Raw genomic sequence first — 57,671 nt, 5'->3', positions numbered from 1 at the left:
TCCCAATTGGATCATGCAGGGATACGTCTTTACGCGTTTTCTTCAAGGATCTAAGGTGCATTAGGATTTCATTTTCAATACAACGAGCCGCAAATGTAGCCAGTTTCGTCCCTTTGTTCGGGCGATAGCTCTCGATGGCTTTAATCAGGCCGATGGTGCCGATGGAGATCAGATCCTCCATGTCCTCCCCAGTGTTATCGAATTTCTTCACTATATGGGCAACGAGCCGCAAATTATGCTCAATCAACAAATTGCGGGCCTTGGCATCTCCCTCAGCCATCATCCCTAAGTATCGGCTTTCCTCCTGCTCCGAGAGCGGTTGTGGAAATGCATTATTCCTTACGTATGATACCAGCAGCGTCAGTTCTTTGATCAGCAACGCAATCGTGCTTAAGAATCCAGGCAACTTGGCGACACCTCCCGCACTTGTACAATGAAACCGATCTGTTTGCCTTACGGGTTCATGGTCATCCTTATTGTATGTGGGCGTGCGCCTAGAAGTGCCTGTACGGGGGAAATTGTACAACCACAGAAATTTATTTTTTATACGAGAAATCAGTCATACTCTACTCATTCACTTGTCTTTTAACACGATGTTGTTAGCGGTAATTCTCACTCTCTTTTGATAATAACTTCCGCTTCACTAGACGTAAAAACCTTTATGATGTCCTTATCAAAAGTAACCTTCAAAATAGACTCAGGTGATTGTTCTATAATACCGCCGCAAGAATCTCCGGACCGATCACCGTATACAGCCGAAGCCAGCCAGTGGATTCCAGGTTCAAGGAAAGTCGTCAGTGTAGGCAAAACAGTCCGGGGATGAAGCAGGTTTGTGTTGGCATTAGGCCAAATTAGCTCCGCCTTTTCATAGCCGATCAAACCCTTGACTCCGCTTGTTCCCCATGCTGTAGATACTGCGGCGGTTGTAAGGCCGATCTGCTGTTCCACCCCCGCTTCCTGACCAAGCGCGAAGCCGCCCTCTGCGGCGTCCAACGGTCGTCCGGTCTCGATCCGGTGTATCCGAATATGCCAGGGCAGCCCAGCAACGATCCAGGTCCGAACCTCCACATTAGTCCATGGCTTCCAGACGGAGTGCAGCACATTGTCCACAATTGTTGTCTCCATATTCCGCCGTCTGACCCGATACAAGTTGTCCCCGCTCTCACTCAGAGCGAGCATGGAATCAAATGCCCCTTGAGACAATCCCCATTCGGAGCGGGGCACACTGAATCCGAAGCCTGTTGAGTATACAAATTTCTCATACTTGGCAGACGTGTGGGTATGTTCATTCGTATATAGATGACCGCTGTTGAAGGCAGCCACATGGCCGGAAGCAGGTTCGCGGACAATGACAAGATGCGCAGGCTTCTGGACTATAACTGCAGGAATATCCGGCAGCGGCAGTTCTTCTTCCTTCCAGAATGGATGCTCCGCGCTGAGAGCCAATGGCAGGAATGTCTTTAACGCCCAATAGGGGGAACCGGGAGCATTATAATTCTCCGCCATGACCAAGTTGGGGTAGGTATAACCAATCGTCAGAACGCCTCCGGCATCAAAGATCGGCTGGCTGAACCACCAGCGCAAATTGCGCAGTACTAATCCTTTGACCACACCTACAGGGAATACTTCAACGCCTGCATAGACGAGGGCACCCCAGAAAGCAGACTGGGCAAAACGGTAGCTTAAGCTCCTTCCATAAGGAAGGGCAGATCCGTCCGGAGCGAACCAGCCCAAGAATTCGGTGGCAAAAAGCCGGGCCCGTTCTTTGAACACCTGTGAACGTTCCGGGTCCTCCTGTTCCATCAGCTTCGCGTACAGTAGCGCATAGTAATGGATGGCAAAAGGAACATAATAATCGCTATGCCCGTTAATTCCATCACTGTACCAGCCATCACCCAGATAAAAATCATCCATTCGCTTCAGATTGTTCTCCAGCTGCTCCGCGTCGTAGGGACAGCCGACTCTGCGGAATCCGACATTAACCAGCACGTTGAAGAACAGCCAGTTGCAGTCATAGCAAGGATGGGAATTAATCTGATTCAGCCAACTGTACAATTGCTCCTGTTCCTTCTGGGTAAGTGGTGACCAGATCTGTTCAGGAATGGCGGCTAAGGCGAAACCGAAGACCGCCATCTCTACCAGACGCTGGTCATAATCTTGAACTACACCCCAGTATTCTTCATGGGCAGGATCCGTGCCGTGGCGTATGCCATCCAGCACAGTATCCCAAAGCCCGCTTTCACCGCCTCCCATGAGCAGGGGCACTAAGCCCCACAATACCCGGGAGAAACCTTCCATTTCTGCAGTTGCAGCCGGATAGCTCGCTCCTGTTCCGCCGATTGCCAGCCGTGCACCGCCTCTGCTGTAGAGCGGCCGAAGCGGATCTGTAAGCTGTTCAAGAGCAGAGATCAGATCCTCCCGGGTCTTTAGCGGATTTTTAGCAATAGTCGTAAATGTCTTCTCAGTCTGCATTATGTGCCCCCTATTCCCAGTAGAACGGTCCGGCTTCTTTTAGCCGGGCTAGCGCTTCGACATAGAAGAAATCACCATAGATAAGCGGAACATCTATATTCCGATTCTCAGGATAGTTACTCGTACCATGAAGCAGCAATCCTTCTTCTTCTGCATTGTCCCAAGTTCCATAATTCCTATAAAGGGATTCTGTAATTCTTATAGCCCCGTTCTGATATACATGCGCCTCCGAGTCATCTACTTGGCTAGCTAACAACAGCAAGCCACTCGCTGCACAGGCACCAGCAGAGCTATCCCGAATCTCCCCAACTTCACCGGGAGCACGAAAATCCCAATGTGGAACATGATCTTCGGGCAGACGGGTCAAGAAAAAATGCGCAACCTGCTTGGCTGTATTGAGATAACTCTGCTTGCCCGTATGATGATAGGCCAATGACAGTCCGTAGAGTGCCCAGGCCGCCCCGCGCGACCAAGCCGACTCAGGCGCATAACCTTGCCCGCCAAGCTTCTCAACCACTTCGCCCGATTCCGGGTTGAAGTTGACGATGTGATAAACCGAACCATCCGGCCGGATGAAGTGCTCCAGCACCGTATCCATATGCGCCTCAGCGATATGTCGATAACGTGGATCCCCTGTTACTTCGGAGGCCCAAAAAAGCAGGCTGGTATTCATGCAGCAATCGATAATGGCTACCCCACTGTTATCCTCGCCTTCACTCCATGGATTCCAGGCCCGGATGTAGCTTCCTTTCAGATTGAAGCGGGCCGCCAGATAGTTAGCTGCCTTCAACGCCCGGACTCGTGATGCCTCTCTGCCCGTGAGCTTGTAGTTCGCAACACTGGTCAACAGCCACATAAAGCCTAGGTCATGGTCCAGCTTCACATAACCATCCAGCACCTCGTCAAGCCGTTCCTCACACCGCTCAGCAACCGCTTTCAAATCCTCATCACCACTCTCAGCATAGAGCTGCCAGAGCATTCCCGGCCAAAAGCCGGCCGTCCACCAGTTTGGTGCTTCAAGCACGTATTTACCGCCTTGACTGGCATGGGGGAATTCTGCACCGATTCTCCGGCTGTTCGTTCTAGTCTTCTCCAAGGCTTTGCCCCAAGCCTCGTCTACCCAAGCTTGCTCTACTAATCTACTCATCTAAATCCCGCCTTTATTCGAATTAGCCTCTACCCTCTGATAGAGGACTTTTTATAAGCTCATGCCCATCTTTTATAGAAATTGAAAAGTGAATAGCAGTTTGCCCTCCGCGCCAAGCTGAAGCACATGGAAGTCCAGACTATACCAGAGCTTCTCCATGCCAAAATGATCCCGGTACACATGCACAGTAATCTCCGGCTCAACTTTCAGCGAATCGTATGTCACTTCAACGCCGCGAGCCGTAGTCCCCGGCAGCAGCAAGGTACCCGGATGAAGGAGCTTAGGCTCACGCCAGGTGACAAACCGCTCCGTCCAGCTCGCCGGAATTCCCGCATACCGGTAAGTATCTGTCAGCTCCAGCCGAGGACGTTCCTCTTTATGCCAGACGAACGAACGGATTAAGGACTGTAGTCCTGTTACCTGATAAGCCTGTGTCAGATCCAGTGTCAGCTCATCACTCTCCTCCGCCGCCGATGCATGCAGCACTGTGGAGCTGAACTCCCGACCGGCCAGCTGATACTGGTCATCAATGATCGGCAGCGAATGACCCTGCGATCCATTGCAGTCATACTGGTAACGGCCAGCCCCAAAATAATCAGCAGTATACTCTCCGCTCCCAAGATCGGATGCATAGATTTCTCCCCGGCCGCTCAGAATGAAATGTCCCAGATCATTATGGTTATGCGGTTCAGCATTGTGCCCGCCCTTGGCTGCGAATCCGAATGAACCCGCCTCCGACACATGACGCGAGACAAGCCAAGCGGCATCAGGGAGAAAATAGCTGGCGGCTCGCCAAGCTTCGTCCTCCTTGCCAGCCCTGGTCCAGATCAGATTGCGGAAAGCCGGTGCAAAGCGGCTGCAATGATCTTCTGTGTAAGGAGCACGCAAAGCGGATGGGGGGCGTTCGACATCCGTACAGACTTCCGCCAGATAATGGGACAATCCCATATGTACTAGCACCTGAGGCACTGAATCAGAGAAATTGGCTACATGACTTCCGTCAATGAAACATTTTTGTTGGAAGCGCGCGATTTGCGCTACCTTCTCTTGCTTGAACCAGTCCAGTCTGCCTGCGCTTCTGGAACAGAGCAGATCGCTATAATAAGTGAAATAACCAAACCCATAATTCCAGTACCCAAGGCCTTCCAGACAGGCACCATCCTCACCGAACCCTTCCAGGTAATACAACATGGCGCGCTCTGTCCTCAGCAGAATATCCGCAAGCATGGCCGGGTCCTCCACAGACAGCAAGGCAGCAGCCCCGATTGATCCCGCACAGACCGCTGCCCAATTATGCCGCGCTGTCTCCCAATCATAAGGACCATTTACAAGAAATGGACGAAACAGTCTCCGCTCTACTTCATGGTGGATTCGGGATCTCAGAAGCTGCGAAAGTCGTTCCCCGAGCAAAAGTAAAACTTCACTTAAAGTAAATCCGGTCTCGGAAGAAAACAGATCAATATACCGGTTGATATCAGCTGCATTATGATCCGCTGGGAGGTGGGCCGGAAGACACCAGGTGTACTCATCGCATATAGCCCAGAGGATGTCCTCCAGCTTCTCCAGTACTTCCGGATGATCCGGCTCCAGCAAAGCCAGAAATACATAAGTATTCAGCCTTCTTCTCCGTTCAAAATAGACCCGTTCATATTCCAGCCTCGAACCCGTACGCGAATAAATGGAAAATAACGTATACGACATTTCAGGTATAGACTGCCCGTCCAGCCTTACCGCCTCCGCGCGGATCTCGCTGATATCTGCCTGTAGTACTCCCGATGATAACGCCCGTTTCCAAAAAGCAGCCGCATCCCCCTTTGGATAATACAAGCTCAGATCGACTGGTTTCATTTTATGCACTATTTCCAAAAGCATCTGTTTATTCATGCCTTTTTTCCTCCTTATAGATCAGTCAGATCCGCGAAGCATCTCATTCTTCACTAATATGGCTGAATACTTTTTATTCCAAGGCATGATCTCTCATAACATCCTCACCGGCTGCAATTTTTAGTGAAGTCCATTTCATCTCTTCCCCTGACCAGAAAGGATCGGAAGGGAGCAGCCCCAGCGGGAGGAATACGGAGGCGCATAAATAAAGACTGCCTGTATTGATATAGGTCTCCGCAAGCTCCGGCTGATAACCGTATACCCCCGGACGTAGCCATCCGGACTCATCCAGCGTACCCGGATACTCCATAATTCGCGTAATCACAGCTGTCAAAGCGCAGCGTACCTGTGCAGGAGGCAATGCTTCCTCCAAAAAATGCTGCAGCGCCGCCTGCGACAGCAGTTGAAACGCCCCAAAACGGTAAACGATCGAACGCCCGATAAAGGGATAGGTTCCATCCGGTGCAATGATCCGTTCGAGAACAGTAGCGTATCGCTGTGCCCGTTCCAGAATCAGCGGTTTCAATGCGGAATATTGCTCCGACTCCTGTTCAAAAAGCGCTACCACATCCACCAGCATCGGCTGAATAACAAAGCTGTTGTAATAATCCCAGTGAAAGTCCTTGCCATCCCCGTAAACCCCGTCGCCCTTATACCAATCCATAAACATATGGACCGCATAACCAACGCGCATCCGGTCATATTCAGGATCGCCGAGAATATACAAAGCGGCTTCAACCATTGCGCTGAACAGCAGCCAGTTGCTTCCGCTTGGCGCTGTCCGGCGTGTCTGCTTCAACGCTGTTATTAAGTTCCCTTTGACCCGCGCACTCATCTTGCCGGCAAGCTGCTTTGGCGCACGCACCAGCGCATGTGCCAGGAATGCCGCATCAACCAGCGGTTGGCCTTCAGTCTTGAATTCCATATAGTCAGATGAATTCGGATCAACAGCAGCATCAATGGCTTCCAGCATTAACCCGGCATAACGCGCTCTAAGCTGTTCTTCCACACCCTCAAGTCCCTCTAGTTCAAGCCAAGGGGCCATTCCGCATGCCAATCTCGCAAAAGCCTCCAAATGGGCAAACTGGCTCCGATCCCTATGAAACTCTGTAGGCAGCTGTTCCTTTAATTTCCGGTCAGCCAAAGCATTCAGCACAGGCCCCGCGATTAGCAGCATTGTATCCAGCCAGTATTTACGCTGTTCCTTCCCATTCATGCACAATTCCACCCTTTCAATTGCGTCTAATCAGCTATAGCTGCTTCTCTTGCCTACCGTCTGAATCTCGTTATATTGCGTAATCTTCTTCTATAGTTTAGTGTTGTATTATTGCAATGTCTTTGCGAATAATGATATTTTATTGCGTATATTGTGATCAATCTGAAAGGGGCAATTCCAATGAAGCATGCCCAGTATTATGAGCCGTTCGATGGAGATATTCTGGCAGGTATCGGAAATTCGCCGATCTCACCTACCAGGGATTTTCACATCCATGATCACTATGAAATTTTCCTGTTCTTGGGCGGCAAGGTGAACGGTTTTGTAGATCAGTTCAGCTATCCCCTGCAGCGGGGCAATGTTCTGTTGTTCAACAATCACGAGATTCATAAAATCATCAATTTATCTCCAGAGCCTTATGAACGGTTGACAATCCATTTCAAAGCTCCACTTGTCTATCCCTTCTGTACCGCATCTACAAATCTGCTCGCTTGTTTCCAGAACCGCCAGCCCGGAGAACATAATCTCGCGCAAATGGATGAACCGCTGATTGCAGAGTATACAGCCCTTGCTTCCCGCCTGATTGAGACATTAGAGAATCAGCAGTACGGTAGCGAAGTTCTGGCTCTGACCTACCTGGTTCAGATCCTCGTCCTCATCAATGAGCTGTACAGCCGTACCCGATCCACCGTGCCCAGCATTATTTCCTCACATATTCAATCAGCCATGAGCTATATCGACAACCACTTGCATCTAAATCTGTCACTGGAGCAAATCGCTGGAGATCTGAACGTCGATAAATATTATCTCAGCCATCTGTTCAAACAGCAGACAGGCGGAACCATCTACCGTTACGTCTTGCTCAAAAAAATTGCGTTATCCAAGCAGCTCTTGTCCGCCGGGAACTCCGTATCCGATACCTGCTATCTGTCCGGCTTTAACGATTATGCCAATTTCATCCGTACCTTCAAGAACATCACGGGCATTCCACCTGGAAAATATGGTAAAAGAGCTGAGCTATAAAACTCAAATTCAAGGATTTTTCAAAAAAAGATGCACTCGCAACTGCGGTGAATAGTTGGACTTCCGGCCGCTGTTTTCCTAAGCACTCCCTGCCTCTCCAAATCTATAAAGAACCTGGCAGCCCGCTTAATGCAGCCTGTCAGGTTCTTTGAAATGCTACTTACAAATATCCCAGCAGATTGGAGATAACTTGCGCACCTTCGGCACGGGTCATCGTCTCTTGTGGCGCGAATTGCTTATTGCCGCGTCCCTTGATCAGTCCCGCCTGTTCGGCGATATTTGCTGCGCTCTTCGCCCAGTCATGAATCCGGGAATAATCACTGAACGATCCTACAGCAGGTTCATTGGTCCCGCTTCCCTGCAAATATTCATAAGCACGAACGATCATCACAGCCATTTCCTCGCGGGTAATGCTCTGATCCGGTGCGAACGAATCTGCACTTCGTCCGAGCACGATGCCAGCTCCGCTAACAGCTGCAACGGCTTCGGCATACCAGGCCTTGGAATCCACATCACCAAATGTTGCATGGCTTCCTGCCTTAAGCCCAAGCGCGCGTGCAATCATAGCAGCGAATTGTGCCCTAGTTACATCCCCTTGCGGATTAAATTCCGTACTGGAAATGCCTTCGATAATATGCTTCGCGGCCATGGTCTTAATCACATTAGTGGCCCAACTGTCACTGCTGACATCCGTGAACAGCTTATCGTATTCCAGGACCGCATACTGGCTGAAATGCCGTATTTCAGCAGTCCACTTACCATTAGTCAACGTTCCGCCCATGAAATCAAGCGCACCATTTGCAGAAATATAGTAGCTGCCTAGCAAGCTTATATTGGCATCCGGATCTACGTTGAACGTAAGTGTCAACGGTTTATCAAAAGCAGTTACCGTTACAGCAGTGCCGTTTGCAGCAACAACCTCCAAGCTGAAGTTGATCACATCACTTGCCGCAGATAAATGTACGGAACCATTAGCAGCCCGATTATTGATTAACTGTTCCACAGCATCTCTGGATACCTTCACTGCTGAGAGCTTAATTCGCGCCCCCTCCGTTTGACCTCCAATAGCTTTTTCTTGAATGCTCTTCAGCACTTCTGGGGTCAGATCGATAGCAACCTTACTCCAAGCCAGACGTAGAGTGTTCTCTCCGATGATTCCTGATAGTCCTGCTGGAAGCAGTATGGATTCTGTAGCTTCAGTAAGCTGAACCGTTATTACTCCTCCAACCGGTGCCGTGAAATCCTTTCGATCAAGAACCTTTTCGGCCTGCGGCAGCGGTGTTGGCGCCGGGGACGGGGTGACTGCTGGCGTTGGTGCTGCCGTCCACACTGGTGCTTCCGTTGGCGCCGGCGGAGATGTTGGTGCTGTTGTTGGCTCCGGTTCCGGCGTTGGTGTTGGTGTTGGTGTTGGTGTTGGTGTTGGTGTTGGTGTTGGTGTTGGTGTCACTACCGGAGGTTGCTCTGCTTCGCCCACTGTCACGGTTCTAGTCACTTCGATAGCCGCGTTGCCCGCCGCATCACTCACATTATAATGATAGGTGTAGATGCCTGCCGCCTTAGTGTCCAGTGCCAGCACATTCTCCTCATTCTTCGTAATCGTTGCTACAATGTGCTCCGTAATGTCGCCGCCACGGTCATCTACCGCTGTGGCTCCGGCATCCGTATAGCTTGCGCCATTTTCCAGTTGAATGGATGGTTCACCAAGCAGTGTAATCACCGGCTTCATTACATCCGGATCAAGTGCAACGACTACTTTTCTTGTCACTTCCGCAGCCGCATTGCCTGCAGTATCGCTGACATTATAATGGAAGGTATAAATATCAGCTTTCGCCGTATCGAGAGCAGTCAAGCCGTATACTTCACTGCTAACTGTTGTAGTTATACGGTCTGTAATATCACCATCCTTGTCATCATAAGCAGTCGCTCCTGCATCTGTATATTCAGAACCGATGTGCAAATTCACTGTCGCATCACCTAACAGAGTAATCAAAGGCTGAACAGTATCCGGCTCCGGCAGCTTGATTGTTCCGCTCGCTGAACTGTCCGCTGTAGCCTCTCCCTTACTCAGTGATACCGTAAAGCTGAAGCTGCCGTTAGTCTCATCGGTTGCTTCTTGGAAGGAAGACAAGGTAATCTCACCGATCGCAACTCCAGTATCATTGAGACCGGGCAGAGCGCGTATCGTCTGCAGCAGCCAAGTCTGGACAGCTTCTTCGCTGTTTGCCGCTTCCTTCTGCACGCTGTATACCGCACCTTCTATGATACTCTTAGCCTCATTTACAGCCTGCTCATTAGCAACACTGGCTTTATCTCTAGCTACAGCCACATAGCTGATCAATGCAGCCTGATTGCCTGAATACGTATTGTTTATTGAGTATTTCACAGTACCGCTCAACGGAAGCGTGAAGTCATAGTTAATCATAGCGCCATTAGGACCTGCGACGAGGCCGGTTCGGACCGGTTTGGTCACTTCTTTCCCTTCAGCGTCAATATAGCTGAGCGTAATATCCATCGTGCGGTTGGTGTTGTTCCACCAGTCCCGATGGAATGACGTAATCGTATATTTGCCTGCGTTCAAAGGGAGCAGGTATACAAGTGGATTATTTTTTGTATCCGAACCATAAACACCTGTCTGACTTTTATCAGAAGGAACTACAGCGCCACCAAGCCCCTTGAGGAGGTACTTAGTACTGGTATGCCCCCATACGCTATTGCCTGTCGAAGGCTGATCCGCCTTGTTATTAAGCAAGCTGTCACCTACAAAATCCTTGATTAATGTATACGGCGGCGTGATACCGTCCACCGATACACCAGCATCGAGGAAGTATAAGAGCCCCTCCGGCACCACTTCCACATAACAAGTTGTTTTCAGATTTCCATAAGTGCCGGTTACAGCTACCCGTTCATACGGATTATTGAAGCTGGCCGCATTTACATTCCACTTTACTGATACCAGCAATTTGGATCCGTCTGCCCGAGTGGCTTCCACCTTGTCTGGAAGATTCGGCAGTTTTCCGGCATAAGTAGCCAAATCCTGAGGAGCGACAAGCTCCCGTATATCTCCCGTAGTCAACTGGTTCTGGGCGGAGATCAGGCGTGCTTCAAGCTGAGTAACTCCTTCCTGATCCAATTTGTATAAAATAGGATTATCCAGCGCTTCCTGTGCAGCGCTCTGTGCATCTACGAAGAGCTGCCAGTCTCTGTCCGAATATTCATCCTGTTTGTTCATTTCTTTCGCGGCTGTTACCGCCGCCTGAAGAGCAGCAGTATCTACAGTACCGGTTACTTCCCCGGAAACAACCGCCACCGCATCGACAACCAAGGTGCCGCTTACCACCTTTATTTGCACATGGTGCTGGCCATATTTAAGCCCGCGGAGTGTGTACGTCTGGTACAGCTCCTTGGAAGCTAATGTATCAGCCGATAGATTAATAACTTTTCCGTCCACCGTTACCTCAAGCTTCGCCGATCCGTTATTCGCTCCTAGAATATCCAGTCCGGTACCTTCAAACGTGTATTCCATTGCAGCGTCTACAGCCTGGCTGGTAGAAAGAGAACGCTGGTAAATGTACATGCCCGCTCCGTTTATATGGCTCCACGACCCGGTATATATCAATTTAGGGTTCGGAGCAGCAGCCAGGTCATACATTTCAAGATTGTCTAGAAGCTCTGAATAATACGGCGTGTAGCCCTCAACCTTCTCCACCTTCAAATTATCGAAGCGGACGTGATAGTAGCCGCTGGCCAGATCTACCCGGCCGGACAATTCAGGAGTAGGATCGGTATAGGAAGCCAGCTTCACCCCATCCAGATAGGCGGTCACTTTATCGCCCGCAACCTGAACGGCAATATTATGCCATGCGTCATATGCGGTATCGAATCCGTCGATCTTCACGCCGCCGGAACCGTTCGCGGCATTTCCGCTCGCAACTGCGCTATTGTTGACCAGCAGCTGCCAGCCGCCGTCGAACCAGAATTTCAGCACATACGGTGTACCGGTTATGGAGTGGGAACTGCCACCTCCCTGATAACGGGCACCTATCGCAGCATAATTGGCTCCGCCCTGAGTATTGTTTGTTTCGAACGAAACATCAACACTGGCCTTGTAGTTCATCCACCGGTTGTCGCCGATGGCCGTTACTGGATCTCCGCTGTTCCATGTGCCGCCAATCCCCATGGTTCCCGTGTCCAGCTGCTGCCGCAGGACATAATTGTCAGACCCGTCCGGAAGATAGGCCTCAAATGCCCCATTGCGGTCATGGGTATAACGCGGGGTAACGCTTTGGGAACCTCCGCGGGATTCAATATAGCTCTGGGTACCCTCATATTGGCCGCCTGCACCAATCTTCACGACAGTTTGCTTAGAATAGTCAAAATCATCAGCATACAGAATGTTGTCCCCAGTACTGTGTCCCGCTCCTGTAGTATCGGTATCCAGTACGGTACGCTCGCCTTCTACAGGCAGCGGTGTATTATATTCTTCTTTGTCCTTGTTCTTCAAAGTAGACACGGTCACGGTCGAATACGGTTTAACCTTAACGGTATACACCCCGCTGCCATCAGCAGTGATATCACCGAGATACTGCATATAATTGCTGTTGAACGCTTCTCCTGCATCAGCAGCACGGGTTTCCCATACTTCCATGGATGGATTACCCGTATAAGCCATATTGACTGTCTGCAGCTTGTAGATTTTGGAATACTCGCTGTCGTTCACGATAACCGTCGAGAAATCTTTTTTATCAGGTGCTGCAAGGGTTATATAGCTAGGGGAACCGTTGCGGCCGCTGACCGGATTGGTGCCTGTCGCACCTGTGGAGCTGGCTTGAGGAACCGCTCGCCAGATCCCAGCAGTATTATCCTCGTTCTCCCAGCCTACATTCGCAAACCAGCTGTAATGCTGCAGAGTAACAAGACCCGCATCATAATGAATCCAGCCTGACCACGGATCGCGCATGCTGACCAATTCCTTGAAGGAATATTGTCCGCCTTCATAGAAGGAGCCAATGGCTGGCTGGTAAATAAAGTGCGTCCGGCGGGAGTTAACGAATCCTTTAATAATCGTGTTACTCATCTCCAGCGGACTGCCGACACCACCAATGCCGGTTCCTGCCACTGTAGGATCTTTCATATTGTTGTTAGGACGGAAAGAGGAATTACTGAAGGTAGACTGCGCCTCACTGTTCCAGACCTCAATATCATATTGTTCTGCGAGTTTTTTGAAATTGCCTGCGCTGTCGTCGTCCGTGTTGTAGTGGTATCCAGCAATCGGTACAGCTTCCCGCAGAGAAGGATCACTCACCATACTGGCACCGAAGCTACCAATCCCGACTTCATCGGAAATCACAGACTTGATCCGGTTGTACAGTTCCCGCTCTTCGGTGCTGTTGAAGCCTTCGCTGTCAGTCTTGACTCTCTCAGCGTACTGTTTGGTCCACGCCAAATCTGGAGCGTGCTCGTTGATATAAGGATTAACGTAATCGGCCATATAACCGTATTCACGATAAGCGGCCAGAATGGTTTTTTTGTACCAGGTATAGATTTTGTCGTTGTTATTCGCCCAGGCCGGAGCACTCCATCTCAGGATGCTCACCTTAAGATCAGGGTTCACTGCCTTGGCATCTGCGGCAAGCTGGAAGCCGGGATGCCGGGTAACATTTGCCTCTTCATCGGCCGTACGCATAGTCGCCGGGTCAGGTCCGGTGGAGTTATTGCGGTCATTGCCCATCTCGATTTTCACATGCGTCATGAGCGGATGTTCTCCACCAAATAAGATCTGAAGCATTTCTGCATAAGCCTCTGGATGCTCTGACTTATAATCCAGCAAAAGCGCACTGGTGCTGTTAGCGCTTAGTACGCCAAATCCCTTGAACGTAAGGCCGTTGACATTGTCAGCTTGGATATCGTTGCCGTCAAGCAGAACCTTGACCATAGAAGCTGCGCTCTGTGTAGCTTCTTCGATCTGTTTCTTGATTCCGCCCTTGGCAACGGCGAACCAGCTCAAAATAGGTTTTTCGTCAGCAACATAGGCGTAAGTCAACGTCATTGGACTACTAACGTCAATGTCTCCAGGAATGGTGAATTCGCCTGAAATTAGCTTAGTCACATTAGTGTTGAACTGGTCAAACAAGATCGTCTTGGTTGCCCCGCTAGCATCCTTATACTCGATCTGAGGACGTATTACACGGGAGCGGCTGCCATACCAATCATGGAAACCGCTGCTGAGCGTATAGGTTCCAGCTTCAAGCGCTTTTAATTTATACACGATATGATTGCTGGCAGGGTCGGCACGAAGTCCGACAGTCCATAGGGACGGATCAGTAGCTGGATCGGTAAGTCCCCCGTCTTTGGAATTCTTGACCTTGTTTACGGAATCATCAAATCCCCAGTCCGCCGTACCGCTGATATACTTCTGGTCGGGGGACTGGTTGAGCAAATCGCTGCCGCTCAGCGTGCGGACCGCTTCGTACAGCGGCGAGGAAGTAGGCCCGTTGCCTACGGAATCGCCCCCTCTGCCGCTATCCACAAAGTAAACCAACGGATTACTTGCGGGCGGAATAACTTCCACACTGGCAACGACCCGCCCCCCGTTCGCTGTACCGCTGACGGTCACGGCATCGTATGGCACGGCAAAGGTATCTGCACCAATATTCCAGTTCACTGCTGTGCTCTGGCCTCCGATATCAATGCTGGATGGCAGAGTAGTATCTGCAATTGTTGTCGCCCCCATATGGGCGGCAGCGTAGATAGAATTTACGGTAGCAGCAGAGGCTGCAGACAGAGTGAATGCCGGAAACATCCCAACTACGAGCGCAGTAGTCATCGTTATTGAGAAAAACCTTTTACGAAAGTGCCTTCTGTTCATTCTCTTCTCCTCCTTTGATTGTAAATCAATAAAAGAAAGCGTATTCATTTCGTTGTTAAACGAATAATCACTAGATTTATACAGACCCCTTTGACTTATAAAAAACCTGGCAGCCTATAAAAAATGCAACTGCCAGGTGAAATACGGTTCTAGCCCTTAATGCCCGATGCTGCAACACCTTGTACAAAGTACTTTTGCAGAGCCAGAAAAACAATTACAACCGGAATAATGGAAACCACACTTGCGGCCATAATCAGGCCATATTCGGCGGAATATTGCGAGATGAACATTCTTAGTCCAATTTGGATGGTCTTGAGTTTCGTATCCGTCAGATAAATCATTGGCCCCAGGAAGTCATTCCAGGTGGCGACAAAGGTGAAGATCGTCAATGTAGACAATGCTGGCTTGGACAACGGCAGCATGATTCGCGCCCAAATTCCATATTCGCTCAAGCCGTCAATACGGGCAGCCTCGCATAATTCATCCGGAACACCTTGATAGAACTGGCGCATCAGAAATACTCCAAATGCCGAGAATGCCTGCAGCAGTATGATTGCCAAATGCGTGTTGTTAAGCCCCATGTAACGCATCAGGATAAATTGCGGCACCATGTAAGCCTGCCAAGGGATCGCAATTGTTGCAATATATCCAAGGAATAGAATGTTTTTTCCCCGGAAATGCAGTTTGGAAAACGCATACGCAGCAAAGCTGGAAGTCAGTAGTTGTAGAATCGTTACGATAATCGATAATTTCGCCGTATTGTAAATAAAACGGCCCAGCGGAATGCGTGTCCAGATATCCGCGAAATTCTCCCAGCGCGGATTCTGTGGAATCCACTGCATTGGGAAGGAAAACACATCTTTGTTCATCTTGAGTGAAGAAGACAACATCCATATATACGGAACCAGCATCGCCAGTACTGTCGCAAACAACAAAATATACACAAGAACCATAAGGCTGATTCTAAGTCCTTTACTTTTACCAACCATATCTTTTGAATCCTCCTATTGTCCGTATTTCTTCTCGCCGCGGAACTGGACGATGGTGATGCCAAGTACCAGCAGAAACAATACAATGGCCATGGCGCTGGCATATCCGTAATCAAGCGAGCGGAACGCCGTATTGTAGATTTGATACACCATAACCCTTGTAGAATCATTCAACTGGTTATCGGCGCCGGCAAATAGGTTGATAAAGATATCGTAGACTTTGAACGAATTGATGACTAGAATCATCAGAACAAAGAAAGAGGTAGGCGCCAGTTGAGGGACCGTCACATTGCGGAATCTTCTCCACGCGCCCGCACCATCAAGTTCAGCAGCCTCATACAATTCAGGGTTGATGCCCTGAAGACCTGCCAAGTAAATAACCATGTAATAACCCATGTTTTTCCACACTGTGAACAGTATTACTGTGAACATCGCCCAGTGTTTATCCGCCGCCCAGCGGGGAAGATCCTCCAGCGGGATACCGGTAAGGGTATGCAGGATATTGTTGATCGGACCCATCGTAGGACTGAAGATAAAGTTCCATACGGCAGCAACGGCTACCAGGGATGCTACATAAGGGAAAAAGAATACGGTTCTCATGAAATTGCGGGCCATTATCTTCTGATTAAGCAGGATCGCCAGCGCCAGCGCGACAATCATGGTAAACGGTACTACGCCAATAGTGTAAACAATGGTATTCCATAATGCTTTGTGAAATGTTGTATCTCTGATCAACCGGGTGAAATTGTCCAGCCCGATAAACTTCATTGGATTGGCCCCGTCCCATTTCACAAAAGCAAGGATAAAGGCAAAGAACATAGGTACCAGTGTAAACAGGGCAAATCCGATAAAGTTCGGCGCAATGAAGCTGTAAGCTACCAGGTTTTCCCGGACACCTTTTGACAAATGACGTTTAGGGATCTTTTTTGTACCCAATATGGTTTCGTTCTGCATTCTTTCTCCTCCAAACCTTCTAAAACTTCCCCACAAATCTATACGCTTTAATATAAAAGGCGGGCTTTCACCCGCCCTTAGAACCGGCTCTCTTAAGGTTAATTATTCAAGAGCTGCTGTACGCGAGCATTCATATCATCCAAACCTTCGTCAATCGAAGCATTTTTAGTCATAATATTGTCATGCGCTTCATTCAAAATAACTTCGATGTCCGCGCTCTTTTCATGCATAGGCATTTCCAGATAAGTCTTAACAGTAGTCAGTGCCGCTTTGCTGTTCTCATCCGCAGGGAAGCCCTCGATGGAAGTAATGGAATTGATAACTTCATCATTCTTAATCGCTGGAATGGTTCCGGTGGAAGCAATAACTTTAGCGCCTTCTTCACCAGTCACGAATTTCATGAAATCAAGTGCTGCTTCTTTATGTTTGGATTTCTGATTTACAGCCAGAGAAGTAATTGTACCCAGGGTTGTACCGGCTTCCACACCATCCGGATGAGGGTATTTCGCAATGCCCCAGTTAGCCGATTGGGACTCGCCGCTCTTCACTTTCTCAATCTGTGTAGCGATAAACCAGCTGCCCATGTTCATAGTAGCAACGGAATTATTGTAGAATACGCCAGAATAGTGCGTGCTTGAAGTCTTCAGTGTGGCGTAATCCATTACGATGCCGTCTTCCTGTTCTTTCAGGATCCGCTCATAGGTTGGCTTCAAGAAATCGTAGTTTCCGTCAACAACAGTGTTCTTGCCGTCCAGAATACCGAACAGTTGAACCGCACTACGCCAAGTATGGTAGTGAGCTCCGTACACTTTTTCAGAACCGCTGCCAGAAGTCATTTTTCTGGCCAACTCATCATATTGCTCGAATGTCATATCATTGCTTGGATATTCCACGCCTGCTTTGTCGAACAAATCTTTATTGTAGTAGAGAATCCAGAAATCGCTGCGGAAAGGAAGCGCATACACCTCATCGTTCACTTCGATTTGTTCTACAGTACCTCCATATACCGAAGGATCAATAGCGTTGCCACTCATAAAGCTTTTAAGCGGCTCTAGGTGATTCTGTTTCACAAGGTTCGAGTAGCCCGGAATATCTTTAATTGTAAGTACGTCCAGATCTGCGCCACCGGACAGTTGTGTGCTTAACATGGTCATATAGTCCGTCGACCCCAGATCGACATATTCGATCGTTACATTCGGATGCTCAGCTTTATAGGCATCGATTAGCGGCTTGTAGTAAGCGGTAGCTTCCCAATCCCACAAGGCCCATTTCAAAGTCACAGGCTCCTGGCTCGGTTCAGCGGAAGCGTTTGCAGAATTCCCCGTTGCTGGAGCTGTCGTTGCAGCAGCACCTTCGTTGTTGTTATTACCAGAACATCCAGCCAGCAGACTCATGGAGAATACTGTGGCGAGGGTTATGCCATAGAATCTTTTCAGTTTCATTTAAATATCCCCTTTTCTTCTGATTGTGTAACTACGATCGGCTCTTCTGAGCTTAGTTCAAAGTTTATAGCTTTTTCCGCAAGAATGGCATGCATTATCAAACAAAGTTCATTCACTTTTCTGTGTTCTTCTTCCCTGCTCCGGTTCAAACCTGTAATTTTCTATCTAAAACATGTAAAATATTCAGCTTATGTACCTCCCCCTGTATCGGAACGCAGGAATATGCTATGGTATATGAAAACGCTTTATATGTTTTCACATTTTGTAGAGGAGTGTTAAATACGGTAAGAAAATCCACCATTAAAAGTCGCATTATTCTGCTCATGGCCGTATTCGCACTGCTGATAGCGTCGCTGCTGTCTTTTTTTAGCTATGAATTAATTACTTATTATCAGCGTAAAACAACCATCCAGGCGACCGAGTTCAATCTGCAGCTGGTATCCCATATTATTGAACAGGATTTAATTGATCTGTCATCGCTGGCGATGACTTGCAGCACTAACTCTTCTACTAATACCCTGATTACAGACTACTTCAGCTCACCTAAGGCTAGCTCTAAGGAAGCAGTTAATGTATTCAACTCGATGCAGCAGGACTTCCTGAACAACCGCTCCAACAGCTATGCCCGCCGTCTGATTGTTACGGATAGCAACGGAAAGTTTCTGCAGGTGGATAAAACCGGCACCTCTGTTCCGCTTACCATACACAATATCGGTCAAATTACCGGCCTTAGCAACGATGCCGAGGAGAAATGGGACCGGGTGATCAAGGACCCGCTCTCCAACACGAACGGAATTCCTTTTGTTTTTCCTATTTACGGCAAAGGAGCTTCCCGGGTTGGAACGGTGTACCTGTTAGCGAATACCACTGTTATTACCGACAAGCTGAAAGGGTACTCCCTGCCGAAGAATTCCCGGCTGCTGCTGACGCTCGGCAATCATCATTATCAGCTCATCGGCGATCAGGTCATCGCCATTGCAGAGCCGTATGAACCGGTGGCCTATACCAATGATAAACCTGTCGGTCCGCAAACCGAGCTGTCCATGGTCAAGCTGGCGGACGAGAAAGAGAGCCATATCGTGGTATCTTATCCCGTACGCAGCGGAGTCATTCTGTCACAGACTTTATCCAATGACCTGTTCGCTCCCAAGACAAATATATGGATTCTGGTTATGCTCGGCGTCTGTCTCCTGGTTATTGTCTTAAGCGCTATCATTACGCTGTATCTGACCCGTACCATCAGTCTTCCGGTGGAAAAACTGAAGAAGCGGATTGATAAGATCGCCCAGGGCAATTTCCTGCTGGACCGCAATATCGAATGGAACAGCGAGCTTGGCGATGTCGGACGGGGTATTAACCGCCTGTCCCAAGATATCGTAGCGCTTATGGACAGCCGGCTCGCTGACGAGAAACAGAAACAGGAGCTGGAATACCGGATGCTGCAGAGTCAGATCAATCCCCATTTCCTGTACAACACACTGAATTCGATCAAATGGATGGCTACAATTCAGAATGCTACCGGCATCGCAGAAATGACCACTTCACTATCTAGACTGCTGCGCAGCATCGCCAAAGACAACCGTAGACTGATGCCGCTGAAAGATGAGCTGAGCCTGCTGGATGATTATTTTCTGATTCAGAAATACCGCTATGGCAGTACGGTCTCTATGGTAAAGGAGATTGACAACGAGGAACTGCTAACCGGCCTAATTCCACGATTCACGCTCCAGCCCCTGGTCGAGAACGCCATCTTCCATGGCATTGAGCCCAAAGGCAGAGGAGAAATTCTCATTAAGGTGGCCAAAAGTGGATTCGCCGATATTCTAGTTACGATTGAAGACAACGGTGTAGGGATGAAGGAAGAAGAAATCTCCACGATTCTGTCAAATCCAGGTGACGGAAGCAAAGAAATGCCCGAGAATATTGGACTCCGCAGCGTGAATGAACGTTTGCGCCTGGCATTTGGGGATAATTACGGTCTTTCGATTGAGAGTGAGTCGGGCCAATATACCCGGATGAAGATTCTTCTGCCGTTCCTGCAAAAGGAATAGAGTAGCATACCAAGCAAGGATGTGATGGAATTGATCAAGTTGTTAATCGCTGATGACGAGGCGCTGGTCTGTATCGGCTTGCAGTCCATGCTGAAGTGGGAGCAATATAATATAGAAATTGTCGGCATTGCACACAACGGGGCTCAAGAGGAAGAAATGATTGACACCCTCCGTCCTGACATTGTAATCAGCGATATAAAAATGCCAATTAAAAGCGGCTTAGAAGTTGCCAATGCGGTACGCAAAAAACACGGCCGGCTTCCGCTGTTTATCATCTTAACAAGCTACGAGGAATTCGAATACGCACGTGGAGCGATTGAAGTGCAAGCCACAGATTATCTAGTGAAGCTGGAACTGACACCAGAGGCACTCGATGCCTCCATTCGGAAAGCAATTTCCCAATTGGAGGCTTTTCAAACCCTAGACAGCTATCCCATGCTTGCTCATAGAGGCAATCTACAAGCCCAACGCGATAAATTTTTCATCCGCCTGTTCAATAACTTATTCGCAAATAAAAACCAGTACCTTCTGCAGAGAGATGATTTAAACCTTGAGCTCAAGGAACCTGCTTATCTAGTCTGCACTTGCCGTATTTTGGGACCAGACAGTGTCCCGCCCCGCGGCGATAAAATGGTTGCTCTGTGCTCAAGTACCGTCCAAATGGCCAAAGATACGCTTACTTCCATAAGACCTTGTTATGTGACCAGTCTGGACTTGCGCAATTTTGCTGTAACCCTGCCCGTCAACGGGACGGATTCACGGCAATGGATGCCTGAGATTGAAATGCTATTGACCCATATGGCCTCCATACTCCATAACTACTTCAATGTAAGGATCATCGGCGCGATCGGCTTTGCGGTCGAGGATCCTTATTTGCTGCGGGAAAGCTACCTCGCTGCGCGAAAAGCGCTTCCTGCTGCGGTTAAAGCACAGTCGTTTGTGTTTTTTGCCGAAGGAGAGTCGCTGGAGCAGGATCATCTGTTGTTTGATTTCTCCGAATTGCGTACAGAGATCCGCCGTGCTTTTGAAGAAATGGATACCCAAGCTTTATACGCCATTATCTCCAAAATGATCGAAATCTTCGACGGCCGGGCCGACCTGCTGGTTCCCGCCACTGATGCCGCCTGCAACATTCTGTATATGGCCACTTCACTACTTGCAGACGGTGAGAATATTGTGGAGCAAATTTTCGAAAATGAACCGGAGGGCTACCGGGCTATCTACCAGATGCATACGATTGAAGAGATCGCCGGCTGGCTGATCCAGTTCAGGGACGGTTGCTCGGACATCCTCTCTACCCGCAGACAAAGCTACAAGGAGCAGCTCGTCAAAAATGTCCAAGAGTATATTAAACGAAATCTCGGAACTAAGCTCTCGCTCAATCAAGTGGCGGATGTCTTCAATTTCAGTCCCAACTATCTGAGCCACCTTTTCTCCAAGGTTGCCAAGGTCAACTATGTGGAATATATCACGGAGATCAAAATCACGACAGCCAAAGAAATGATGGCACGCGGGGAAGGTCGCATCTACGAAATCTCACAGAAGCTGGGATATGAGAGTGCCTTCTATTTCAGCAAGGTCTTCAAAAAGGTAACCGGAATTTCCCCCAGAGAATACATGCAGCAACTTAAAGCAGATTCACCGCCTGACCGAAGCCTCGGAGTAAACAACCGTTCTTGAGATCAAGAGATTATTAAGAATAACCCCACTTCGCAAAAATAAAGCCAATAAATCTGCAAGGAGCAGGCTCTGTTCCTTGCAGATTTATTGGCTTGCCATCACCCTCAGACAGCAACCCTAAGTATCACCCTTTCTCCTGCAATTTTTTTATTTTTATTTTTAAACTAGCAAAATGCTAATACTCCGGTCTTTCTGCCCTAAAAGCCTGCCAAAAAACCGCTTACGAGACACTTTCCCAGCTATTAAGACGGCTGTTCCCATATTGACTTTTCAACATATAGTAATTAAAATAAACAACGCACACTAAATATAGTATAGATACGATTTTTCAGTATTTAAAGCTTATCCATTCAGTTTTCATACTATTTTCAATAGTTTTTAATATTTACAGGGGGACAGACACCATGCTAGTCGCGTATGATTCAAAAACAGGAAATGTCAGACGCTTCATCAGCAAACTTAAGTTGCCGGCTGTGCAGATTGAGGAGCATATGACGATTGACGAGCCCTATGTGCTTATTACATATACCACCGGCTTTGGACAGATTCCAGAAAAGGTGTCTACTTTCTTGAAGAACAATAATGCCAATCTGAAAGGCATCGCCGCCAGCGGCAATAAGAACTGGGGCGAGCTGTTCGCGCACAGCGCGGACTTGATTGCAGATCGGTATAACGTGCCCGTTATCGGTAAATTTGAGTTATCGGGTACATTTGGCGATGTAGAACGGATTAAACAGGAGGTGAGCCGGGTTGCGGCATATTGAATTAAACAACATGTTGATGAAGAGAGACGAAAGTGGCTTCTTTCAGTTAGACAAAGATCTTGAGGCAGTAGCCGAATTTATGCGGGATGTAGAGCGCCGGAGTCTGGCTTTTGCGAATACAAAAGCCAAGGTTGATTATATGATTGAACAGGATTTCTACGAGAATTTTTACGAACAGTACAGCACGGCGGAAATTGAAGAAGTCTACCAGATTACCCACGCCTACAACTTCAGTTTTCCATCTTATATGGCAGCTTCGAAATTCTACACGGATTACGCTGTAAAAACCAATGACCGCAAACAATATCTGGAGCATTACCCGGACCGTGTGGCGGCAGTCGCCCTTCACCTGGGACGCGGCAACGCCGATACTGCCGGGGTACTTGCCCGTTCGATGATGGAACAGCGCCTGCAACCTGCGACCCCAACCTTCTTAAATGCCGGTAAGAGCCGGCGTGGTGAGCTCGTCTCCTGCTTCCTAATCGAAATGGACGACTCGCTCAATTCCATCAACTATGTGCTGAATACCTGCATGCAGTTGTCGAAGATCGGTGGCGGTGTGGCCGTCAACCTATCCAAGCTACGCTCCCGTGGTGAAACTATCAAGGGTGTTGAGGATGCTGCGAAGGGAATTATACCTGTACTCAAGCTGATGGAAGACGGCTTCTCCTATGCAGATCAGATGGGTCAGCGTAAAGGATCAGGAGCAGCCTATTACAACATTTTTGGCTGGGACGTTCTGGAATTCCTCGACAGCAAGAAGATCAACGCCGACGAAAAAACAAGACTCAAAACCCTGTCCATCGGCCTGATTATTCCAAACCGCTTCTATAAGCTGGCGAAGGACAATGAAGCGCTGCATGTATTTGCTCCTTACAGTGTGTACAAAGCCTACGGAACGCATCTCGACGATATGGATCTGGATGACATGTATGATAAGCTGCTGGCCGATCCACGTGTCAAAAAGAAGAAAGCTATGAGCGCACGGGATATGCTGACCAAAATTGCCATGATCCAGCTGGAATCTGGCTATCCATATATCATGAACAAGAGCAATGCCAATGCGGCCCATGCCCTGAAAAACGTCGGACAGATCAAAATGTCCAACCTTTGTACTGAAATCTTTCAGCTGCAGGAGACCTCAGAGATTGCCGACTACGGACAGGAGAGTACAATCCGCCGCGATGTAAGCTGCAATCTGGCTTCCTTGAACATTGTTAACGTGATGGAACATGGCAAAATCCGTGAATCCGTACATGAGGGCATGATCGCCCTGACCGCTGTTAGCGATATGACCAGTATTTCCAATGCCCCAGGCGTAGCCAAAGCAAACAAGGAAATGCACTCTGTCGGTCTTGGCGTCATGAATCTGCACGGCTATCTGGCTAAGAACAACATTGCTTATGAAAGCGAGCAGGCCCGCGATTTTGCCCGGACCTTCTTTATGACCATGAATTTCCACTCGCTGGAGAAAAGCATGGAAATCGCTGCCGCGACGGGCCGATCTTTCCATGGATTTGAGGCTTCTGATTATGCTACGGGAGCTTATTTTGAGCGTTACCTGACTACCGATTACCGTCCGGTTACCCCAAGGGTACAAGAGTTATTCGGAGATATTTATATCCCATCCCCAGCTGACTGGGAACAATTGCGGGATGCGGTAAAAGCAAATGGCCTATACCATGCTTACCGTTTGGCGATTGCGCCAACGGCCAGCATTTCCTATATCCAAAACGCCACTTCAAGCGTTATGCCGATTGTTGAGCAGATTGAGACTCGGACTTATGCTAATTCAACTACTTATTATCCGATGCCGTACCTGCGGCCGGACAATGTGTTTTTCTATAAATCGGCTTACCAGATGGACCAGTTCAAGGTAATCGATCTGATCGCGGAAATTCAGCCCCATATCGACCAAGGTATCTCGACCGTTCTGCATGTTAACAGTGATGTTTCCACCAGAGAACTGGCCCGCTCCTACCTGTATGCGGCGCATAAAGGCTTGAAGTCGCTGTATTACACCCGGACCAAAAAGCTGTCTGTCGAGGAATGCCTCACCTGCTCAATCTAAAAGGAAGGCTATAGCCGCAGAAAAGGAGATTGCAATATTATGACCGCTATCCAAGCCGTTAACTGGAACCGTCCCGACGACGATTTCTCATTGATGTTCTGGAATCAGAACATTATGCAATTCTGGACGGACGATGAAATTCCATTATCCGATGATAAAATGTCCTGGCTCACGCTCAGTGAGCAAGAAAAGGACTCCTATATGAAGGTGCTGGGCGGTCTGACACTGCTGGATACGATTCAAGGCGGAGTCGGAATGCCGCAGATTATGGAGCATGTCGAAGGCCTTCAACGTAAAGCCGTACTGGGCTTCATGGGTATGATGGAACAAATTCATGCCAAATCGTACAGCAGTATTTTCACCACTTTGTCCTCTACAGAGGAGATCGACAGTGTATTCCGCTGGGTAGAAGAGAACCCCTTCCTCCAGTTCAAAGCGGAGACCATATCACAATATTACAAAAACATAGACTCACCTAAAGACCTGTACCTCGCCATGGCAGCCTCCGTACTGCTCGAGAGCTACTTGTTCTACAGTGGTTTCTTCTATCCCCTATATCTGGCTGGGCAGGGCAAAATGACTTGCAGCGGTGAGATCATCGACCTTATTCTACGGGATGAGAGCATCCATGGGGTATATGTCGGCGTGCTGGCACAAGAGATCTTTGACGGGCTCCCAGAAGACGAGCAACGCGAACTTCACCATACGCTGGTAGAATTGCTTCGACTGCTGCATGAGAATGAAGAGCGTTATACCGAGCAGATCTATGCCCCTATCGGATTGGTGGACGAGGTTAAGACTTTCCTAAGATACAATGCCAATAAAGCGATGATGAATCTGGGCCATGATCCGCTATTTGACGAGGAAGAGATCAACCCGATTGTTCAGAACGGGATCAGCACCCACACCAAGCAACATGACTTCTTCTCGAAGAAAGGCAACGGATATGTCCGGGCGCTTAATGTGGAGCCATTGAAGGATGAAGATTTTCAATTTTAAATATAGATAAAACAAAAAGTGCGGAGAAAGCTCTCCGCACTTTTTGCTAACTCTATTTATTAGATTATTGCAATTTTTTCAGTACTGTTCTAGCTTCTTCATAGGTATCGTAAGCATCAGCAAAATCTCTGCCAAAAATACGTTTCAATTGCATTTTCCAAATTGGGTTTTTAGTTACATAAGCCCATCCTGCTTGACCAGCTGCTTTCGCCATCTCACCTGTTGGAGCCAACATTGCTGCAACTTCAGGAGAAAGTACACTTGCAGATTCAGTTACATCAGTTGTACCCGTAAATTTAGGACTAACAAGCTTCATGATATTCTCAAAATCTTTCAAGTATCCTGGAACATCCTCAGCAGAAAAATCGATAGATACTACATCGATGTGGTTTTCACTTTTGTTGTATTTAATTGTGTATGACATAATTGTATTCCTCCAAGTTTTAATAGTTATTTTTTAATAATAGAAAGAAATGTATGTAACTCCAACAGACAAAAAAATTTCTGCCCAGGCTTTTCAGTAACTTCTACTTTTGGCAACTGGGTTTGGAACAAACTGCCTTGTTTAAATGATGCCATATCGTTACAATCAATAGTAAATGACATCTATTTCCTGTATCGTTTTATTGCAACATCCTTTCTAATATATTTTAACTCATACCTATTACCTATATTATTATCGACAAATTTCTTTTTTTATTTATATTAAAATACAAATTTCTACAAATTCCAACATATCCATGGTTATATTTGCCTTAATTTCATTCACACTTGTGTAATTCCGTTATCATTTAGAAACAACTAAAAAAGGCTCTGCGTGCGCCTTCCAACTCCAGTCCATTTATCCTACAGGATTTCCGAACAGGAATACGCCGCAAAGCCTTCGATACTAGATGCTTATATAAGTAAATTAATCCGACTAATTACTTAGTTGCGGAGTAGCCCCCGTCAATCACATGTGCTGTACCTGTAATAAATGAAGCCTCATCACTTAGAAGGAAACATGCAAAAGCAGCTACTTCCTCAGGCGTACCATATCTGCCCAAAGCCGTTCCAGAAGCGATAAGAGATTGAAGCATCTCTACATCATCAGACAACAGCTTTTCGTATCTGTTCATGGTTGGTGTAGGGATAGGACCAGGGCAAATAGCATTTACTCTGATATTACGGTGACCCACTTCTTTAGCAACCGATTTAGTCATGCCCACAATGGCGTGTTTACTTGCTGAATAAGCTGCATCATTTGCCATCCCAATAAAAATACCATGCAAGGAGGAACAGTTTAGAACGGAAGCACCGGATTTCATATGTGGTAATGCATAATGCAACATGTAGAATTGGCCATTAAGATTTGTCTGAATCACCTTTTGAAACAATATCGGATCATATTCTGTAACATCCGCATTATCTCCTGTAATTGCTGAGTTATTATAAAGGCAATCAATCTTTCCATAAGCTGCTAAGGTTTGATCTACGATATTTTTGCAGTCTGCTTCAACTGAAACGTCTGACCGCACAAACAGTGCTTCTCCACCTAAAGCTTTGATTTCTTCGACTGTGTTAGCGCCAGCATCTGATCGATTGGCAACTACTACAGTACCACCCTCTCTTGCTACTCTCAATGCTGTAGCTTTTCCGATTCCGGTACCAGCACCCGTAATAATAACTACTTTGTTTTCAAATCTGTTGCTACTCATTATGCGCACCACTTTCTTATGTCTTTTTCAGGAAGAGGATTTGAACCTCATAGACCCTAATGTCACCTGATACAGTGTAGATTGGAACATTTTTGCAGAAAAATCGACAAAATTATCCTCTATATGACAACTTTATTGTATTTAATTGTATATAGCAATCAATATTTTAATCTACTTTTCCAACAATTGAGAATTTGGTTTTGATCGTCATAAAAAATACACCCCTTAGAATTTCATCAGATAAACCAGAAGTTTTATCCAATGTTATTCTAAGAGGTGTAATAAACCTCTACCTAACTCCACGAACTGGGACGTCGATTCGAACTTGACCTCCACCCGTCAGGGGAGAATTGCTAATATGCAGACTGCCCTGATGCTGCCTGACAATGGTGTCGGCAATATAAAGTCCCAATCCATAGTGACTTTTGGAGGTACGGCTACTGTCCCCTCGATAAAACTGCTTAACTGCAGATTGGAGTCCTTCACTCGTAAATCCTGATCCACTGTCTGCTACCGTTATACTCCACCAATCTTGTTTTGCCTCAACCTGCAAATAAATCACACTCTCATACGGGGAATACTCTACCGCATTAGCGAGTACATTCATCACAGCCCGATGAAGTAGTTCATTGTCTATCAACACCTCAGGGGGCAGATTATTGTCTTGGTGGAATTCTATCCGAAGATGCTTAGGGACAACCAACGCATCTAACTGCGTACGAATTTGCTGGATAAAAGCTTCCGTTCTAACCCATTTAGAGCGGGGAGAAATTTGTTTCCTCGTATTAGAAATCTCAATAAGTGTTGCCATGTATTGTTCGATTTGATCCGCATTTTTGGAAATATACCCTATATATTCTTGCTGATTCCCCGCTAAATCTGAGTCTATCAGCAAATCTGCATTTCCTTGAATAATCGTAAGAGGAGTCTTAATGTCGTGGGCAAGCGCAGAAATCTGCTCTTTTTTCATTTGTTCCAAATTCCATTGCTGTTCTAGCGACTTTTTCAATTCCTCTCTCAGCTGTTCCAGAGATGATAGCACCTCATCAATTTCACTGACCCCAGAATACACGACAGTAAAATCCAAATTCTTAGCTTCAATGTGATGTGCAGCTTCTTGCAAGGAAGCCATTTTTTGACTCAGTCTTCGAGCGAAAAATCCAGAAATCAGAATAACTTCCAGTAACATCAGAACTACAAAAAACAGCAATAACGTTAATTGCGGATTAGGCAGCGTGTTATGCAGAAAATTCGAGGTGAACTGCGGTACGATTGCATATTGCAGTACGATAACCTCATGCTCCCGCTCAATCACATCGGTGCAGTTTGTACCCATGAGATTACAACTGCTTTGATTCTTCTGCAATATATCTAGAGCGCGTTCTTTAGGAATATTTCCTGAAATATAGTTCTCGTGTTGATCCAATACCGCATGTTCCGCTCCCCAAGGGATCATTTCTTGCGTAATTTCTGGCGCACGCTGCAAAACATCCCAAGACTTTGCAATGGATTGCTCAGTATGGTTTGCTGGAACAATCATTCCATACTGCATTAAGAGAGTAAATACCCCTAAACACAGAAATGCCAATAATAGAGTACACGCACCTAATGATAATAAATATTGAATGAAGACTGTACGGAGCCGTATTCGTTTCACACCCATTTGTAACCTATCCCCCAAACGGTTTCAATCGGTGAAACCTCCCTCGCACTCAGCTTACTGCGGATATTTTTTACATGTTCTGTAATAGTTGAGCTATCGCTTTCTCTGTCATAGCCATAAACCGATTCATAAATTTGTTCTTTGGAAAAAACCTGACCTTTATTTCTAGCAAGAAATTCACATATCTGATATTCACTTTTAGTGAGATTTATTTTCTCTTTATCAATAGAAATCTCCTTTGCCGAGAGATTGAATTTCACTCCAGATGCGCTTAACATATGATTTTTCCCTCGATTCTCACGCCGCAAATGAGCGTTAACCCGAGCCTTCAACTCGCCTGCGCGAAAAGGCTTCACGATATAGTCATCTGCCCCTACACTAAGTCCAAACATAATATCTGTCTCCATTGATTTAGCTGTAAGAAACAGAATCGGACAGTCTACGATATCCCTGATTTGAGTACAGAGCTCAAAACCATCGATATCTGGCATCATCACGTCCAACAGGATTAAATCAAATGTCGAGTACTCGTTCAAAGGCATATGTCGTGCACTTGTTTTTACCGTAACCCTATGGTGATCTTTGCTAAGAATATTATTTACTAGCGCCAAAATATCAGGTTCATCATCTATTATTAAAATATTAGCCAGTGACCTCACTCCTATTTATTCATATGATTTCCTACCCTGAAAGTAATGAAACCATATCAAGCCTAACATTGCCATTATCATTGTACTAATAAGTATAGCAGGTACGGAATGAAGAAGTTGCAGCTTCAATACTTCCGTTTCAATGAACCCGTTAGGTTGTGCATAAAACAAGGGAAGTTGAATTATCCGCATCGACCAGGCCCACGGTATGTATAACCACACTTTATCTCCTACAATGGTTCCACCTACGATGGCTGTAATTAGCGTACCTGCACTACCCACCGTTAGAGAAAGTCCCAAACCTCCAGCATAACTTAAGATGAGATGAAAGATCATTAAGATTAGAGCAGTGCCTACTACCCAACAAGCTCCTTGCCAGAATATTAGATATTGTATCTGCTCTATATGCAAAATTTGTTTCATGCCCAGTATTAGAATTGATGTTGAACCGAATACGATCCATATCATCGCCAAGATTATGAACCCGAGTTTTCTTATATAACACTTCGGACGTGAAAGAGCACTTAATAGATTATAGAATCCCCCTGCCCCCTCCTCTAAACCACTCATTAAAGCAGAGAATAATCCTATCCCAACAGGCAACCCAAAGGCTATTAATGAAAAATAACCATCATAGATGTGAAACTGATCCGCACGCTGTGAAAAATACCAAAGTACCATCATCGGATATAGAACAGGAACAAGGAATATCAACCAACGAATTGCAGTGTGCTTAGTCATCAACCATTCAGCTTGTAATAGCCGGAGTATCACCATCTCTATCGCACCTCTCTTCTACTAAACCAGCAGCTAGTTAAGGTGAGGGTTACCAAAAAGAATACAAGCGACACCACAATTCCAGGTAAAATAACCGAAGAGTCTCTTAGAGCATCCTGTGCTGAAAGAGCCACACCATTTGGACGTACACCAACAATGGGACACATTAACCTTAAAGCCCAACTCCACGGAACATAAATCCATGAAGGTTGATCCGCTGCTAGTACACTCACAATCATCCCAAACAGACCTGCAAGAATAGATACTACAGACCCAAATTGTTCAGCTAAGAATAGATAGATTGGAATCATCCCCAAAGAGGTCAACCAAACAACCATAGCGGCTGTTGTAATTTCAGATAAGGGTGCTGCACCCAAAGGAAACAAAAGACCAGATAGGTACATTACTGCAATAAGGAGCAGCGAAGACAACAGCAAATAATATGACACCACAATAATTTTACTGAGCCAAAGTTTAACGATGCTAATTCTGTGACTGCTTAAGCTGCGGTATCCTCCAGCCTTACGATCCTTGTTATTCGATAGTGTAGACAACAAAGCAGATCCTATGGTCATGAATAACAGCGGCCACCAATTAAAGACCATTTCCATAAAATAGTGGTCTTCAGTTTGCAGGTTCTGTTGTGTGAAAAATGAAAATAGAAGAAAAAACAGTGGCACCACGACAATCAATTTTCGCGAAAATGTTCGTTTGAATTTAATATTTTCGGATAAAAGATAGTGGATCATCTGGTTACCTCCTGTCTGTTCCGACTCACGACTTCCATGAACAATTTCTCCAAATCATCACCAGGAAATATTGCATTCTGATACCCTAGAACACCATTACTAATGATTCCAATATGATCGGCAATTTGCTCCACCTCATGAAGAATATGACTCGATAAAATAACTGTAATCCCTTGTGCAGGAAATGAGCGTATAAGCTCACGTAATTCCTGAATCCCAATCGGATCAAGCCCATTTGTCGGTTCATCCAGAATCAAGAGTCTAGGTTGATTTAACAAAGCGATCGCAATCCCGAGACGTTGCTTCATGCCCATAGAGAATTGTCCCGCTCTTTTTTTGCCTGTTGTTGTTAAATCAACAATTTCAAGAACTTCCCGAATCCGAGAATCCGGTAAGTTTAATATTGTCGTGTGTACCTTCAAATTTTGGACAGCAGTCAGATTCCCATAAAGTGGCGGGGACTCAATCAGCGCTCCAATGTGTAGTAAATCCTTACGTGTCCATGGATGACCGTCAAATAAAATTTGTCCTGACGTCGCTCGAAGTATTCCTGTTATCATTTTTAGAGTCGTCGATTTACCTGCGCCGTTTGGGCCTAACAGTCCATAAATCGAATTAGTTTTTACGGTTATGCTGATATCGTTAACCGCACGCTGCCCCCTGAAATTCTTGCATAAATTATTAGTTTGTAAAATATACTCTCCCATCCTTTATCATCCTCTCATTTGCTATACGTTGATCATATATAGCAAATCTAAGGACTTTATAAGGTTTTACTGAGCTCAAATTATACGGGATTATAACGAGCATAAAAAAGCTCGGTTCAAATTTAACGTTGAACCGAGCCTGGAATATTTATTATCTAATACATGAACTTCAAATATTGCAAAAAAATCACGCTCTGCGAATTGTAAATTCAAAATCCATATCTAAGGATGGATTGATTTGATATTCATCAAGAACTGGAGCTCCCCAGCTGTCATCCCCGCCTACGCCCATTTGACGTCCAGCAATGGTAACAACGGTATAGTGAACGTTCGGCAGCTCATAATGATGTGTCGCATTCTCCAGCTCCATTGCCGAGTAAGGCGAGATATTGGCTTCAACAGGGGCTGCAGCTGGTGCAGATATTATAATGCCTTGGCCATAATCATTCATTATGGATACTTCGCGCACACCTGTGCGGTTGCCCGATTCCTGCGGCACCAAATAGGACGACACATTATCCACCGCATGATTCTGGAAGCGACACAATCTCGCCCCACACGCACGGTCGATATAATTTTCTTCCGGACCATTTGCATACCAATTCAGCTGATGATAATCCGCTGGCACCTTAAAGCTTAAAGCGAAGAGCGGAAGCTTTGGTAAACCCGCTGCTCCATGGTAGCTTGATTTCACCTGTATGCTTCCATCGGAGAACACTGTGTAAGTTACACTTACCCGTACTCCCTCTGATACCCTAAGCTTATACACGTAAGTCACCGTCGCACGGTCTTTCTCCTCCACTAGCTCGAAGCTTAACGTTCTACGGGTCAAGCTTGCTGCATACCAAGGGGAAGAGTCAAAATGCATTCCCGCCCCCTTGTCATTGTCTGTCATTGCTCTCCAGAAGAGCGGTGCCGGCGGTGAAGAGATCATTTCCTGCCCTGAATATTTAACAGAAATTAATGTACCCGCCTGCTTTGAGAACATTACGGAGAAGTCACGGCCATGTACGCCAATATTCACATCTCCTTCAACCACGCGAAAATCATTCACGACAGATGTTATCTTAGCATCTGTTAAAGACTCCTCGGCTGACGTATTTGCCACTTGAAAAACATGCTGGCCAAAAGCGATTTCATAACCGCTATTCGCCCATAAAGAATCTTCCTTCAGGACAAGTGAAACATCCAAGCTATACTCGCCAGGCTGATTCTTAATATCGGGTAGATCAACTTCTACATATTTTTCCTCGCCCGGATTAACCTGAGCGAATACAGTTCCACGCTGGATGACCCTACCCTCATAGTTCAGAGCGTATTGTAATTCATAAGCATCCAAGCCCACAAATAAGTTTTCATTTCTGATTGTAAAACCCTGACTGTCCGGGAGCAGCTTGACGTTCTGATACAGAAATTTCACTTCCTGCATTTTTGGCGACCATCTCCGATCCGCATACACAATTCCGTTACCAGAGAAGTTGTAATCGGTTGAACGGTCATCGAAGTCTCCTCCATAAGCCATGAAGGGCTTACCGTATCGATCATTTTTCACAATCACCTGATCCATATAATCCCAGATAAATCCACCCTGATACATTGGATACTTCTGCTCTAGCTCTGTGTATTTATGCAACCCCCCGACGGAATTGCCCATCGCATGCATGTATTCACAACTAATATATGGCTTTAACGGATCTTCTGTTAAATACCTTTCGATATCTGCTGCTTTCGCATACATCCGGCTTTCCATATCGCTCGAATCATCATATTCACGGTTATGGAACACCCCTTCATAATGAACCAACCGAGTAGGATCCTTCTCTCGAAAATAATTGGCTACGTTCAGAATTACTTCTCCTGCAAAAGATTCGTTCCCACAGGACCAAATTAGAATGGAGGGATGATTTTTGTCTCTCTCCACCATGGAAATCGCACGATCCATCACGATATCCTGCCATTCAGGCTTATTGCCGGGGATGTTCCAAGACGGCTCAACTGCCCCCATTTTCTGCCATGATCCATGCGACTCTAAATTCATCTCGTCAATGACATAGACTCCATATTCATCACACAACTCATACCACAGTGTCATATTCGGATAGTGCGAGGTCCGCACCGCGTTGATGTTCGCCTGCTTTAAGGTTTTTATGTCCCACAGCATATCTTCTTTTGTAATACTGCGTCCAAAGCGCGGATTAAACTCATGCCGGTTAACGCCTTTAAATACAATACGCTTGCCGTTTAAGTGCATAATCTTATCTATCATTTCGAATTTCCGAAAACCAATTTTTTGCGGTACAACTTCTACAAGATCCCCGGATGCGTTGTAAACTGATACGTAAAGGGTATACAGATTAGGAGCTTCTGCGCTCCACAGCTGCACCTTTGTTGCCGCAAGCGTAAGCGAAAGGGAATCTCCTGAAACTTCACTTTCACCACTAGCCACAAGATTTCCTGCTCTATCCTTAAGCTCAAGGAGCACTTTTGAGGCAGGTTTACCCAGCAACTGCAATTCAGCCGTCAGCGTTCCTTGCTCAAACTTTTCATCCAAATCGGTTTGAACGTGGAGATCCCGCACATGAACATCCGGCACGGTGTATAGATACACCTCACGAAAAATTCCCGAAAAACGCCAGAAGTCCTGATCCTCCAACCAACTCCCCGTGCTGCGCTGATAGACTTCAACCGCCAGCTTATTTTCGCCTTCCGTCAAGTACGATGTTAAATCAAATTCACTCGGTGTAAAGCTATCTTCGCTATAGCCAACAAACTCCCCGTTTAGCCATATATAAAAAGCCGATTCAACTCCTTGAAAAGATATATACACCGGACGTTGCTCCCAGCCCGCAGGAACTTCAAAATATTTGACATAGCTGCCTACAGGATTGTGGTCCTCAGAGATCATCGGAGGTCTAAGATGCTCATGACCGTCCCATGGATACATCGTATTCACGTACTGTGGCTGCCCATAACCCTGAAGTTGGATATGACCGGGAACTTTAATATCCTTCCAGCCTCTGCAAGACACGTTCTCCTTATAAAAATGAACCTGTCGTTCCATGGCATTTTGGGCATAACTAAATTTCCAGCTGCCGTTCAGGCTATGGCGCCAGGGCATTTCTCCAAGCGCTTCGGCTTCATTTTTCGTTTGGTAATATCTATGGTCAGAATGCGCGTGCACCCTGCCTATTGCATAAATGGAAGGGTTTGATAACCATTCCAGACTTGGAGTGAGGTTTCGTTCAACCTGCTGCTTCATCTATATTTCCTCCTCTATTCATAACATGATCGCTAACTTATTTAACCGAACCCGTCATCCCAGCTACAAATTGCTTTTGCATCATGAAAAACACTAGTGCTGTCGGCAAGGTCGTAATGACAATCGCAGACATGATCAGACCATAGTCAGGGGCATAACCTGAGCCTAGATTCGAGATAAGAAGGGGCACAGTCATATTTTCTGGTGATTGCAATACGATCAAAGGCCACAGATAATTGTTCCAGCTGTTTAAAAATGTGATAATCGCAGCGGCGGCGTAAGTTGATTTCATCGTTGGCATATAAATGCGGAAGAACAAACCAAATTCCGAAAGACCATCGATGCGCCCAGCCTCCATCATATCCTTAGGAAACATTTTTGTACTTTGACGAAAGAAGAAAATTAGGAATGCTGTTGTAAATGTCGGAAGAATGACTGCCGATGCTGTATCGATACCGAGAAACGGCACTACACTAGATACTTTGGCGAACATTTGAAATAGAGGTACCATAATCGCCGCAAATGGAATCATCATTGAAGCCAGCAAAATATTGAATACGATATCTTTACTCCGGCTGCGGTACATTTCAAAACCATATCCAGCCGCCGATGCTACTAGCAGTGAAAGCACAGTAGTCACCACAGAGATTTTTGCAGAGTTCCAGAGAGCCTGCCACATATCCACTGAACTAAATAGATTGTTTATATTTTCCACTAGATGTGTACCCGGCAACAATGTCCCTTTGGTTACATCAACCGACTGGTTCGTGGCGCTTATAACCATCCAGATAAATGGAAAGATAGAGATCAGCGCAGCGATGATTAGAAACACGTAAGTAAACATGCGTTTGGTTTTCATTATCTCTTATCCCCTCCTAGTTTGTTCTGAATAAGCGTCAGAATGAGCACCATTACAACAATCGAATAGGAGACGGTTGCAGCGTATCCAAAGTTAGGTGTGTATTCAAAGGAAAGGTTATAAATATATTGGGAAATCGACATGGTTGCATTGCCGGGTCCACCTTTCGTGATGTTAACCACCTCGTCAAACAACTGAAGTGTTCCAATGGTCGATGTTATCGTCGTGAACAAGATAATCGGCTTCAATAGGGGAATTGTAATTTTGAAAAATTGTGTAAATGCACTCGCTCCATCTATATGAGCAGCCTCATATATTGATTTGTCGACATTTTGCAGTGAGGACAAATAGAAAATCATATTATAGCCAGTAAAGCGCCAAGTGATAGCGATAATGATAGTAACTTTGGCCCAGAAGGGATCGGTAATCCATTGAATCGGTTCGCTGATTAGATGCAGATTCACCAGAAATTTATTGACGATACCTTCGGCTCCAAACATGTACTTGAAAACAACGGAGTACGCTACAAGTGAAGTTACCGTTGGCAGAAATATGGCCGTTCTGAAAAATCCTTTGAATTTCAATCTTTCGTCATTCAGCAGCACAGCGATAAAAAGTGCCAGTACCAGCATAACTGGGACCTGAATAATCAAGTAAATAAAGGTGTTTTTGACGGCTGTAAGAAAAGTGGTGTCGCTAAACAGTCGAATATAGTTATCAAGGCCGGTAAACTGAAGATTGTTGCCTCTGCCTGTCTTGAAGGATAGAATTAAGGCTTGAATCATTGGATAAAAATAGAAAACACTGATCATAATGACCGGCACAAGAACGAATAACCAGCCTGTCAGATGGATTTGCCGTTGACCTTTAGTGCTCTTATGTCTTTGAGGGCTTAGCCCTGGCTTTACAGTTTCCACTCCACTCCACACCCTTCTGTCTGATAAATTAGAGATGAAAGCCCCTGCTACCCATCCTTCTGTAGAAATCCAATTTACAGGAGAAGAAGAAGCAAGGGCCTAGATTGTACAGCCTAAGTGTGATTAGCGAACTTGGGTATCTGCTTGCTTCTGGGCATCTTTCAGAACAGTATCTACATCTTTTCCACCAAGATAAGATTGCACTGCTACAACCATAATGTCCTCTATTGCGTAAGTGTTCATGCCATAGTTGACGTTAGGAATTTGTTCGGTCCAAGCCGCAAAATCGGATACGACCTTTTGACCTTTGAAAAATTCATCCGCAGCTGAATAAGCTTCTCCGCTTGCCGCAGCTTTTAAAGTGCCGATAACACCAACTTTTGTATTTAACGTCTGATACAATTCCGCATCAGAAGCAAATGTTTTTGCAAGGAACTCCGCAGCAGCTTCTTTACCATCTACATTCATTACATACCAGGAGCTGCCCCCAAGGTTGGATGCATGGACGGAGCCTGCTGTGGCTGCCAGCTTAGGAAGTGGAGCTACTGCCCACTTACCGGATTGGGAAGCTTCGGCTTTAATTGAAGGTGTAATCCAGTTACCCGTTGGCACAGTAGCCACTTCACCACTATTGAATGCGCCTACAAATTGACTCCAGTCTGAGTTAACTTTCACGATGCCGGAATCCATCATTTCTTTGTACAATACAAGCGCCTCTTTCAAAGCAGCGTTGTCTGCAATGGTCGGAGTTTGACCGTCTTCACCCGTATACCATGCACCCGCCGATTGAATCATGACCCGGATAAGTCCAAGATCATTGGGATCCAGTGTGATCATGCTTTTGCCGGTTTTTTCTTTTACAGCCTTACCGATCTCGATATATTGCTTCCAGTCGATATCCTGTAGTGCATCCAGGCTATAGCCTGCTTGCTCAAGATAGTCTGTACGTACATACATTCCAGTTACACCAGAATCAAACGGAACACCATATTGCTTGCCGTCAACACTGGTCGGGCCAATTTTGTAATCCGCAAAATCAGCAGCTTTTACAACATCCGTCAATTCATAAAAGGAATCCGGATACGCTTGCAAAAAGCTTTGCGCACGGTAATCCTCAATCAATACAATGTTAGGAAGACCCTTCGTAGATCCAGAGTTCAGTCCTGTGTTCAGCTTTTGCACGATATCAGCCTGCGCGTTCTCAACGACGTTTACCGTTACGTCTGGATTGACTTTCGCATAAGCTTCTTTAGCAACATTCATGGCTGCAATGTTAAACGCTGGGTCCCAAGCCCAAACTGTGATCTCTTGTGGCTTGCTGCTACCTTCGCTTCCGGAGTTGCTCGTTTCGTTTTTCGTTCCACCTGAGGAACATGCCGAAAGTAGAACCACACTAGCCAGCATTACGGATAATAATTTTTTCACTTCGTAACCCCCTTGATAATCTGTAAAATAATAAAGATGGAAGCGTTTTCTCTGCTACGCTTCCATCTTATCATTTTGTATTCGCTTTCTTTGGCAGTATCTTTGTTAGCTTTGGTGTTATTATTGGATTCTATTTTTACTCTAAGATCGACTCTGGTACTATTTTTAGGTTCTTGTAAAAATTTTAGCTTTTTAACAATGGAAGCGTAATTATGATCTTCGTACCTTCATTTCGTTTGCTTGTAATGTTAATACCATAGCGCTCTCCGTACAACAATTTGATTCTGTCATCAACATTCCGTATACCGATCCCGGAGAATAATTGTCGTTTGTGCTTCGAGGCTGGCAGCTGTTCTTCTTTCATCAAATTCGGATCAAGGTCCATCCCATCACCATTATCTACAACTTCGCATACAAGCTGATCTTCCTGAACGGCGATCATGATCAGAATTCTTCCCTCATCTTTAAGATTGAATGCATGAAAGAACGCGTTTTCGATAAAAGGCTGCAGAATTAGCTTTGGCATATGATAATCCAAGCTTTCAGGCTCCACAAAATAATTCACGCGGATCTTTTCACCGTACCTTACATGATTGATATACACATAATGCTTCAGCGATTCTAATTCCTGACTAACAGGTATAGTGGATTGAATATCACTGACAGTATTTTGCAGGAGTGAGATTAGCGAATTTATCGTTCCAGCTGCTTTTTCCTTATTGCCCTGTTGCACCAGAAATTTGATAGAAGCCAGCGTATTATATAAAAAATGTGGATTGATCTGCATTTGAAGGGCGGCCAGCTCCGCATTACGCTGCTGCTTCTGGGTCTCCATCAACCGATCAACATAATCATGTAGGGAATCAAGCATAAAATTAAAGGCATTTCCTAGCTCCTTAACTTCATAACTACTAGTGGCGACATCCACATGATTATCAAATCCCCCCTTAGGAATACTCGACATCTGTTCAACGAGTACACGCAGGGACTTCGTCATTTTCCTGGTAATTAAAAATACAATAATAAGCGAAATGGCTACGATAGCCATGATCGTCAACGACACTGCTTTAGCATTTACCATCTGACCCGTTACAGCTTTCTTATCGATCAGATTCACCAAATAAACATCAAATTCAGGCAAGTATTCCGAGAATACTACCCGTTCATTCCCCATCACATAGACAGATTCTCCATTGTCTCCTGTGCTCTGTTCATCAACTACTTCATGAAGCAGCTGTTGATCGGTCAGCCCAATCAGCTCTGTCCTGTTGCTGGATACAATTTGCCCTTTTGCATTCAGCAAAACAACATCATTACCTTCACTCGTAAAATTGGCATAGAAGGCCTTAAAATCGCTATCACGAATTGCAATGTACATAGTGCCATAGATACGGCCGGTCGAATGATCAAATAGAGCTTTAGAAGCCACTAACAGGATCTCTTTCTTTTTGGTTTGACCATCCTCTTTTTGATAAAGTTGGTACAGAATTTGCTGTGGATGGGCCACTGTCGCTTTCGTAATCGGGTGGTTCTTCAGTTCATCAGCAGTAGCAGACCAATACCAAGGATCGGTTGAATAACTTCTGCCATTTGCACCTACAATCATAATACCCACATCAAAGGCACTCAGGTTGGAGCGGACTGCACGCATGCTTTCTGTCATCTGGTAGGTTTTGATAGCAAGCGTCAATGAATCCGTCTCTCCCCCGGACAAATAGCTGCGGATGGCACCATTCTGAGCTGTCATTGTAGCACCCGTAGCTACAACGTTGTTGTAGGACTCCAAGTTTGTCTTCATCTGATTCAGTAGTTTGCCATTCGTTATGCTGAAGGTCTTTAAGAATAAATTTTCTGACATACGGATGGTAATAGACAAAGTCAGAAGGGATACGGCAACAATGCTTATGAGGGTCACAAGAAAAAGCTTGAGAAATAAGCCCTGTTTCCTAATCTTGTTGATGATTGTTCCAATCATGGTCGCTCTACGTCCCGTCTTCGGTACTGGCTCGGAGAAATGCCCGCCTGCTTCTTAAACACTTTAGTGAAATAACTCTGATCCGAATAGCCCACACTAGCGCTAATATCAGAAATTGTTTTTTCCGTTGTCACGAGTAACTCCATGGCTTTCTCCAAACGGACTTTGTTCAGATATTCATTAAATCCTTCACCATTCTGAGCTGTGAAATGGCTCGATAAATAAGAAGCGTTGAAATGAAACTGCCGCGCAACCCCAGTCAACGTGATGGGATCAGCGTAATGATCCTGAATGTATTCAAGCAAGCGGGTCATATTTGGATTGATCGTTAGGTTCGTCTCACCAATCGCACGTTCAGCTTCGCGAATAAAAGCTTCAGCAACAGCGATTGCATCTCCGGCATACATCGCTTCATCTATTTTTCGAAAAAAGTCGTATTTGGATTCCTCCAAGCCTCCGGTCTCGTACTTCATTTTTCCAAGTGTGGTCGCTACGTTAAATATAAAATTCCCCAATAACGATTTGAATTCGAAAATATCGGTCCGATAATCCATCGAACGGAGATGAACATATTCCAGAAATCCAGTGAATGCCTTCTGGTATTGCTTACGTTTCAGTTGTTCCATTAATTCGCCCATATCATATTCCTGATATGCACTCGGAAGGCTGGGCAAATGATCATTTTCAATTAAGCTTCGATCCGGCAAGTAGAAACTGTATCGTGTAAGCTTTAAATAATTGTCTCGATAAATCTCCCCCAGCTTATTAAAATCCGTAAAGCTTTGACTGATAACGAAATGTGTTTCTCTCGCCCAATGGTCCATCTCCGAGACTAGATATCGGAGCTCTATAACAAGCTCGTCCCACTGTTCCGGCTTTGCATTAAGCAAATATATAACCGAATCATTGACAAACTTCAGCCGAATAAACACTGTATCGCCCAAAGGGAGCTTACTAAGCCCTTTTTCTATTTTTTGTGTGAAAGTTAACCTATCCCCAGAATCTTTAATATGTTTCATATCCGCTCCGAAAAACGCGAATAGTGTGTGTGGAAACTTTGCATGAAGCAAAGCAGACTCAAGCCCAGACTCATATCCGGTCATAAGCTTCTCGATAACTAGCAAAACTTGCTTTTCCCCAGGATCCTTTCCTTGATCGGTCATCTCCATCCCTACCAATTTAGCAGTGGTTTTATTTAGGATGGTTAACAGATAATCAGCTTCCAACTTTGGCTTCAGAATGTAGTCCGCTACACCACTTTGAAATGTGGATCGGACATAATCATATTCACTGAAACTACTTAAGACGATTACTTCAATATGAGGGTATTTCTCCTTAACGATCTTGACCAGTTTCTCCCCGCCCATTATTGGCATAACAATATCTGTAATGATCACATGAGGATTAACCTCATCCATCATATTTAGTGCTTCAAGACCGTTAGCAGCCTCACCAACAATTCGATACCCTTCATTTTCCCAATCCAAAAGATGTTTGATTCCTTGTCTTACAAGCATCTCATCATCAACAATCATAATTTTGAATATTGGTTTCATTTCTTCCCCCTTGCAGCCCTGAGAATGATTATGCCTTTTTCCTTGAATTGAAAATCTCTTTGTAACCGTTTTCTTTTTATTCGTTAGTATACAATACATCCAACAAGGAGCAAGCTCCTATACAAGTAAAGCCGTAAGCTTACTTAAAAATTGTTCATTCCAAATAATATGCCCCACCGACAAATATGGTCAACCTCTCATTTTCATTCTATGAAATATTCTTAAGTTAAGGACAAGAACTTCTACATGATAAAACAAAAAAAGCCGCGATAATTGCAGCTTCATTGTTAATGAAACAATAAGCCAAATAAATTATTTATTGGCTTATAGATAAAGATAATAAGAAACAGCGGACTGGGGATGTTCAATTTTAACAACGAGCAGAAGGTCGCGCCAAGACCCAAAATCCAAAAAATAAAATATACGCTAAGATCACGCACTCGGCGCTTTCGCATTAATTTAGGCAAATCAAGTGCCATACAACCTACAGCAATCACCAAGAATAACAGTACTAGCATTTGACTTCACTCCTTGATTTTTTCAAGAAAAGAATTATCTGTGAGACCCACGCGGTTAATAACTGCTGAGGCTTTGTAATGGATGCGCAATGATTTAAGGTAATCGTCACCCTTTTGTTGCTGCAGCTTTGCCCAAGCTTTAGGGCTGGCATGGTAGATCGATTGTCCGAATCCCATAATATCAACATTGAAACGATCATTTACATGCTCCACAGTTTTTTGCATCCGCTCTATAATCCGCTCCTCTGTTTCCTTTTCCAAACGTTTTATAGTGCTTTCCGATTCCAAATTTTCTACACTTTGCACTTCTTCAATATTGCAAAGCGTCTTAACACTAAGGTAAATATGCGGCTCCCCATTAATGATTTTCACTTTGCGTTTAGTTGTAGCCTGGATCGCTTCGATTACTATGGGCTTTCCGTCTTCCCCTGCGATCGAGCCAGAATGTGCGGTTACCTTATCGTTGATATAATTGTAACCAATCGTTTCTCCCTCGTTTAGCCAACCGATCAACTTGTCTTTTTTGAACACAGCTACAGTATGGTATTCCAATCTTGCCTTAGGCATTGTTCGCTCTACATTGCTTTTGTCTTCTCCATCTTTGGGATCTCCTATAATTTTCACTCCGGTTAGCACAGGATTCTCACCTTCAGACAATAAATTCTCAATAAAATCATCCAGCGTGACAGCGACTGTTTTTGCTGAATCTTTATAAGAATTATCCAAAGAGCTAAATAATTTGTTCGCTGGTAATTTATCCATAGGTGTAAGGACATTCAAGACATTGCTGGCGGTTGTATCTCTGGCAACCATAACGTAGAAATCCATCCGGGGTTCCCGACTTCTTTTAAATACATCGAGTATCTCACCCACTCCGGTGCGGGCAAGCTCCTCCCCAATCACCAACACCCGGATATGACCGAGATAACTTGACCTAGAGCTATCCAGATTCAGCTTACGCAGCGCATCATAAAACGTAGGTACAGTAAATTTATATACAACCACTGGGACTCCACTGCCTCCCCCTCCTCCATTCGTTTGGGAGGAAATCGCAGATGGAATAACGACCTGCATCGAAACGGTATAACCTTTTTCTGCCTTGTCAATCCCTATCCCCAAGACAAAAGCTATCTCATTCAGCTCATTTCTTTCCCAACAGCCGCTTAGCACTAACGTAAATTGGAGAGCTATCATTAATCGAAGAACGCCTCTAACTAATTTTTTATTCATTTGGTTGGTTCCTTATCACTGGATGTGCTTTGACGAAACAGGTTCTGCGTCTTATTCTCAGCAGGCCTTGTCTTTAAAAACGGCCACGGAAAGCGAAAAATAGAGTCTTTTAAATCTTTGGAATTATACGGTCCGAGCGGACTCATATAAGGCATTCCGAAAGAACGCAGACTCGACAAATGCAATACGATGATGAAAATACCGAAGAGAATTCCATATAATCCGATAAATCCGGCCAAAGCTATAAGCACAAAACGGATCATCCGCGCAGCTATAGACATTCCTGTCTCCGGAATAACAAAACTAGAAATGGCTGTTAGCGATACAATAATGACCATTGCGGATGAAATAAAACCCGCTGCTACCGCGGCTTGTCCAATCACCAACGTTCCGACAATGGAAATCGCCTGACCAATATTTTTGGGTATCCGCACCCCGGCTTCCCGCAAAATCTCATAAGTCATTTCCATGATCAGCGCCTCAACAAAAGCAGGAAAAGGAACACTCTCCCGCTGGGCAGCTAAACTGATTACAAGATTGGTCGGTATCATCTCCTGGTGATAGGTAGTAATCGCAACATACAATGAAGGGGCAAGCAAAGTAATAAAAAATGAAATAAAACGAACTAATCTCAGCAATGTTCCAATATCAGCCCTTTGGTAATAATCCTCAGCTGACTGGAAAAATGCCACAAAAAATGTGGGCACCAGCAGTACAAAAGGAGTTCCATCAACAAGAATGGCCACTTTTCCTTCCAAAATACCCGCTGCAATCGTATCCGGACGATCACTGTTGTATACGGTAGGAAAAGGTGTAACTGCCGTCTCTTGAATAAACTCCTCAATATATCCACTCTCGAGAATACTGTCCGTATCTATTTTATTCAGACGGCGCTTTACCTCTTGCACCAGTTCCTTATTCGCGATGTTACTTAGATACATAATGGATACGCTGGTTTGAGTCACCCTTCCGATCTGAACGGTTTCCAGCCATAAATGGCTATCTTTGATTTTTCGCCGAACCAGTGCCGTATTCGTCCGTAAATTCTCAGTGAATCCTTCCATTGGACCCCGAACAACCGACTGTGAGCTAGGCTCCCCTACATTACGATCTTCCCAGCCTGGTAAGCCGATCCGCAGAGCGCTGGATAACCCGTCAAGCAGCAGCATTATATTACCGGACAATAAATGATGAATAAATTGGCTGTAATCGTCAATGACGGCTATATCGCCGGCTATTAATATCTGTTTCTTAATCATCTCAAACTTCCGCTCGGGAGAAAGCCCCCTCAGCTGTTCGTAAGGAATGTGTTCCTGCAAGGAATACAAAATTGAATTATGCAGCACCTGAGTATCCACAAGACCATCTATGTAAATCAAAGAAATATGAGTGTTCTCTTCTATCTGCAACTCTTTTATCACTACATCAGAGCTTTCACCCATCAATTGGTACAAATTAGCAATATTAACTTCCAACCGGCTTGATAATGTACCAATCTCCGTATCTTTCATGATGCAGCCTCCACTTCTCCATAGATAGATGAGTATAGTTTGATGTTAATTATGATAATTATTCCTTCGGATTAAAAAATCGGGATGGCATAATTCTGGTAACTACAACCATACTAAAACTAGTCCAATAAATTTGAGGGGGTATATGAGTTTGGAGAAAGATCGAATTAGTACCAATCAAATGATTATACTCGGGCTATTCACATTTATTGGGGATATGGCGCTTGTGTATCCGGCGTTAATGATATCAGGAGCGAAACAAGATGCATGGATTGCTGCTTTGATTAGTATTCCCTTGGGTCTAGTGACCATAAAATTGTTACTCTGCTTAGCAGACCTTGAACCCAACAAGAATATTATCGAGCTTAGCCTACAAATTTTAGGAAAATGGGTCGGAACTGCTGTGGCCTTATTCTATTTAGGGTTCTTCCTGATTGCTGCCTCCACCTACATAAGAGAAATTGAAGATTTCATGTGTACACAGATTTACGAGAAAACACCCGGTGGGGTTATTCGTTTCATGGCCATTTTCCTGCTGGTATATGGGGTACGACTTGGCCTAGAAACATTGGGCCGGGCAGCTCAGCTTTTTTTCCCTTTATTTGCAGTTTTTTTGATCGGTCTGCTGCTCCTGCTGACCCCCGATGTCAAAATGGAACGTTTATACCCCATCTTAAACACACCAGTACCGGACATGCTTCATACTTTGATGTATGGTGTTTTTTATCCTTTTGGCGAATTGTGCGTGTTTCTAATGATATATCCTTATGCTCAGAAAAATAGCAAAACAAGCCGGGATATTTTCATAGCCTTGATCATCGGAGCTCTGGGCCTTAACCTCATCTTATTGTTTTCCCTTACCGTTCTAGGTGTTTACGCTTCTGAACATCAATTTTATGCCGCTTATATTCTTGCTCAAAAAATTAATATTGCTAATTCTCTGCAACGTATTGAAGCGCTTATGGCTACAGCATGGATTATCAGCACGTACTTCAAAACAGCAGTTTATTACTATGCTTTAACCTTAGGTACAGCCCAATTATTTAAACTCAAAAGCCACCGTCCTCTGATCATACCTACTGGATTTTTGTTATTCGGTATGTCACAACTGATTGCCAAAGACATCATTTTCTATGTAAAGGAGATCCCCGCCTACTGGGTAGATTGGGATTTCACCTGTGCATTTGTTCTGCCGCTTATGTTGCTAATTGTGTATCAATTTAAGAAACGCCGTGCTTCTAAGGTTTAAACGACATTAGATTATGGACAAGTGAAATTAAGATTGTAGATACGAATCCCGCTTAATGATCTAATTACGCTCCGCTAAAATAATTGGGGAATTTCTCCCTGAAATTTCTGGGATTTTCGTTCATTAGACTAATGATCAGGGAAAACCTCCCTAAATTTCAGCTGATTCGTTAGCAATTAAAGAAATTCCCCTTATTATTAGGGAGGAATTCCCTAAATTCGTTCATTTAGAGCGAATATTGGTTGTTTTCAGGGAGTTTTTCCCTAATTAGTTTTAGGCCGGCTTCGCACACTCATAAACGCAGACAACACAAACGGCCCCCGCATACTGCTTATCGCACCGTCCAATAGATATCGTCCCCAAAAGGTATCACACAAAATGAATATTCCGCCGCCCAACCTAATGGCATAGAATACTTTGTGTGCGTAGCCCATAGTCTATTGGCTACAGCAAGAATCCGCTTATAGCCTTTTTACTAAAAAGAAGCTGCCTCATAAGTAGTATTCACTACTTTTGAGACAGCCTCTTTATTCATAAGTTTCTTGTATGAAGTAAATCTATTCCTTCTTATCCAAAGAAATCGAGGACGGAGTTACATCACTGACAGGTTCTTTTGCCACTTCAAAAGTGGATCCGCAGGCCGGACAAAAGCGTGCCTCGATCGCCACATTCCCACCGCATGCTTTGCAATGCTTTACATCGGACAACTCAGCAATTTGCTGAAGGTTCGTCTCAATCTCAGCCTTCAATTCGAGAATACGATTGATATTAGTCTCGATTTGCTCACTTGGCAGTGGCCCTGCACCTTGAGTTACGGCTTCAAATAACAGTTTGCCCATAACCTGATACTGCTGGTCAATATCATTTTGCTTACCGTTATTTTGCAGCTTCAACCGGTTAATCTCCACCACTGTTTTTGCTTTATTCCCAGCCTCGCTTACCCCTGCTTTTACTTTGTTAAAAAAACTCATATTCAGCCCCCAATTCCGTAGTAGTCATATATAAGCATATTTCGACACCGCCAGAAGTATTCCTTTCTTTATTGTACCTAACTTCGTCCATGGTTTGTAGCCTATAACCGATTTACTAACCCTTTCCCCGCCTTCCTGCGGGAACGAACCTCGACTCAGGTCTGGTATACAAAACCGCCTCCAGGCCGTTTTTTCGCATGCAAAAAGACATTAGAATGAGTACATAAGCAAACGGGTTGCAGGATTCAATAACAATCACACCCATACGAGAGGAAGAAAACAATAAATGAAAAAATTATATCGTTCCCAAAGTGATCAGAAGATAAGTGGTTTGTGCGGAGGTCTTGCTCGTTGGTCTGGTATTGATGCTACAGTAATCCGTCTCGTTGCTGTTGCCGCAGCATTGTTCAGCTTCGGAACAGTACTTATCTTCTACGTCATCGCTAGTATCATCGTTCCTAAAGAACCTTTTAACAGCTTTTCAGATGGACATGATTTCTATTAATAAATCGTCGTTTAATACAAACTAACCCTAATCCAACCATAAAAAAGGAGAGATAGAACATGAGTCTATTAAAAAGAATTTCCACAATTACTAAAGCAGCCCTACACGAAGGTTTAAACAAATTAGAAAACCCGGTGTTGCTGACAGGTCAGTATTTACGTGATCTTGAAAATGATATCGCTAAGGCGGAACGCAATGAGCGTGATCTGCAAGTTACAGCAAGTGTGTTGGAACGCCGTAAGCAAGAATATACTCAGTTAGTAGAGCAAAGTGAAGCCGAAGCCGTTCAAGCAGTTGAACAAGGAAATGAAGAAAGAGCTCGTCTGGCACTCATAGCCAAGTTACGGTACGTAGAACAGTTGGAAGAGTCCATAAATAGCCAAGTACAAACTAAGCAATCCCTTGCAGAGCTTGAGATCAATATCGCTAGAGCAAAAGAAGAGCGTGAACATCTCAAAGCGAAAAGAACTGAACTTATCGCTCGCGCTCAACAAGCGACAGAAACACTCAACTCTGCTCCACGTTCTTCTACGAAAGGTCTAAATGTAGGATCAGCTTCACAAGGTTTCGAACGAATGGAAGAAAAGATTTTCGAGTGGGAAGCATTGGCGGAAAACTCCAAAAATAAATTCAATACAGGCACAGGAATAAGTCCTTCCATCGATCCTAACCTGCGTAGCGCCGTTGACATCGAAATCGAGCGAATCCGCAACCGTAAAACCAACACTGAAGTAAACACTGAGAAAAAATAAATAGGACAACTAGCCCCTTATTACTCAGCTATTGTGCTTAATAAGGGGTTTGTTTTTTACTTCTTTTCATCCCACGAATCCATTTTTTCGTTTCTGGATCCACACGATAAGACTCAGTGATTTTCTGCAAAGCTTTGTTGTAAGTGAAATCATCTAAGCTGTTGTTTCTCAAATAACTCATCGTAGGCTCTGGCAATTTCACATAACAAATCGAAAGCGCCCAAGAAACCGCCATTTTTACATAATAGCCTTCATGACTGACCTTATCGAGCAATTGTAAAATCCGGCTGATATACGCCTCTTCAATAAAGAAATTAAGCATCATTACCACAGCAAAACGGATTTCATATTCTTGATCTGACAATAGGTAAGGCATTATAAACTCCCACACCCGTTCTTTATTCTTTACGGTAAACTTCAGGCCTGTGCAAAAGCTATCGCATACGGACCAGTTATCAATTCTGGGAATAAAGTCTGCGATATAACGTAGGATTTCTTCAAGATCTGTCTTCACGTAGCCAAGCACCATACCTTGCAGCATCACTTCTTCAAAATAATCTGTCTCGGCATGCTCCAAATAGGCTCTCCAATCACCCTTTGCAATGATTTTAGCAAGCTTGCGCAATTCCGGTAGCCTGACGCCTATAACATTATCTATCGTCGGAATTAAGGCCGCAGAAAACTTTTGGTAGTCCACCTCTGCCAAATTCAATAGCTGTTCTCTTATTGTTTTTTCCATAGTAGTACTCCTTACCCGTCCATTATTCAAATGAAATTTCCCATAAATATATAGAAGCCACAGAACCCAAAGGAGAATAGTTTAGCCGGTATTGTTCAAATTGATCTTTGGTAAGCTTATCAAGTCCATACAGCTTCATCATCCCCCGACGAATCGCAATATCTCCCCAGCTGACCACATCCCGTCGTTCCATAGAATGGATTAACATCATTTCTGCCGTCCACTTGCCAATGCCCTTTAACGTCATAAGTTTTTGTATAACCTCTTGATCTGATAACCCAGGCAATTCCTCCAGCTTAAAATCACCCTGAGCGACCAAATTGGAAATCTCATGGATACATAGTGCCTTTTTCATCGTCATCCCACAGCTTTGAATCTCATCCGCCGTATGTAACGCTAACTGCTGCGGAGTGATGTCTCTGAACTGAGCCAACATTCTGTTCCAAATGGTCCGAACCGCTTTTACTGAAATAAGCTGTCCTACTATAGCATAGATAAGCGCAGTAAAAAGATCCGGTATAATTACACGTTCCACTCTGCCCATCCGTGCCATAGCTGCGCCAAGTATTGGATCCACACTTCGGAGATAATCTATGTCTTCTTGCCCATAATCAAAAACTTAGTAATTACGCTGCTCAAAGTGTTTCCTCCCGTATCTGATAGTGATAACCCTAATCCTAATATACAATACCTATTTGGCAGTGTACGGATTGTTGAATAGAATAGCAAGATAGCGAAACTGGAAAAAGCCATAACATCCCTAAGATAGGTGGTTATGGCTTATTGTAGCGCATAGGCTTATTCATTCTGAATAATGTATTTTTATGCTCGCAGGATTCTTTTTTCTTTCGCTGCCCTTAGCCACATGGGGAATTCATTCAGTAGCTGATCATACAGATCTTCATCAGTCACCTTTTCAATTTGGTCCAGATGAATAAAATTGGCGTTATCCACCAAACGTCCCTTCATCGTATCAAGTTGCTTCAATACTTCAAAATCCGAGTTACCGATTCCGACAAACTGCCAAAAAATTGGTTGGACCGAAGCAGCCATAATCACATTTTTAGTGGATTTCACTACACCACCATCGTTAATAAATATGATAAATACCGGTGTAGAATCGGGTTCTTCCTCCGTATATTTTTTAATGATATCCTCCATTACTGGCGGTTCATTATTGCGGCCAAACTTATGAATGGTACGATTATTTAAAATATGTGTAAACACATATCTTCCTAAATCCTGCTCTGTCACAGGTGGCAGCCGGCTAAACTCCGTATCGTACACCCACACATCTAACGATTGGTTATCATCAAATTTACAGGCAACGGCTAATATACGCTCAACTACTTCTTGAACGGTTCCATTATTATAGAGATTTCTCATAGATCCTGTAATATCCAGGACAACGCCTACCCTTGCAATGACTCCTGTCAGATTCTTTTTTTCTAAGGTAATCTGAACAATTTTTTTACGTAAATCAATAGAGGATAGTACATTCTTCTCTTCATAACGGATCGTCTCTAAAGGCAGGGTTAACTCAGCTGTGGCCGCTACCTCAGGGTTCCCTTCGTCTTCTTCAATAACGAGCCCATAGTTTGTACATAACGCAGCCAATCCTCCCTCAAAGCCACTACCAATCGCACTGAATTTCCATTCTGGACCATAGCGATATAGCTCTCCAACCACAATAGCTGTCTCCGTCGACAGGTCAGAGCCATATTCGAAAACGAATAATTCCTCACCGCTAGCAGCATCCACTAAGCGTAGATAAGGAGAGGTTACTTGCTTCATAGAGTGTCCTAATTTTTCTCCTTCATAGATCGTTAAAGTTAAAGCTATTCTAGTAATATCCTTAGGAAGTCGAGAAAGCGTAATGGCGATAGCTTCTTTATCCCCTTGTTGTAAGACAGAATGAGTTACAGCTTCGTCTATAGACAACGGATTGCCATAAAAGATAAAGTTCTCATCGCGTTCGCAACGGTTCTGTTCTGACAGTAAAAAAGCAGCAGAGTCTATGCCAATCCTAATATCAGCAGTCATCCACCCAAATTTCAGCAAAAGCTTGTTCACGTTTCTCCCTTTCGTAATATCCACCTTTTGCCCCTTTATAAGCCGCACTCTACCATCTCCTTATTTTTACTGAACAGCTCATTGTGATTCACTAGATTGTATTTATCATTTTACTACTTTAATATGAAACGTATATATGATAGATAAGGAGCTTTACGAATGGACTTTATAGCAATTGACTTTGAGACCGCGAACTCCAGTCGATCCAGCGCATGTGCCTTGGGACTTGTGGAAGTTAAAGCTGGAAATATAACCGCAGAGCATTCTTGGCTAATTGACCCGCAGCAGCGGTTTGATGGCATGAACATTTCGATACACGGCATCACACCATCAATGGTAATCGGCCAACCTACTTTTCAAGAGCTATGGCCCACCGTTGAACCTTTACTACACGGACAAATCGTCGTGGCGCATAATGCTGCTTTTGATATGAGCGTCCTGCGTTATTGTCTCGATGGAATGTCCCTGAGCTACCCAAGCTTTCAATACTTATGTACCTATTTATTAGGCAAAAAAATGCTGCCCGACCTGCCCTCCCATAAACTTAATGTAGTCTCCGATTTTTTCGGCATTACGCTAAAGCACCATGATGCCTTGGATGACGCACGCGCAGCCGCTGCAATTCTAGTAAAACTTATGGAGCAAGAGGAGCACTATGATCCTCTATTGCTCTCTGCCAGTCAAGGATATACTAGCGGAACGATGTTTGCCGGTGGGTATACCCCATTTTCGACTCGCGCGAAAAAGCCTGCTAAGAAACAAGGCACTAAACATAAACCCTCCATTTATAGCAGCCGCGCCACTTTGTCCAAATAACCAAAGAACATCAAAAACCCCCAACCAGCTCCTTTCTGCTGATTGGGGGTTGGTTTTACAGGGTATCTCTTAAATCTTCAAACGATACACAGCCTTATTCTCTAGACCTCTGATGAACGGTGTCCATTCCTCGGTCTCCGGTGTGGTATCCAAAGCATCCTCCACCATTTGCAGCTTCGCATCCATCGCATCGATATGATGCAGAGCGACTGCCTCAGCTGTCTGTGGCTGAACAGGACTCCCCCATTCGCCCAGATTATGATGTGACAATACGAGATGCTGTAACGCCATAACCTTTTCCGAATTCAAATCAATATCTAAGCGGATAGCCGCTTCCGTGATCCAATTAGACGCCATCGAGATATGGCCAATTAATTTGCCCTGAACGCTGTATTCCGAGACAATCCCAAGCTGGGAGACCATCTCCTCCGGCTTCGCGATATCATGCAGAATGATCCCGGCCTTCATTAGATCTGGATTCAAGAACGGACGCTGCTTGCACAGAAAATCACCGATTTCCAGCATACGCACCATATGATAAGCAAGTCCGGCAAAATAAGCATGATGATGTGTTTTGGCTGCCGGATAATGCATCAATTTCTCTTCCACTTTACCCACACAAAAAGAGACAATTGAAGCAATTTCCGGATCCGAAATACTTGCCATAACCCCTTTAATCGTATGAATAAGGTCTACTGGACGAATTGGGGCAGAACGGATGAAATCCGTAAGTGCAACGCCATCCTCATCGTTAACCAACCTGATTTTAGTAATTTTTATTTGTAATTTCTCACGATAAGTATGAGCAATCCCGCGTACCTTCACAAGCGCCATAGGAAAAAAAGTTTCTTTATCAGTTGTGCTGGCATCCCAATATTTCGCGGATAATTGTCCAGTGGAATCCCCCAGGACGATGTCAAAATAATCTTTTGGAGGAGTGCCGTTCGTTTGTTTAATTGCCAGCTCTCTTAAAAGATAAAAGCCAACAAATTCATCTTGTGGAGCGAGCTGTTTAATTTGTGTCATGTTGGAGCCTCCTATTAATAACAGGCTTTCGGCCTGCTCTCTATATTAAACTTTAGACACTCACCTCCAAAATCCCTTTAAATCACTATACGATCTATTTTCATATTTATGTACAAGCCAAGAATATTTGAAAAAGGAGGCTACTCCCCGGCCATATTCTGGCACTGGAATATCCTCCTTTTATTATAAAACGATAATTATTTACCAGCCGATTCAAGTGCTGATTTAATAGCTTCTACCGCTTTAGCGGATATTTCTTTCTCTGCATCATTTTTTCCGAAGACTGCTGGACGGTAACCATATTTGTGCAGGCTATATCCGGTCGATGTCGACTCGATTTCACCTTTCACTGCCAGCTCCGCGTCCGTTAACTGATTGATTGTTCTTACACTTCCGTTTTTATCCAAATAATAAACAAGCATTTTGACAGGAACACCGTACTCTACATTCACCATAACATTTACAAGCTTATCGGCACTTACACCAATGAAGATTCCATCGAAATAAGCCGCTTTATTAGCTTCTACAACCTCAGCTTTTCCGTATGCTCTATTCACCGCAGTCTTTAAAGCCACGCTGCTGCTAGTTGCACCGGACACAGCATCTACTTCCTGCACGCCTTCTCTAGTACCTGCTGCGAGGAAGCTAGCCGTCAACTGAGGAATTGCTTTTACCACCTCAGGGTAAGCAGCGTTCCCTCTATCTACAAGGTTCATTCCTACACGATACAATGCTACATTTACGATTTTGCCGTTACGCAGGGTAACGTCCGCTCTGTTCGTTCCTTTATCATAAGCATCACCAAATGCAGTAAAGGTTCCGTCTTTATAGGTTCCTTGGACTTTGGATGCATTGGTCAAAGCATCTGTCAGTGCTGCTTTAGCTGCTGTCGACAATGCTTCTTGGCCTGTAATATCGGCCATTTGCACACCTTTTTCTAACAGCCCGGATGTGAGTGTAGCTACCCATCCTTTTTGTTCTGCACTCAGTTTATCGTCAGCAATCAGCTTGCCGTCAGCTCCAAACAGACTTACTTTAATGCCTGTTACCGCATCTGCATCAACATCAACTAGCAGCAGCACTTTAGATTGGTTATCTACTCCGGCAAATTTGCCGTCAAAATATTGACCTTCAGCAGGAACCTTCAGCGCCTTCTCAAATGCTCTTTCTACAGCTTGGTTCCAGCTGTGACTACTTTCCGTAGCTCCGGAAATTCCGTCAACCTTTTCATCATAGTTAGCGATATATGAACCATTCGCTAGCAGCTTAGCTGTCATAGGAGCATTTGCTTTTACTACTTCCGCATAAGCTGTTGCCCCTCTGTCAATCAGGTTGTTGCCAAGTCTAAACAGCTTCACATCAACCAACTTACCGTTGCGAATCACGATGTCAGCTCTTTCAACGCCAACACTTCTTGCCGTACCATAAGAGGAATAGAATCCGTCTACATAAGCAGATGTATTGTTGATTATTGCATTCTGCTCAGCATCCCAGAAAGCGTTAATCGCTGCTTTAAAGTCGGCTTCAAGACCTGCAACAGGTTGTGCCTCTGTTCCTTTGGCCAGCAAGGCTGGAGCTATAGCTGCAACCGCTGCCGCTTGCTCAGCTGTGTAAGCTTTCTCCTCAATGAAATCACCAGCGCTGTTCATAGGATACACTTTAACATCTGTGAGCTTGTTGGATTCGTAGGTCGCAAATACAGAATATTTACCTGTAGGATCTACGCCCATATGAACTCCATCAAAGTAAACGGCATTTGTATCTTTCACTGTTAGAGCTCTTTCAAACGCTCTATCTACAGACAATTTCCAGCCATTACTGGAGCGGGTAGCTCCCGAAACAGCATCAACTGCCGCTGCTCCATCTCTTGTTTTGCCAAGCAATCTATCCTTCATCAATCCATAAGCTTGCCATAAAGCACTATAATTGTTACGGGCATCTCTATCAATCAGCTTAGGACTGGTTCTCAAAAGCTCAATGCTAGTAATTTTGCCATCTTTAATTTCGATCTTGGCACCTTCCGTGCCTTTGGAGTATGCATCGCCATAAGCTACGTAAACTCCATCTTGGTATACGTTTTCATTAACTGTAACAGGCTTTGCTGTAGCCACAGGCTTAACAGTTTCCGCTGGTACTACTGTCGCTGCCGGTGCAGCGGTTGCTTTTGGGGTTGCTACTGGTGCTGCTGTAGCTTTTGGGGTTGCTGCTGGTTTGGCTGTTGCCTTTGGCGTTGCTGTTGGTTTTGCCGTTGGCTTTGGCGTTGCTGTTGGTTTTGCTGTTGGCTTTGGTGTTGCTACTGGTTTTGCCGTTGCTTTTGGTGTTGCTGCTGGTTTTGCCGTTGGTTTTGCTGTTGGTTTTGCTGTTGGTTTTGCTGCCGGTGCATCCGCTTCTTCGGAGGCTGCCGATACTGCATCCACCTTCAAGTTTACAGCAGGCACATTAAGTGTGTAAGCAAACGGCGCTAACAATATAGCCGCGCTAACCGTTAAAGAAATTAGTTTTTTCAATGAAAATTCTCCTTTACCAAACCCCAGTGATATGTAGCTTTTTGTTAACCAAACCTTTTTCGTACGATGCGCCCCTTCTCTTCTTATGAAGCATAACTTCTCTCTTCATAAGAACTCATCCCCCCTCTCATGCTTTTGCACGCTCGATTTTCAATAAAAAAAATATCTTGAATCTATTTCATTTCTTCCTTTTAACACAAAGCTGCATAAAAGGTGAAATAATTCACATAAGTTATTATAAAAACACTTACACCCGTTTTCCATCAATTTCTGGTTTGATACTACCAGACCTTTCTGCGGTTCTTCTGTATCGAAAATCACACACCCTATAAGAAACATCACTATTTGCGATTAAAATTAATTTATACACGCAAAGTGATCTCAATAACTGTGCATTCAAGGTTAGCTATGCTATTTTAGAACGATCTCTTATATGGGAAAGGAGTTCTGTGCTTTGAGCAAACAGCCACCTATTGGAGTTATACTCGCCCAAATCGGCACCCCTACTGCACCAACTGCAAAAGCTGTACGGCCTTATCTGAAACGTTTTTTATCAGATCGCCGAATCATAGATTATTCTCCTCTGCTGTGGCAGCCTTTGCTGCGAGGCGTGATTCTGCGTTCACGTCCACGCCGGTCCGCTGAGCTGTACAGTCAAATATGGACAACCGAAGGATCACCACTGCTCCTTCATTCTTCAGCTCAGCAATCTGGATTGCAAGAACTGCTGGGTCCAAGGTATCAGGTAGAGCTTGGATTGGCTTATAGCGAACCCAGCATGGAGCAAGCGATGGCGAAATTCGACACGGCCGGAGTTACCCGAATTATCATTGTGCCGCTGTTTCCGCAATATTCGTCCACGACTACCGCATCCGTATTCGATCAGGCCAGCTTTGCAGCCTTAGGTCGCCAAAGCTCCACTGGACCTGTAACTAAACGTCTAATTCCGGCTCTAAGATTTATTGATGCCTACTATAATGAGCCCGGTTATATTTCAGCCTTGAAGTCACACCTGCTGCGTCAAATGGAGAATCTGAGCAAAGAACCTGATTATTTTGTACTGACCTTCCATGGGATTCCCAAACGGTATGCGGATACCGGTGATCCTTATCCGCAGCAATGTATGGAAACCGCACGTCTTCTTGCTTCTGCTATGAATTGGGAGCCCGAACGCTGGCAGCTTAGTTTTCAATCACGTTTCGGGCGAGAAGAATGGGTAGGACCGTCTACAGCGGATGTTCTGGGAGAGCTTGCCGGACGAGGAATACGTAGACCTCTGATTTTTTCACCGGGTCTTGTGACCGATTGTCTGGAAACGCTGCATGAGCTAGCCATAGAAGGACGAGAACAATTCGAGGCTGGTGGAGGACAAGCAGAGGAATTTATGGCAATTCCCTGTTTGAATAACCATGAGGATTGGCTTGATTTTTTGGCTGAACATGTAGAAAAAAATGCCCAAGGGTGGTAAAACAAAAAACCGCTTGTCCACAGATCATCTCTGTTGCAGACAAGACGGTTAGCTATATCAATTGTTAAGCATGAAGAATCGAAAGGATACTTATGCTGTAAGCTGCTTATATTTCGTAGTCAGTTCATGGAACCACTGCTTGTCCTGTAAGGTCAACGCAAAATCAATCAGCTCGGCAATCTCACTCGGCTGTAAATCTGCTGAGTCATTAAACGATACTTCAGCCATAGCTGTAGCTGCGCCATTCCCATCCTCTGCGTAATCATAAGAAAAACATAACTTAATGTCACTTTCCAGAAATTCATTACGAAGGAAATATAATACCTCACACATTAACACAGGTCTAACATGATCATCAAAGACACATTCCATAACCTTTGCCCAATATTGCTGGTTGTTGAGGTGTAACTTATCATTAGTTAAGAGATATTTCTCACCCTGAAAATCGGTGACAAATCTCAGTTCAAGCGGCTTCATCTTAAAAATAGTAGCAATTTGCTTCATGCTAATATTCA

43 protein-coding genes and 1 pseudogene (2 of these 44 running past the window's edge) are annotated in these 57,671 nt (G+C 45.0%); 11 read left to right on the top strand and 33 right to left on the bottom strand.

Features of this window, described 5'->3' with window-relative positions; all coding sequences use genetic code 11:
* From sigK to NYE35_RS07180, 5 genes are all read right to left on the bottom strand, one after another.
* Window positions 1-406 carry the 5' portion of an RNA polymerase sporulation sigma factor SigK gene (gene sigK / locus NYE35_RS07200; RefSeq protein ID WP_036675850.1) on the bottom strand. Its footprint begins 296 nt before the window's first position, so the window shows 406 of its 702 coding nt (coding positions 1-406); its start codon is at window positions 404-406; its stop codon lies off the left edge, out of view.
* Window positions 407-612: 206 nt separating this feature from the next.
* Window positions 613-2,472: a DUF2264 domain-containing protein gene (locus NYE35_RS07195; protein ID WP_038569286.1), complete on the bottom strand. Its 1,860-nt coding sequence runs from the start codon at window positions 2,470-2,472 to the stop codon at window positions 613-615.
* Between the two features lie 10 nt (window positions 2,473-2,482).
* Window positions 2,483-3,619, bottom strand: a complete 1,137-nt coding sequence (locus NYE35_RS07190) for a glycoside hydrolase family 88 protein (protein WP_076273971.1) — start codon at window positions 3,617-3,619, stop codon at window positions 2,483-2,485.
* Window positions 3,620-3,691: 72 nt separating this feature from the next.
* Entirely contained in the window at window positions 3,692-5,503 is a 1,812-nt protein-coding gene (locus NYE35_RS07185) for a heparinase II/III family protein (RefSeq protein WP_341120517.1), read from the bottom strand.
* Between the two features lie 73 nt (window positions 5,504-5,576).
* Entirely contained in the window at window positions 5,577-6,719 is a 1,143-nt protein-coding gene (locus tag NYE35_RS07180; RefSeq protein WP_341120515.1) for a DUF2264 domain-containing protein, read from the bottom strand.
* Between the two features lie 180 nt (window positions 6,720-6,899).
* Here NYE35_RS07180 and NYE35_RS07175 point away from each other — a divergent pair, with 180 nt between their 5' ends.
* The gene (locus tag NYE35_RS07175) at window positions 6,900-7,742 is read left to right on the top strand and encodes a helix-turn-helix domain-containing protein (protein ID WP_076136299.1); all 843 of its coding nucleotides are present in this window, start codon (window positions 6,900-6,902) and stop codon (window positions 7,740-7,742) included.
* 160 nt (window positions 7,743-7,902) lie between these two features.
* On the opposite strand, the gene NYE35_RS07170 is transcribed toward NYE35_RS07175, so the two are convergent.
* The 4 genes from NYE35_RS07170 to NYE35_RS07155 form a co-directional block, all read right to left on the bottom strand.
* Entirely contained in the window at window positions 7,903-14,607 is a 6,705-nt protein-coding gene (locus NYE35_RS07170) for an S-layer homology domain-containing protein (RefSeq protein ID WP_341120511.1), read from the bottom strand.
* Window positions 14,608-14,756: 149 nt separating this feature from the next.
* Entirely contained in the window at window positions 14,757-15,596 is an 840-nt protein-coding gene (locus tag NYE35_RS07165; RefSeq protein WP_080742424.1) for a carbohydrate ABC transporter permease, read from the bottom strand.
* A 15-nt stretch (window positions 15,597-15,611) separates the two neighbouring features.
* The gene (locus NYE35_RS07160) at window positions 15,612-16,550 is read right to left on the bottom strand and encodes a carbohydrate ABC transporter permease (RefSeq protein WP_036675858.1); all 939 of its coding nucleotides are present in this window, start codon (window positions 16,548-16,550) and stop codon (window positions 15,612-15,614) included.
* A 98-nt stretch (window positions 16,551-16,648) separates the two neighbouring features.
* Window positions 16,649-17,992, bottom strand: coding sequence for an ABC transporter substrate-binding protein (locus NYE35_RS07155; protein ID WP_038569278.1), 1,344 nt, complete (start codon window positions 17,990-17,992; stop codon window positions 16,649-16,651).
* Window positions 17,993-18,264: 272 nt separating this feature from the next.
* Here NYE35_RS07155 and NYE35_RS07150 point away from each other — a divergent pair, with 272 nt between their 5' ends.
* The 5 genes from NYE35_RS07150 (at window position 18,265) to nrdF (ending at window position 25,557) form a co-directional block, all read left to right on the top strand.
* Window positions 18,265-20,043 (top strand): sensor histidine kinase, encoded by a 1,779-nt coding sequence (locus NYE35_RS07150; RefSeq protein WP_038574207.1) that lies wholly within the window; start codon window positions 18,265-18,267, stop codon window positions 20,041-20,043.
* 30 nt (window positions 20,044-20,073) lie between these two features.
* Complete coding sequence (locus NYE35_RS07145) at window positions 20,074-21,723, top strand: helix-turn-helix domain-containing protein (protein ID WP_052096847.1); 1,650 nt, start codon at window positions 20,074-20,076, stop codon at window positions 21,721-21,723.
* Window positions 21,724-22,127: 404 nt separating this feature from the next.
* Complete coding sequence (gene nrdI / locus NYE35_RS07140; protein WP_036675861.1) at window positions 22,128-22,487, top strand: class Ib ribonucleoside-diphosphate reductase assembly flavoprotein NrdI; 360 nt, start codon at window positions 22,128-22,130, stop codon at window positions 22,485-22,487.
* A complete protein-coding gene (gene nrdE, locus NYE35_RS07135; protein WP_076099523.1) occupies window positions 22,474-24,558 on the top strand; it encodes a class 1b ribonucleoside-diphosphate reductase subunit alpha in 2,085 nt (694 codons plus the stop codon). The genes nrdI and nrdE overlap by 14 nt, the downstream gene beginning before the upstream one ends.
* A gap of 39 nt (window positions 24,559-24,597) precedes the next feature.
* The gene (gene nrdF, locus NYE35_RS07130) at window positions 24,598-25,557 is read left to right on the top strand and encodes a class 1b ribonucleoside-diphosphate reductase subunit beta (RefSeq protein ID WP_076099522.1); all 960 of its coding nucleotides are present in this window, start codon (window positions 24,598-24,600) and stop codon (window positions 25,555-25,557) included.
* A 64-nt stretch (window positions 25,558-25,621) separates the two neighbouring features.
* Here the strand turns inward: nrdF and NYE35_RS07125 are convergent, their stop codons facing one another.
* From NYE35_RS07125 to NYE35_RS07050, 16 genes are all read right to left on the bottom strand, one after another.
* The gene (locus NYE35_RS07125) at window positions 25,622-25,981 is read right to left on the bottom strand and encodes a hypothetical protein (RefSeq protein ID WP_036675871.1); all 360 of its coding nucleotides are present in this window, start codon (window positions 25,979-25,981) and stop codon (window positions 25,622-25,624) included.
* A gap of 499 nt (window positions 25,982-26,480) precedes the next feature.
* Entirely contained in the window at window positions 26,481-27,254 is a 774-nt protein-coding gene (locus NYE35_RS07120) for an SDR family NAD(P)-dependent oxidoreductase (protein WP_036675873.1), read from the bottom strand.
* Between the two features lie 289 nt (window positions 27,255-27,543).
* Window positions 27,544-28,806, bottom strand: coding sequence for a HAMP domain-containing sensor histidine kinase (locus NYE35_RS07115; protein ID WP_341120508.1), 1,263 nt, complete (start codon window positions 28,804-28,806; stop codon window positions 27,544-27,546).
* A 101-nt stretch (window positions 28,807-28,907) separates the two neighbouring features.
* Window positions 28,908-29,567 carry a response regulator transcription factor gene (locus NYE35_RS07110; protein WP_036675961.1) on the bottom strand — a complete coding sequence of 220 codons (660 nt, stop codon included), beginning with the start codon at window positions 29,565-29,567 and terminating at the stop codon, window positions 28,908-28,910.
* A 15-nt stretch (window positions 29,568-29,582) separates the two neighbouring features.
* Complete coding sequence (locus tag NYE35_RS07105) at window positions 29,583-30,344, bottom strand: lantibiotic immunity ABC transporter MutG family permease subunit (protein ID WP_341120506.1); 762 nt, start codon at window positions 30,342-30,344, stop codon at window positions 29,583-29,585.
* A gap of 2 nt (window positions 30,345-30,346) precedes the next feature.
* Entirely contained in the window at window positions 30,347-31,093 is a 747-nt protein-coding gene (locus tag NYE35_RS07100; RefSeq protein ID WP_341120505.1) for a lantibiotic immunity ABC transporter MutE/EpiE family permease subunit, read from the bottom strand.
* Window positions 31,090-31,800 (bottom strand): lantibiotic protection ABC transporter ATP-binding protein, encoded by a 711-nt coding sequence (locus NYE35_RS07095; RefSeq protein WP_341120503.1) that lies wholly within the window; start codon window positions 31,798-31,800, stop codon window positions 31,090-31,092. The genes NYE35_RS07100 and NYE35_RS07095 overlap by 4 nt, the downstream gene beginning before the upstream one ends.
* Before the next feature lie 187 nt (window positions 31,801-31,987).
* Window positions 31,988-35,059, bottom strand: coding sequence for a glycoside hydrolase family 2 TIM barrel-domain containing protein (locus tag NYE35_RS07090; protein WP_341120501.1), 3,072 nt, complete (start codon window positions 35,057-35,059; stop codon window positions 31,988-31,990).
* A 37-nt stretch (window positions 35,060-35,096) separates the two neighbouring features.
* A complete protein-coding gene (locus NYE35_RS07085; protein ID WP_076141119.1) occupies window positions 35,097-35,918 on the bottom strand; it encodes a carbohydrate ABC transporter permease in 822 nt (273 codons plus the stop codon).
* Window positions 35,918-36,730 carry a carbohydrate ABC transporter permease gene (locus NYE35_RS07080; RefSeq protein ID WP_341122430.1) on the bottom strand — a complete coding sequence of 271 codons (813 nt, stop codon included), beginning with the start codon at window positions 36,728-36,730 and terminating at the stop codon, window positions 35,918-35,920. The genes NYE35_RS07085 and NYE35_RS07080 overlap by 1 nt, the downstream gene beginning before the upstream one ends.
* Before the next feature lie 228 nt (window positions 36,731-36,958).
* On the bottom strand, window positions 36,959-38,260 hold the full coding sequence (locus NYE35_RS07075; protein ID WP_036675885.1) for an ABC transporter substrate-binding protein: 1,302 nt from the start codon (window positions 38,258-38,260) through the stop codon (window positions 36,959-36,961).
* Between the two features lie 184 nt (window positions 38,261-38,444).
* On the bottom strand, window positions 38,445-40,235 hold the full coding sequence (locus tag NYE35_RS07070; protein WP_036675887.1) for a sensor histidine kinase: 1,791 nt from the start codon (window positions 40,233-40,235) through the stop codon (window positions 38,445-38,447).
* Complete coding sequence (locus NYE35_RS07065; protein WP_036675962.1) at window positions 40,232-41,791, bottom strand: response regulator transcription factor; 1,560 nt, start codon at window positions 41,789-41,791, stop codon at window positions 40,232-40,234. The genes NYE35_RS07070 and NYE35_RS07065 overlap by 4 nt, the downstream gene beginning before the upstream one ends.
* A gap of 287 nt (window positions 41,792-42,078) precedes the next feature.
* Entirely contained in the window at window positions 42,079-42,309 is a 231-nt protein-coding gene (locus tag NYE35_RS07060) for a hypothetical protein (protein WP_036675888.1), read from the bottom strand.
* Between the two features lie 6 nt (window positions 42,310-42,315).
* Entirely contained in the window at window positions 42,316-43,539 is a 1,224-nt protein-coding gene (locus NYE35_RS07055; protein ID WP_038569271.1) for a Ger(x)C family spore germination protein, read from the bottom strand.
* A complete protein-coding gene (locus tag NYE35_RS07050; protein WP_076099516.1) occupies window positions 43,536-45,050 on the bottom strand; it encodes a spore germination protein in 1,515 nt (504 codons plus the stop codon). Before NYE35_RS07050 ends, NYE35_RS07055 begins: the two co-directional genes overlap by 4 nt.
* A gap of 145 nt (window positions 45,051-45,195) precedes the next feature.
* Here NYE35_RS07050 and NYE35_RS07045 point away from each other — a divergent pair, with 145 nt between their 5' ends.
* Complete coding sequence (locus tag NYE35_RS07045) at window positions 45,196-46,299, top strand: GerAB/ArcD/ProY family transporter (protein ID WP_038569268.1); 1,104 nt, start codon at window positions 45,196-45,198, stop codon at window positions 46,297-46,299.
* A gap of 557 nt (window positions 46,300-46,856) precedes the next feature.
* On the opposite strand, the gene NYE35_RS07040 is transcribed toward NYE35_RS07045, so the two are convergent.
* On the bottom strand, window positions 46,857-47,270 hold the full coding sequence (locus NYE35_RS07040; RefSeq protein ID WP_036679993.1) for a zinc ribbon domain-containing protein: 414 nt from the start codon (window positions 47,268-47,270) through the stop codon (window positions 46,857-46,859).
* 286 nt (window positions 47,271-47,556) lie between these two features.
* Here NYE35_RS07040 and NYE35_RS07035 point away from each other — a divergent pair, with 286 nt between their 5' ends.
* Window positions 47,557-47,775 carry a PspC domain-containing protein gene (locus NYE35_RS07035; protein WP_038569266.1) on the top strand — a complete coding sequence of 73 codons (219 nt, stop codon included), beginning with the start codon at window positions 47,557-47,559 and terminating at the stop codon, window positions 47,773-47,775.
* Between the two features lie 59 nt (window positions 47,776-47,834).
* Window positions 47,835-48,527, top strand: coding sequence for a PspA/IM30 family protein (locus NYE35_RS07030; protein WP_076099515.1), 693 nt, complete (start codon window positions 47,835-47,837; stop codon window positions 48,525-48,527).
* Between the two features lie 37 nt (window positions 48,528-48,564).
* On the opposite strand, the gene NYE35_RS07025 is transcribed toward NYE35_RS07030, so the two are convergent.
* The 4 genes and pseudogenes from NYE35_RS07025 to NYE35_RS07010 form a co-directional block, all read right to left on the bottom strand.
* Window positions 48,565-49,266, bottom strand: coding sequence for a DNA alkylation repair protein (locus tag NYE35_RS07025; RefSeq protein ID WP_341120499.1), 702 nt, complete (start codon window positions 49,264-49,266; stop codon window positions 48,565-48,567).
* 22 nt (window positions 49,267-49,288) lie between these two features.
* Window positions 49,289-49,843 (bottom strand): DNA-3-methyladenine glycosylase family protein, encoded by a 555-nt coding sequence (locus tag NYE35_RS07020; RefSeq protein WP_341120497.1) that lies wholly within the window; start codon window positions 49,841-49,843, stop codon window positions 49,289-49,291.
* A gap of 245 nt (window positions 49,844-50,088) precedes the next feature.
* Window positions 50,089-50,784, bottom strand: coding sequence for a vWA domain-containing protein (locus tag NYE35_RS07015; RefSeq protein WP_341122429.1), 696 nt, complete (start codon window positions 50,782-50,784; stop codon window positions 50,089-50,091).
* Window positions 50,785-50,871: 87 nt separating this feature from the next.
* A pseudogene (locus NYE35_RS07010) lies at window positions 50,872-51,387 on the bottom strand (TerD family protein); the annotation flags it as partial.
* A 111-nt stretch (window positions 51,388-51,498) separates the two neighbouring features.
* Here NYE35_RS07010 and NYE35_RS07005 point away from each other — a divergent pair.
* Window positions 51,499-52,155, top strand: coding sequence for a 3'-5' exonuclease (locus NYE35_RS07005; protein WP_036680002.1), 657 nt, complete (start codon window positions 51,499-51,501; stop codon window positions 52,153-52,155).
* Between the two features lie 69 nt (window positions 52,156-52,224).
* Here NYE35_RS07005 and NYE35_RS07000 read toward each other — a convergent pair whose 3' ends face one another.
* Window positions 52,225-53,181 (bottom strand): 3'-5' exoribonuclease YhaM family protein, encoded by a 957-nt coding sequence (locus NYE35_RS07000; RefSeq protein WP_036680004.1) that lies wholly within the window; start codon window positions 53,179-53,181, stop codon window positions 52,225-52,227.
* A 197-nt stretch (window positions 53,182-53,378) separates the two neighbouring features.
* Window positions 53,379-55,688 carry an FMN-binding protein gene (locus tag NYE35_RS06995; protein WP_341120495.1) on the bottom strand — a complete coding sequence of 770 codons (2,310 nt, stop codon included), beginning with the start codon at window positions 55,686-55,688 and terminating at the stop codon, window positions 53,379-53,381.
* 454 nt (window positions 55,689-56,142) lie between these two features.
* Here NYE35_RS06995 and hemH point away from each other — a divergent pair, with 454 nt between their 5' ends.
* Window positions 56,143-57,156: a ferrochelatase gene (hemH, locus tag NYE35_RS06990; RefSeq protein WP_341120492.1), complete on the top strand. Its 1,014-nt coding sequence runs from the start codon at window positions 56,143-56,145 to the stop codon at window positions 57,154-57,156.
* A gap of 90 nt (window positions 57,157-57,246) precedes the next feature.
* Here the strand turns inward: hemH and NYE35_RS06985 are convergent, their stop codons facing one another.
* Window positions 57,247-57,671: the 3' portion of an IDEAL domain-containing protein gene (locus tag NYE35_RS06985; RefSeq protein WP_036680123.1), read on the bottom strand. The gene runs 28 nt beyond the window's last position; the window shows 425 of its 453 coding nt (coding positions 29-453); the start codon falls outside the window, past its right edge; it ends in the stop codon at window positions 57,247-57,249.

Source organism: Paenibacillus sp. FSL L8-0494 (genome assembly GCF_038003695.1).
GTDB classification, from domain to species: Bacteria; Bacillota; Bacilli; order Paenibacillales; family Paenibacillaceae; genus Paenibacillus_AQ; species Paenibacillus_AQ odorifer.
The sequence above is the reverse complement of the archived record's forward strand: the minus strand, read 5'-3'. Positions and strand labels throughout refer to the sequence as shown.

Coding starts and splice junctions, on each gene's coding strand:
- NYE35_RS07195 (WP_038569286.1), bottom strand. CDS start 2,472: ATGCAGACTGAGAAGACATTTACGACTATTGCTAAAAATCCGCTAAAG.
- NYE35_RS07190 (WP_076273971.1), bottom strand. CDS start 3,619: ATGAGTAGATTAGTAGAGCAAGCTTGGGTAGACGAGGCTTGGGGCAAA.
- NYE35_RS07185 (WP_341120517.1), bottom strand. CDS start 5,503: ATGAATAAACAGATGCTTTTGGAAATAGTGCATAAAATGAAACCAGTC.
- NYE35_RS07180 (WP_341120515.1), bottom strand. CDS start 6,719: ATGAATGGGAAGGAACAGCGTAAATACTGGCTGGATACAATGCTGCTA.
- NYE35_RS07175 (WP_076136299.1), top strand. CDS start 6,900: ATGAAGCATGCCCAGTATTATGAGCCGTTCGATGGAGATATTCTGGCA.
- NYE35_RS07170 (WP_341120511.1), bottom strand. CDS start 14,607: ATGAACAGAAGGCACTTTCGTAAAAGGTTTTTCTCAATAACGATGACT.
- NYE35_RS07165 (WP_080742424.1), bottom strand. CDS start 15,596: ATGGTTGGTAAAAGTAAAGGACTTAGAATCAGCCTTATGGTTCTTGTG.
- NYE35_RS07160 (WP_036675858.1), bottom strand. CDS start 16,550: ATGCAGAACGAAACCATATTGGGTACAAAAAAGATCCCTAAACGTCAT.
- NYE35_RS07155 (WP_038569278.1), bottom strand. CDS start 17,992: ATGAAACTGAAAAGATTCTATGGCATAACCCTCGCCACAGTATTCTCC.
- nrdI (WP_036675861.1), top strand. CDS start 22,128: ATGCTAGTCGCGTATGATTCAAAAACAGGAAATGTCAGACGCTTCATC.
- nrdF (WP_076099522.1), top strand. CDS start 24,598: ATGACCGCTATCCAAGCCGTTAACTGGAACCGTCCCGACGACGATTTC.
- NYE35_RS07125 (WP_036675871.1), bottom strand. CDS start 25,981: ATGTCATACACAATTAAATACAACAAAAGTGAAAACCACATCGATGTA.
- NYE35_RS07120 (WP_036675873.1), bottom strand. CDS start 27,254: ATGAGTAGCAACAGATTTGAAAACAAAGTAGTTATTATTACGGGTGCT.
- NYE35_RS07115 (WP_341120508.1), bottom strand. CDS start 28,806: ATGCAGTATGGAATGATTGTTCCAGCAAACCATACTGAGCAATCCATT.
- NYE35_RS07105 (WP_341120506.1), bottom strand. CDS start 30,344: ATGGTGATACTCCGGCTATTACAAGCTGAATGGTTGATGACTAAGCAC.
- NYE35_RS07100 (WP_341120505.1), bottom strand. CDS start 31,093: ATGATCCACTATCTTTTATCCGAAAATATTAAATTCAAACGAACATTT.
- NYE35_RS07095 (WP_341120503.1), bottom strand. CDS start 31,800: ATGGGAGAGTATATTTTACAAACTAATAATTTATGCAAGAATTTCAGG.
- NYE35_RS07090 (WP_341120501.1), bottom strand. CDS start 35,059: ATGAAGCAGCAGGTTGAACGAAACCTCACTCCAAGTCTGGAATGGTTA.
- NYE35_RS07085 (WP_076141119.1), bottom strand. CDS start 35,918: ATGAAAACCAAACGCATGTTTACTTACGTGTTTCTAATCATCGCTGCG.
- NYE35_RS07080 (WP_341122430.1), bottom strand. CDS start 36,730: ATGATCAGTGTTTTCTATTTTTATCCAATGATTCAAGCCTTAATTCTA.
- NYE35_RS07070 (WP_036675887.1), bottom strand. CDS start 40,235: ATGATTGGAACAATCATCAACAAGATTAGGAAACAGGGCTTATTTCTC.
- NYE35_RS07065 (WP_036675962.1), bottom strand. CDS start 41,791: ATGAAACCAATATTCAAAATTATGATTGTTGATGATGAGATGCTTGTA.
- NYE35_RS07060 (WP_036675888.1), bottom strand. CDS start 42,309: ATGCTAGTACTGTTATTCTTGGTGATTGCTGTAGGTTGTATGGCACTT.
- NYE35_RS07055 (WP_038569271.1), bottom strand. CDS start 43,539: ATGAATAAAAAATTAGTTAGAGGCGTTCTTCGATTAATGATAGCTCTC.
- NYE35_RS07050 (WP_076099516.1), bottom strand. CDS start 45,050: ATGAAAGATACGGAGATTGGTACATTATCAAGCCGGTTGGAAGTTAAT.
- NYE35_RS07045 (WP_038569268.1), top strand. CDS start 45,196: ATGAGTTTGGAGAAAGATCGAATTAGTACCAATCAAATGATTATACTC.
- NYE35_RS07040 (WP_036679993.1), bottom strand. CDS start 47,270: ATGAGTTTTTTTAACAAAGTAAAAGCAGGGGTAAGCGAGGCTGGGAAT.
- NYE35_RS07035 (WP_038569266.1), top strand. CDS start 47,557: ATGAAAAAATTATATCGTTCCCAAAGTGATCAGAAGATAAGTGGTTTG.
- NYE35_RS07030 (WP_076099515.1), top strand. CDS start 47,835: ATGAGTCTATTAAAAAGAATTTCCACAATTACTAAAGCAGCCCTACAC.
- NYE35_RS07025 (WP_341120499.1), bottom strand. CDS start 49,266: ATGGAAAAAACAATAAGAGAACAGCTATTGAATTTGGCAGAGGTGGAC.
- NYE35_RS07005 (WP_036680002.1), top strand. CDS start 51,499: ATGGACTTTATAGCAATTGACTTTGAGACCGCGAACTCCAGTCGATCC.
- NYE35_RS07000 (WP_036680004.1), bottom strand. CDS start 53,181: ATGACACAAATTAAACAGCTCGCTCCACAAGATGAATTTGTTGGCTTT.